Origin of the sequence: Pseudarthrobacter sp. AL07, from assembly GCF_029960665.1 — a bacterium.
In the GTDB taxonomy this organism is placed as follows: domain Bacteria; phylum Actinomycetota; class Actinomycetes; order Actinomycetales; family Micrococcaceae; genus Arthrobacter.
In genome coordinates, this window is the sequence record NZ_JASBRB010000009.1 from 1 (window position 1) to 57,226 (window position 57,226).

53 protein-coding genes, 2 pseudogenes and 1 riboswitch (1 of these 56 cut by a window edge) are annotated in these 57,226 nt (G+C 65.8%); of the genes and pseudogenes, 28 read left to right on the plus strand and 27 right to left on the minus strand.

Features of this window, described 5'->3' with window-relative positions; genetic code table 11:
- On the minus strand, positions 1-1,062 hold a 1,062-nt coding region (locus QK290_RS09675; protein WP_282330460.1), incomplete at its 3' end, for an amino acid permease.
- A gap of 368 nt (positions 1,063-1,430) precedes the next feature.
- Between QK290_RS09675 and QK290_RS09680 the strand changes: the two genes are divergently transcribed.
- Positions 1,431-2,081, plus strand: a complete 651-nt coding sequence (locus tag QK290_RS09680; RefSeq protein ID WP_282330461.1) for an MBL fold metallo-hydrolase — start codon at positions 1,431-1,433, stop codon at positions 2,079-2,081.
- An 85-nt stretch (positions 2,082-2,166) separates the two neighbouring features.
- Here the strand turns inward: QK290_RS09680 and QK290_RS09685 are convergent, their stop codons facing one another.
- Complete coding sequence (locus QK290_RS09685; protein ID WP_282330462.1) at positions 2,167-4,086, minus strand: DEAD/DEAH box helicase; 1,920 nt, start codon at positions 4,084-4,086, stop codon at positions 2,167-2,169.
- Positions 4,087-4,428: 342 nt separating this feature from the next.
- Between QK290_RS09685 and QK290_RS09690 the strand changes: the two genes are divergently transcribed.
- Positions 4,429-5,154 (plus strand): class I SAM-dependent methyltransferase, encoded by a 726-nt coding sequence (locus tag QK290_RS09690; RefSeq protein ID WP_282330463.1) that lies wholly within the window; start codon positions 4,429-4,431, stop codon positions 5,152-5,154.
- A 66-nt stretch (positions 5,155-5,220) separates the two neighbouring features.
- On the opposite strand, the gene QK290_RS09695 is transcribed toward QK290_RS09690, so the two are convergent.
- Both QK290_RS09695 and QK290_RS09700 read right to left on the minus strand, forming a co-directional pair.
- Positions 5,221-6,597 carry an MFS transporter gene (locus QK290_RS09695; RefSeq protein WP_282330464.1) on the minus strand — a complete coding sequence of 459 codons (1,377 nt, stop codon included), beginning with the start codon at positions 6,595-6,597 and terminating at the stop codon, positions 5,221-5,223.
- A gap of 1 nt (position 6,598) precedes the next feature.
- The gene (locus QK290_RS09700; RefSeq protein WP_282330465.1) at positions 6,599-7,930 is read right to left on the minus strand and encodes an MFS transporter; all 1,332 of its coding nucleotides are present in this window, start codon (positions 7,928-7,930) and stop codon (positions 6,599-6,601) included.
- Positions 7,931-8,093: 163 nt separating this feature from the next.
- On the opposite strand from QK290_RS09700, the gene QK290_RS09705 reads away from it, so the two are divergent.
- From QK290_RS09705 to trmB, 3 genes are all read left to right on the plus strand, one after another.
- The gene (locus QK290_RS09705) at positions 8,094-8,336 is read left to right on the plus strand and encodes a hypothetical protein (RefSeq protein ID WP_282330466.1); all 243 of its coding nucleotides are present in this window, start codon (positions 8,094-8,096) and stop codon (positions 8,334-8,336) included.
- Positions 8,333-8,503, plus strand: a complete 171-nt coding sequence (locus QK290_RS09710) for a hypothetical protein (RefSeq protein WP_282330467.1) — start codon at positions 8,333-8,335, stop codon at positions 8,501-8,503. Before QK290_RS09705 ends, QK290_RS09710 begins: the two co-directional genes overlap by 4 nt.
- 116 nt (positions 8,504-8,619) lie before the next feature.
- Positions 8,620-9,543 carry a tRNA (guanosine(46)-N7)-methyltransferase TrmB gene (gene trmB / locus QK290_RS09715; RefSeq protein ID WP_282330468.1) on the plus strand — a complete coding sequence of 308 codons (924 nt, stop codon included), beginning with the start codon at positions 8,620-8,622 and terminating at the stop codon, positions 9,541-9,543.
- A 15-nt stretch (positions 9,544-9,558) separates the two neighbouring features.
- Here trmB and QK290_RS09720 read toward each other — a convergent pair whose 3' ends face one another.
- A complete protein-coding gene (locus QK290_RS09720; protein WP_282330469.1) occupies positions 9,559-10,005 on the minus strand; it encodes a hypothetical protein in 447 nt (148 codons plus the stop codon).
- A gap of 63 nt (positions 10,006-10,068) precedes the next feature.
- Positions 10,069-11,658 (minus strand): hypothetical protein, encoded by a 1,590-nt coding sequence (locus tag QK290_RS09725; protein ID WP_282330470.1) that lies wholly within the window; start codon positions 11,656-11,658, stop codon positions 10,069-10,071.
- Between the two features lie 226 nt (positions 11,659-11,884).
- Here QK290_RS09725 and QK290_RS09730 point away from each other — a divergent pair, with 226 nt between their 5' ends.
- Together QK290_RS09730 and QK290_RS09735 are read left to right on the plus strand one after the other, a co-directional pair.
- Positions 11,885-12,742 (plus strand): DUF1206 domain-containing protein, encoded by an 858-nt coding sequence (locus tag QK290_RS09730; protein ID WP_282330546.1) that lies wholly within the window; start codon positions 11,885-11,887, stop codon positions 12,740-12,742.
- Positions 12,743-12,773: 31 nt separating this feature from the next.
- Positions 12,774-13,256 carry an SRPBCC family protein gene (locus tag QK290_RS09735; protein WP_282330471.1) on the plus strand — a complete coding sequence of 161 codons (483 nt, stop codon included), beginning with the start codon at positions 12,774-12,776 and terminating at the stop codon, positions 13,254-13,256.
- A 14-nt stretch (positions 13,257-13,270) separates the two neighbouring features.
- Here QK290_RS09735 and QK290_RS09740 read toward each other — a convergent pair whose 3' ends face one another.
- Both QK290_RS09740 and QK290_RS09745 read right to left on the minus strand, forming a co-directional pair.
- Positions 13,271-13,936, minus strand: coding sequence for a zf-HC2 domain-containing protein (locus tag QK290_RS09740; protein ID WP_282330472.1), 666 nt, complete (start codon positions 13,934-13,936; stop codon positions 13,271-13,273).
- Complete coding sequence (locus QK290_RS09745; RefSeq protein ID WP_282330473.1) at positions 13,933-14,433, minus strand: sigma-70 family RNA polymerase sigma factor; 501 nt, start codon at positions 14,431-14,433, stop codon at positions 13,933-13,935. Before QK290_RS09745 ends, QK290_RS09740 begins: the two co-directional genes overlap by 4 nt.
- Before the next feature lie 238 nt (positions 14,434-14,671).
- On the opposite strand from QK290_RS09745, the gene QK290_RS09750 reads away from it, so the two are divergent.
- Positions 14,672-14,953, plus strand: coding sequence for a hypothetical protein (locus QK290_RS09750; protein WP_348994455.1), 282 nt, complete (start codon positions 14,672-14,674; stop codon positions 14,951-14,953).
- Positions 14,954-14,995: 42 nt separating this feature from the next.
- On the opposite strand, the gene QK290_RS09755 is transcribed toward QK290_RS09750, so the two are convergent.
- From QK290_RS09755 to QK290_RS09770, 4 genes are all read right to left on the minus strand, one after another.
- Entirely contained in the window at positions 14,996-15,859 is an 864-nt protein-coding gene (locus QK290_RS09755) for a hypothetical protein (RefSeq protein WP_282330474.1), read from the minus strand.
- On the minus strand, positions 15,852-16,430 hold the full coding sequence (locus QK290_RS09760; protein WP_282330475.1) for a sigma-70 family RNA polymerase sigma factor: 579 nt from the start codon (positions 16,428-16,430) through the stop codon (positions 15,852-15,854). The genes QK290_RS09755 and QK290_RS09760 overlap by 8 nt, the downstream gene beginning before the upstream one ends.
- A 155-nt stretch (positions 16,431-16,585) precedes the next feature.
- On the minus strand, positions 16,586-17,230 hold the full coding sequence (locus tag QK290_RS09765) for a protein tyrosine phosphatase (RefSeq protein ID WP_282330476.1): 645 nt from the start codon (positions 17,228-17,230) through the stop codon (positions 16,586-16,588).
- Positions 17,231-17,365: 135 nt separating this feature from the next.
- On the minus strand, positions 17,366-18,217 hold the full coding sequence (locus QK290_RS09770) for a hypothetical protein (protein WP_282330477.1): 852 nt from the start codon (positions 18,215-18,217) through the stop codon (positions 17,366-17,368).
- A 192-nt stretch (positions 18,218-18,409) separates the two neighbouring features.
- Between QK290_RS09770 and QK290_RS09775 the strand changes: the two genes are divergently transcribed.
- Positions 18,410-21,880, plus strand: a complete 3,471-nt coding sequence (locus QK290_RS09775) for a DEAD/DEAH box helicase (protein ID WP_282330478.1) — start codon at positions 18,410-18,412, stop codon at positions 21,878-21,880.
- Between the two features lie 25 nt (positions 21,881-21,905).
- Here QK290_RS09775 and QK290_RS09780 read toward each other — a convergent pair whose 3' ends face one another.
- Complete coding sequence (locus tag QK290_RS09780; RefSeq protein ID WP_282337287.1) at positions 21,906-22,646, minus strand: HNH endonuclease family protein; 741 nt, start codon at positions 22,644-22,646, stop codon at positions 21,906-21,908.
- A 124-nt stretch (positions 22,647-22,770) separates the two neighbouring features.
- On the opposite strand from QK290_RS09780, the gene QK290_RS09785 reads away from it, so the two are divergent.
- Both QK290_RS09785 and QK290_RS09790 read left to right on the plus strand, forming a co-directional pair.
- Positions 22,771-24,390 carry an HNH endonuclease signature motif containing protein gene (locus QK290_RS09785; protein WP_282330479.1) on the plus strand — a complete coding sequence of 540 codons (1,620 nt, stop codon included), beginning with the start codon at positions 22,771-22,773 and terminating at the stop codon, positions 24,388-24,390.
- Between the two features lie 345 nt (positions 24,391-24,735).
- Positions 24,736-24,894, plus strand: a complete 159-nt coding sequence (locus QK290_RS09790; RefSeq protein WP_282330480.1) for a hypothetical protein — start codon at positions 24,736-24,738, stop codon at positions 24,892-24,894.
- 416 nt (positions 24,895-25,310) lie between these two features.
- Here the strand turns inward: QK290_RS09790 and QK290_RS09795 are convergent, their stop codons facing one another.
- Both QK290_RS09795 and gdhA read right to left on the minus strand, forming a co-directional pair.
- Entirely contained in the window at positions 25,311-26,591 is a 1,281-nt protein-coding gene (locus QK290_RS09795) for an ammonium transporter (protein ID WP_282330548.1), read from the minus strand.
- Positions 26,592-26,930: 339 nt separating this feature from the next.
- Complete coding sequence (gdhA, locus tag QK290_RS09800; protein ID WP_282330481.1) at positions 26,931-28,268, minus strand: NADP-specific glutamate dehydrogenase; 1,338 nt, start codon at positions 28,266-28,268, stop codon at positions 26,931-26,933.
- Between the two features lie 160 nt (positions 28,269-28,428).
- Between gdhA and QK290_RS09805 the strand changes: the two genes are divergently transcribed.
- Positions 28,429-29,286 carry a prephenate dehydratase gene (locus QK290_RS09805; RefSeq protein ID WP_282330482.1) on the plus strand — a complete coding sequence of 286 codons (858 nt, stop codon included), beginning with the start codon at positions 28,429-28,431 and terminating at the stop codon, positions 29,284-29,286.
- A gap of 12 nt (positions 29,287-29,298) precedes the next feature.
- Here QK290_RS09805 and betT read toward each other — a convergent pair whose 3' ends face one another.
- The 9 genes from betT to QK290_RS09850 form a co-directional block, all read right to left on the minus strand.
- The gene (gene betT / locus QK290_RS09810; RefSeq protein ID WP_282330483.1) at positions 29,299-31,590 is read right to left on the minus strand and encodes a choline BCCT transporter BetT; all 2,292 of its coding nucleotides are present in this window, start codon (positions 31,588-31,590) and stop codon (positions 29,299-29,301) included.
- A 62-nt stretch (positions 31,591-31,652) separates the two neighbouring features.
- Complete coding sequence (locus tag QK290_RS09815) at positions 31,653-33,608, minus strand: FAD-binding monooxygenase (RefSeq protein WP_282330484.1); 1,956 nt, start codon at positions 33,606-33,608, stop codon at positions 31,653-31,655.
- Positions 33,609-33,766: 158 nt separating this feature from the next.
- Positions 33,767-34,138: a hypothetical protein gene (locus tag QK290_RS09820; protein WP_282330549.1), complete on the minus strand. Its 372-nt coding sequence runs from the start codon at positions 34,136-34,138 to the stop codon at positions 33,767-33,769.
- Between the two features lie 116 nt (positions 34,139-34,254).
- Entirely contained in the window at positions 34,255-34,680 is a 426-nt protein-coding gene (locus QK290_RS09825) for a helix-turn-helix transcriptional regulator (protein WP_282330485.1), read from the minus strand.
- Positions 34,681-34,695: 15 nt separating this feature from the next.
- Positions 34,696-35,670, minus strand: a complete 975-nt coding sequence (locus tag QK290_RS09830; RefSeq protein WP_282330486.1) for a DnaJ C-terminal domain-containing protein — start codon at positions 35,668-35,670, stop codon at positions 34,696-34,698.
- Between the two features lie 85 nt (positions 35,671-35,755).
- Complete coding sequence (locus QK290_RS09835) at positions 35,756-36,442, minus strand: nucleotide exchange factor GrpE (protein WP_282330487.1); 687 nt, start codon at positions 36,440-36,442, stop codon at positions 35,756-35,758.
- A 2-nt stretch (positions 36,443-36,444) separates the two neighbouring features.
- The gene (dnaK, locus tag QK290_RS09840; RefSeq protein WP_282330488.1) at positions 36,445-38,316 is read right to left on the minus strand and encodes a molecular chaperone DnaK; all 1,872 of its coding nucleotides are present in this window, start codon (positions 38,314-38,316) and stop codon (positions 36,445-36,447) included.
- 222 nt (positions 38,317-38,538) lie between these two features.
- The gene (locus QK290_RS09845) at positions 38,539-38,898 is read right to left on the minus strand and encodes a hypothetical protein (protein ID WP_282330489.1); all 360 of its coding nucleotides are present in this window, start codon (positions 38,896-38,898) and stop codon (positions 38,539-38,541) included.
- A 114-nt stretch (positions 38,899-39,012) separates the two neighbouring features.
- Entirely contained in the window at positions 39,013-39,744 is a 732-nt protein-coding gene (locus tag QK290_RS09850; protein WP_282330490.1) for a TetR/AcrR family transcriptional regulator, read from the minus strand.
- A 126-nt stretch (positions 39,745-39,870) separates the two neighbouring features.
- Here QK290_RS09850 and QK290_RS09855 point away from each other — a divergent pair.
- Positions 39,871-40,715: pseudogene (locus QK290_RS09855) on the plus strand (epimerase).
- Between the two features lie 9 nt (positions 40,716-40,724).
- Here the strand turns inward: QK290_RS09855 and QK290_RS09860 are convergent.
- Positions 40,725-42,941 (minus strand): efflux RND transporter permease subunit, encoded by a 2,217-nt coding sequence (locus QK290_RS09860; RefSeq protein WP_282330491.1) that lies wholly within the window; start codon positions 42,939-42,941, stop codon positions 40,725-40,727.
- A 188-nt stretch (positions 42,942-43,129) separates the two neighbouring features.
- On the opposite strand from QK290_RS09860, the gene QK290_RS09865 reads away from it, so the two are divergent.
- From QK290_RS09865 to QK290_RS09895, 7 genes and pseudogenes are all read left to right on the plus strand, one after another.
- Positions 43,130-43,639 carry a MarR family transcriptional regulator gene (locus QK290_RS09865; protein ID WP_282330492.1) on the plus strand — a complete coding sequence of 170 codons (510 nt, stop codon included), beginning with the start codon at positions 43,130-43,132 and terminating at the stop codon, positions 43,637-43,639.
- A gap of 44 nt (positions 43,640-43,683) precedes the next feature.
- Positions 43,684-44,505 carry a methyltransferase domain-containing protein gene (locus QK290_RS09870; RefSeq protein ID WP_282330493.1) on the plus strand — a complete coding sequence of 274 codons (822 nt, stop codon included), beginning with the start codon at positions 43,684-43,686 and terminating at the stop codon, positions 44,503-44,505.
- Positions 44,506-44,564: 59 nt separating this feature from the next.
- Positions 44,565-44,876, plus strand: coding sequence for a type II toxin-antitoxin system prevent-host-death family antitoxin (locus QK290_RS09875; protein ID WP_348994454.1), 312 nt, complete (start codon positions 44,565-44,567; stop codon positions 44,874-44,876).
- Entirely contained in the window at positions 44,876-45,265 is a 390-nt protein-coding gene (locus tag QK290_RS09880) for a type II toxin-antitoxin system VapC family toxin (RefSeq protein WP_282330550.1), read from the plus strand. Before QK290_RS09875 ends, QK290_RS09880 begins: the two co-directional genes overlap by 1 nt.
- A 41-nt stretch (positions 45,266-45,306) precedes the next feature.
- Positions 45,307-45,930, plus strand: a complete 624-nt coding sequence (locus QK290_RS09885; protein WP_282330494.1) for a LysE family transporter — start codon at positions 45,307-45,309, stop codon at positions 45,928-45,930.
- A gap of 2 nt (positions 45,931-45,932) precedes the next feature.
- Positions 45,933-46,054: pseudogene (locus tag QK290_RS09890) on the plus strand (bile acid:sodium symporter family protein); the annotation flags it as partial.
- Positions 46,055-46,152: 98 nt separating this feature from the next.
- Positions 46,153-48,234, plus strand: a complete 2,082-nt coding sequence (locus tag QK290_RS09895; RefSeq protein WP_282330495.1) for a chorismate-binding protein — start codon at positions 46,153-46,155, stop codon at positions 48,232-48,234.
- A 75-nt stretch (positions 48,235-48,309) separates the two neighbouring features.
- Here the strand turns inward: QK290_RS09895 and cls are convergent, their stop codons facing one another.
- Positions 48,310-49,782, minus strand: a complete 1,473-nt coding sequence (gene cls, locus QK290_RS09900; RefSeq protein ID WP_282330551.1) for a cardiolipin synthase — start codon at positions 49,780-49,782, stop codon at positions 48,310-48,312.
- Between the two features lie 95 nt (positions 49,783-49,877).
- Here cls and QK290_RS09905 point away from each other — a divergent pair, with 95 nt between their 5' ends.
- From QK290_RS09905 to QK290_RS09940, 8 genes are all read left to right on the plus strand, one after another.
- A complete protein-coding gene (locus tag QK290_RS09905) occupies positions 49,878-50,819 on the plus strand; it encodes an aminodeoxychorismate lyase (protein ID WP_282330496.1) in 942 nt (313 codons plus the stop codon).
- Between the two features lie 68 nt (positions 50,820-50,887).
- On the plus strand, positions 50,888-51,355 hold the full coding sequence (locus QK290_RS09910) for an NUDIX domain-containing protein (RefSeq protein WP_282330497.1): 468 nt from the start codon (positions 50,888-50,890) through the stop codon (positions 51,353-51,355).
- Between the two features lie 84 nt (positions 51,356-51,439).
- Positions 51,440-51,913 (plus strand): pyridoxamine 5'-phosphate oxidase family protein, encoded by a 474-nt coding sequence (locus QK290_RS09915; RefSeq protein ID WP_282330498.1) that lies wholly within the window; start codon positions 51,440-51,442, stop codon positions 51,911-51,913.
- A 19-nt stretch (positions 51,914-51,932) separates the two neighbouring features.
- Positions 51,933-53,198 carry an acetyl-CoA C-acyltransferase gene (locus QK290_RS09920; protein ID WP_282330499.1) on the plus strand — a complete coding sequence of 422 codons (1,266 nt, stop codon included), beginning with the start codon at positions 51,933-51,935 and terminating at the stop codon, positions 53,196-53,198.
- Between the two features lie 47 nt (positions 53,199-53,245).
- On the plus strand, positions 53,246-54,829 hold the full coding sequence (locus QK290_RS09925; protein ID WP_282330500.1) for a long-chain fatty acid--CoA ligase: 1,584 nt from the start codon (positions 53,246-53,248) through the stop codon (positions 54,827-54,829).
- A 94-nt stretch (positions 54,830-54,923) separates the two neighbouring features.
- Positions 54,924-55,039: riboswitch (SAM riboswitch) on the plus strand.
- A 13-nt stretch (positions 55,040-55,052) separates the two neighbouring features.
- Positions 55,053-55,322, plus strand: a complete 270-nt coding sequence (locus QK290_RS09930; RefSeq protein ID WP_282330501.1) for a DUF1737 domain-containing protein — start codon at positions 55,053-55,055, stop codon at positions 55,320-55,322.
- Positions 55,319-55,732 (plus strand): rhodanese-like domain-containing protein, encoded by a 414-nt coding sequence (locus tag QK290_RS09935; protein WP_282330502.1) that lies wholly within the window; start codon positions 55,319-55,321, stop codon positions 55,730-55,732. Before QK290_RS09930 ends, QK290_RS09935 begins: the two co-directional genes overlap by 4 nt.
- A complete protein-coding gene (locus QK290_RS09940) occupies positions 55,729-56,937 on the plus strand; it encodes an O-succinylhomoserine sulfhydrylase (protein WP_282330503.1) in 1,209 nt (402 codons plus the stop codon). Before QK290_RS09935 ends, QK290_RS09940 begins: the two co-directional genes overlap by 4 nt.
- 18 nt (positions 56,938-56,955) lie before the next feature.
- Here the strand turns inward: QK290_RS09940 and QK290_RS09945 are convergent, their stop codons facing one another.
- Positions 56,956-57,226, minus strand: the end of a protein-coding gene (locus tag QK290_RS09945; protein WP_282330504.1) for a LysR family transcriptional regulator ArgP. The gene runs 632 nt beyond the window's last position; 271 of the gene's 903 nt are visible here — the last part of the coding sequence; its start codon lies off the right edge, out of view; its stop codon occupies positions 56,956-56,958.

Sequence of the window (57,226 nt, forward strand, 5' to 3'; positions counted from 1 at the left end):
GACACAGACCACCGAAACATAGCCCACGGTGGTACCCATCAGGATGGCACGGCGCGGAACGCCGCCCTTGGAGAGCTTGGTGAAGAACTTCGGCGCATCGCCGTTGCGCGTGAGGGCAAACAGCATCCGCGAGGTGGTGTACAAGGCGGAGTTCAGGCAGGAGAGCACTGCGGTGAGGACGATGAAGTTCATGATGGTGGACACCGCCGGGATGCCCATGACGTCCAGCACGGCCGCATAGGGGCTCACCCCGACGCCCTCGGCATCCCACCTCTGGATCGCGACCACCACGAAGATCGAGCCGACGTAGAAGGTCACCACCCGGGCCACGATGGAGCGCATGGCCTTCTTGACGGAACGCTCGGGGTCTTCCGACTCGGCGGCCGCGATCGTGATGATTTCCGCCCCGGTGTAGAAAGCCACACAGGGAACGACGGCGGCCAGCACAGCTCCCCAGCCCAGCGGCGTGAACCCGCCGTGGTCAAACAGGTTGCCGATGCCCGGGGTCGAGTCGGGCCACAGTCCGGTGATCCAGAGAACGCCCAGCCCCAGGAACAGGACGATGGCCACGACTTTGATGGAGCTGAACCAGTACTCGAATTCACCGAAGGAGCGGGCGGAAACCATGTTCGTGGCGCTTAGTACAACCATCAGGCCCAGGCTGAGCAGCCATAGCGGAACCATGGGGAACCACAGTTGGATGATCCGGCCGCCGGCAATCGCCTCGACGGCCACCACAATCACAAAGAAATACCAGTACATCCAGCCGGTAGCGAAGCCGGCCCGCTGCCCGAGTGCCTGCCGTGCGTAGACGTAGAAAGATCCCACCACCGGACGCGCTACGGCCATTTCGGCCAGCATCCGCATGAGGAGCAAGGTGATAACGCCTGCGATCGCAAAAGAGACGATGGCTGCAGGGCCGGTACTGCTGATCACAACGCCACTGCCGACGAACAGCCCGGCACCGATGACGCCCCCAATGGCGATCAGGTTCATATGTCTGTTCTTGAGGCCCTTGCTGAGACCGGCGTTGTCGGCCTGCCGGGGTTCGGCTTGATACACGTTTCCTCCAAGATGCTCTGACGAAACCCGTTGAAGTGCACTTCGGTGCCCGCGCCACGAAGCGCGAAGCCAGGTCCACCGGAGGTAGCAGTCCGCAATGATAGCTGCCGAGTGATACCAATCACTCCTCCTGGTGTAGCCATAAACCTACGGAGATGCTGGAGAAGTGCACAGTGCCAGATCAAATAAAAAAGAGGGAGCCAGCGTGAAGGCTTGGGTCCAAAAGGTCCAGCGATGGCTGCAATCGGGCCCGGAAACGCACGCTCCAGCACCCCCCGTGGCCTACGCGTTCCGATAGTGGAAGCCGCGGAAGCCATGGGCGGGGCCGGTGCAGCAGGAGTCCCAGGACCGTGAATAAACTGAACCCCATGGACACCCTCATTCACGACTTACGGGACATCACCATCCGCAGCATCTCCGTCAGCGAGATGAACAACAACGTGTATCTGCTGACCGCGAAAGCCAGCGGTGCACAGCTGCTGATCGATGCCGCGGACGATCTTCAGGCCATCCAGGCGATGCTGGCGGACTCGGCCGCTGATACTGCGGCTGAACCCAAGCTGGCACTCATCGCCACCACGCACCAGCACTGGGACCATGTCCGCGCACTGCCGGCGTTGGTGGAAGCGACGGGCGCACCCACAGCGGCTGGAACGGACGACGCCGACGCGCTGCCGATACCCGTGGACCGGTCCCTGGAGCACGGGGATACCTGCGCCGTGGACGGCTTCGAGCTCACCGCCGTGCACCTGCGCGGCCATACCCCGGGATCGATCGCGTATGTGTACCAGGACCCGGATGGGGCTGCCCACATCTTCAGCGGGGATTCATTGTTCCCGGGCGGCGTGGGCAACACCCAGCAGGATCCTGAGCGGTTCACGTCCCTGCTGGACGACGTCAACGCGCGGTTGTTCGAGGCCTACCCAGACGACACCGTGGTGCACCCGGGCCATGGCAGCCCCACCACCCTGGGCGTGGAACGCCCGCATCTCGGGGAGTGGCGCGCCCGCGGTTGGTAGGGCTTACGGCGATCGAGCCTACGTAAAGGTTTCGCTCCCCAATCGCCCGGTGGTTGAGCGGGGAGCGAAACCGAGGTAGTGCTGACTAGCGGCTGCGGCGTTCGTTCGAGGCCGGAGCCGACGCGCGGCGGGGACCGCTGCGTGCCGGACGGCCACTGCCGCCACCGTTGCCGCCACCGTTACCGGCGTACGAGCCACCGGACGTGCCGCCGGTGTTGGAGGACCAAACAGCCTTGTTGCCGCCGTTGCCGGAGTTACCCGTTGAGGCACCGGCGCGCTGGCCGGATCCACCCGTGCGTGCACCGGCACCCGCAGTGCGGGCTCCGGCTGCGCGCTGGCCCGTTGCCGGACGTCCGCCGCGCTGTCCGCCGGTGGTAGCCGGGCGGCCCGTGCCGCCACGGGGAGCATCGCTGCGGGTAACGCGTGAATCTGCACGGCCGTCTGAACCGCGGCCAGCCGCTGAACGGCCACCTGCTGCGGGGACGTCGTTGCGGTGCGTGGAGCCGGTGGCCCCGTGGCCGCGGGAGTTGCGGCGAGCAGCAGCTGCCGCAATGGCGCGGTCCTCGTTCTGCTCAGCTACACGGTCAAATGCTGCGCGTGCCTCGGTGCGGCCTTCATAGGCGACAGCGCGGCGCTCGGCGCGGGGAAGATCGGAGCGCGTCGGCTCAGCGGAGACGCGTCCACGTCCACCACGGCCGCCACGGCCACCGGCGGTGGGCCCTTCCTGGCTGCGGCGGGCGCGCTTGCGCTCGGCGTTGGCACCCGTGGAGGTGCCGCCACCCTGCTGTGCGGACTTCTTGGCGAGAAGAGCGGCACGGGTGCGCGGATCGATCTTGTCTGCCATTTCGCCCACGAGTTCGGCAACCAACGGGGAGTTGGCGGTGACGCGCTCGAAGTTGACCTCGACGCCGGCAGCCTTCATCAGCTTCTTGACGTCGGACTGCTGCTCCGGGAGGGTCAGCGTGACAACAGTGCCATCCGAACCTGCGCGGGCCGTACGGCCTGAGCGGTGGAGGTATGCCTTGTGCTCTGTGGGCGGATCCACGTGGATTACCAGTTCGACGTCGTCCACGTGGACGCCGCGGGCCGCGACGTCGGTGGCTACCAGGACGCGGACGTCACCGGAGGAAAACTCGGCCAGGTTGCGGTCACGGGCGTTCTGCGAGAGGTTGCCGTGCAGATCGACGGCGGGGATCCCGGCGTCGGTCAGGGTTTTGGCCAGCTTGCGGGCGTGGTGCTTGGTCCGCATGAAGAGGACGCGGCGGCCGGCGCCGGAGGCGAGCTCGAAGATCAGCTGCTTCTTGACGGTCTGGTCGTTGACCACCAGGACGTGGTGCTCCATGGTGGTCACGGCGGCCTGTGACTCGTCTACCGCGTGGGTCAGCGGGTTGGACAGGTAACGCTGGACGATCTTGTCCACGCCGTTGTCCAGGGTCGCCGAGAACAGCAGGCGTTGGCCCTGGCTGGGGGTCATGTCCATGAGCTTCTTGACCACCGGGAGGAAGCCGAGGTCGGCCATGTGGTCGGCCTCGTCCAGCACGGTGATCTCGACGCCTTCGAGGGTCAGGATGCGCTGGCGGATCAGGTCCTCCAGGCGGCCCGGGCAGGCGATGACGATGTCGACGCCGGCGCGCAGGGCCTTTTCCTGGCGGGCCTGGGAGATGCCGCCGTAGATCACGGTGGTGGTCAGGCCCATGGCCTTGGCCATCGGCTCGATGGTGGCGTTGATCTGGGTGGCCAGCTCGCGGGTCGGTGCGAGGACCAGGCCCATGGGGCGGCCGGGCTTGCGGAAGTGCTTGGCTTCCCGCTCAGCGAGTCGTGCTACAAGCGGGATGGCGAAAGCGATGGTCTTGCCGGAGCCGGTGCGGCCGCGGCCCAGGACGTCGCGTCCGGCCAAGGTGTCCGGAAGGGTCTTGACCTGGATGGGGAACGGCTCAACGATCCCTTGGGCGGTGAGGGTGTCGGCAAGTTCTTTGGGCGTGCCGAGGGCAGCAAAAGTAGTCATATATTTCATGGTCTTTCAGGCGGTATCCATGCGGATATCGGCCCCCGATGCCGGTTGGCTCAAGGGTTTCGCCGAAGAAAAGTCAGGTGATCAACCGTGCTGCTGCCCAATTCAGGGCGGCGGCTGGGACCAAATGGAACGCGTTCATCGACGCAGGATGTGCCTCTCACATGAAAAAACCCGCTTTCCCAAATCAAGGGACTCCGATTTAAGGAGCAAGCGGGCATCACTGCACATCAAGTTCCATAAGCGTACCATCCCTGCGCCCGGGCCTCTTTCAAATACGTGGTGCAGGAGGTGCAGGCGTTGCCTTTGCGTGCCCGGCAGGCGCAGGCTTGAGGCATGACTCAACAGGGTGCGGACCACCACCACACAACGGACGACGGCGGCACCCTGCTTGGGGATGCACCCCAGCGCAGTGCCGCCGAAGTATGGGACGAAAGGTACCGGAGCAAGCCGAAATTCTGGAGCGGGAAACCCAACCCGCAACTGGTCCGCGAAGGCGCGGGACTCAGGCCGGGCAAGGCCCTGGACCTGGGCTGCGGCGAAGGGGCCGACGCCATCTGGCTGGCCCAGCAGGGCTGGACCGTCACCGCCGTCGACGTTTCCGCCGTCGCCCTGGAACGGGCGCTCGGCCATGAAAAGGCGGCCCTGGACCGGGAGAGCATGCACGCCGAGGGAGCGGGTGAAATTGCCAGCCGCATCCACTGGGAACAGTGTGATCTGGAGGAGTGGCAGCCCGCGGCAACGTTTGATCTGGTGTCCTCCCAGTTCCTGCATTCCCCGCATCTGGCGTGGCAGGGTCCGCTGCGGACGGCGGCTGCGGCGGTCAAGCCGGGCGGCACGCTGCTGATCGTGGGCCATCATCCGCACCGCCTGCCCCCGTGGGGAAACCACACCAGAGCGGAGATGTTCTACACCCCGGCGCAGCTCGTGACGGAGCTCGGCCTGGACTCGCCGGACTGGCAGCTCGAGGTCAACACCACGCGGGAGCGGGCAGCGTCAGGTCCGGACGGCGAGGAAGCCATCATCGGGGACACCGTACTCCGCGCCACCCGCCTGGCTTGAGTTTTTGTCCAGATAAAGCGCCTTCGCCAGGCATTGGACGGCATTATGTGGACAAAAACTCCGGGGTTAGCGCGAAACCCGCGGCGCCACCGCAACCGCGGCGCCGGCCACCACTGCCGTCAGTGCGAAAACCCCCGCGAACGATTCCGCCGTCGTCGTAAACGCGGCGAACACGATGCCCGTGGCAGCGAGCGCCAGCGCCCCGCCCAGCGAGTCCGAAATGGACATCGCCGAGCTGTTGAAACCCTCGTTTTCCTTGGTGGACATGGCGAGTGTCATCACGCTGAGCCGCGGATACAGCAGCCCCATGCCGCCGCCGGCGAAGAGCCAGCCGGCAATCGCGACGGCGGCAGGCCAGTGGAGTGCCGACGTCGCCAACGTGAGGAGGATGGCCCCCAGCAGGAGCGCTGAGCCGATGCGCACGGCCACCCGGTGCTGCAGCCGGGCGCCGAGGCGGCCCTGGATGGCGGCAGCGGCGGCCCACGACAACGCGCCTCCCGTGAGCGCCAGGCCAGCGAACGTCGGCGGGAACTGGTACTCCTCGATCAACAGGTACGGCAAGTAAACTTCGGCGCCGAAAAACGCGGCAGACGCCAGTCCGCGGGTCAGGATCACACCGGGCAGGCCGCGGCGGGCGAGCAGTGTTCCGCGAGGTACCAGCGGACGTACGGCTACAAGAGCAATCGCGACGGCGGCCGCAGCCAGGAGTGCCGGCGCGGCGGTGAAGCCCGCGATTCTGACTCCGGCGGAGAGGTTCAGCCCCAGTACAGCGAGCGCGGCGAGCGCTGCCCACGCGAGCCGACCCAACGCCCAGGGCGGGACCGGGGCCTGCTCAGAGGGCCGGTCAATGCCGCGGAGCACCGGAACGATCATCACCACAGCGGGAACCACCAGCCCTACCACTCCCAGGAACACCCAGTGCCAGCTCAGGACTTCCGCCACGATGCCGGCCGCGAACGGGCCAACCAGGGACGGTATCACCCAGGCGGCGGAGAAGGCAGCGAAGATCCCGGGGTGCAGGACGGCCGGGTAGACGCGGGCCACCACCACGTAGAGCGCAACAGTCAGAGCACCGCCACCGAGCCCCTGCACCAGGCGGCCGGCAACCAGAATGGGCATGGAAACGGCCGTGCCCGCGATGATCAGGCCCAGCACGAACAGGGCAACTGAGGCATACAGCGGGACGGTTGGCCCGCGCCGGTCCGACCAGTTTCCGGCCGCCACCATGCCGATCACGCCGGTTGCCAGCGGACCGGCGAACGCAAGGGCATACAGGCTGGCGCCGTCGAGTTCACGGCTGACGACGGGCATAATGGTGGTCACCGCGAGCGATTCGAACGCCGCGAGGAACACGAGGGCACACGCGCCGATGGTCACCCACAGGTACGGTCGCTGCAGGATCCCGGCCGTAGGGTCTGTCGTTGGGAGCGTGGAATCGCGCATGTTATCGGCGCGGCTGGGTGGAGTCGCCGATGTAGCGGTTCCGGCCCGCTCGGTAGCCGAACACCGCCGCCAGCGAACCGACCACCAGGAACAGCACCCCGGCGGCGGTGAACGATCCCGTGGCCTGGTGCAGCTGGCCCACCATCAGCGTGCCGGTGGAACCCAGCCCGTAACCCACGCCCTGCATCATCCCGGACAGGTGCGCAGCGGTGTGCCCGTCGCGGGTCCGCAGCATGATCATGGTCAGGGCCACCGCGGTGAGGCTTCCCTGCCCCAGTCCCAGCAGCCCGGTCCACGCCCAGATGAGTTCCAGGGGTCCGAAGATGCTCAGCGCAAACCCGCAGCCGGTCATCAGCGCCACCACCACAGCGATGGCGCGCTGGTCACGGAATCCCGCCGCCAGCGCCGGGGCAAACAGCGAGCCCAGCATCTGGAGCACGATCGAAAGTGAAACCATCAGTCCGGCCGTTCCGCCGTCCACGCCACGTTCGCGCAGGATCGGCGCCAGCCATGCAAAGACGCTGAAGGACATCATGGCCTGCAGCACCATAAAGATAGTCACCTGCCACGCCACCGCCGAACGCCACACATTGATGCCGAGGTGGCCGTCCTGGTGCCGGACAGGGTGCTGGCGCAGCGCCACCGGCAGGAACAGCAAAAGTACGACGGCGGCAGGAACCGCCCAGAACCACAGAGCCGAGGTCCACTCCCCCGTCGCCGCGAAGACGGGGTATGTAAAGCCGGCTCCGAGGGCGGCCGAGGCGCAGATGGCCGTGGTGTACAGCCCGCCCATGAGGCCCAACCGGTGCGGGAAATCACGCTTCACCAGCCCCGGAAGTAGGACGTTGCACAAGGCGATGGCGGCACCGCAGGCGGCAGTTCCGGCCAGCAGGGTTGGGAGGTGGCCGGCACCTGGCACCAGGCCGCCGATGTCCGTGGGCCGCAGCAGCAGCCCTGCCGTGAGCACTGACATGGCGGCGAGCAGGACTCGTTCGGCTCCAAACCGGCGGGCCAGCACGGGGGCCAGCGGCGCGAAGACGCCCAGTAGCGTGACGGGCACGGTGGTGAGCACCACGACGGCCCAGCCCGGCAGGCCGGCGTCGGACGTGATCTCCGGAAGAACCGCCGCGAAACTGGAGAAAACCGTGCGGAGGTTCAGCCCGATAAGAACCAGGCAGAGGCCCAAGTATGCCAGGGCGCGGCGGCTGCTCTGGGGGCTTTCCGGACCGCCTCCCGACTGGCCCGGAAGGCGCGTAGGGGCTGCTGGGGGGACGTCGTCGATTTCGGCGTCGACCAGCAGTCCAGGCACGTCAACGTTGTCAGCACGGGTCACGGGGACCATTCTGTCACCACGTTGTCTTGACCTGTGCTCACCCGCCCACGCTAAGTACACGGAATGTTATCCACATAGGCCGGAAAAGGGCTGGCGGCCCGGCTGAGGCGAACTTACTTTGGGAACAGCACGCAATGTCCAGCCACAACATTCTGGAGAAACCATGAGCCTCGCACCATTGCAGGATCCGTCCGTTGCGCCCGGCCCGGCCGCGGCAAAAGCCCACGGCAGCGGCGAAGGCACAGCCAGCCTCGTCTTCAGCTTGGTTGCGCCCGCCAGCATTTTTTTGACCGGTCCGCTCAGCCGTGTGGCAGTACTCTACTCCGGCCCTTCTGACGGCGCGGGGAGACTGGATGTGTCTGCTCCCTGGGTGCTGTGGAGTTACCCGGTGATATTTACCCGGTGATATTTACCCTGCTGGCAGTGACGCTCGGCGTCGTTTCACTCCGCGTATTCGCGCGCCGATCCACCGGCTGGCGGGCGGGCGTGGCTGCTTTGTGGATATCGGCGGCCGAGGTTGCGGTGGGTCTGCTGCTCGTGCTCAGGAACGGGGATTTCATGATCCTGCCGTAGGTTCCGTGATGCTTTCTGAAGTATCCGGGCAACCGTTCTGACCTTCCAATGCCTAGGGTCCTGGGCACACGGGCTGGGCCCAGACCGCCGGCGCGCTCCCGGGTATTCTGGAAGGGATGAGCGAATCCCCAGAATCCCCCCAGCCTCCGCATGTACCGCGCCCGGTGACGCCCGGAACCCAGGCGTCTTTCGGCACTTACGGCGGCAGGCCCGTGAGCTTCGTGCGCCGCGGTACCCGTCTCCAGGGACGCCGCCAGACGGCGTGGGAAGAGCACTCGGACCGGTGGGCGCTGGACGTGCCCCGGCACGTCGCCAACACCTCGGTCCACCCGGATTACACGTTCGACGCCGAGGCCGAGTTCGGCCGCAAGGCACCGCTCATCGTGGAAATCGGGTCCGGACTGGGCGATGCCATCTGCCACGCGGCCGAGGAAAACCCGGGCACGGACTTCCTGGCCGTGGAGGTCTATACGCCGGGCTTGGCCAACACCATCATCAAGATCAACAGCCGCGGGCTGAACAACGTCCGGGTGGTGGAAGCCAACGCGCCCGAGGTCCTCGCCACCATGCTGCCGGCCGGTTCCGTAAGCGAACTGTGGGTGTTTTTCCCCGACCCCTGGCACAAGTCACGGCACCACAAGCGCCGACTCATCCAGCCGGAGTTTGCCGAACTGGCAGCACGGGCACTCACCAAGGACGGCCTGTGGCGGGTCGCCACGGACTGGTCCAACTACGCCGTCCACGTCCGCGACGTCCTGGCGGACTCGCCGGACTTCGAAAACCTCCACACCGGCGAGCGCCACGGACCCGAAAGCCCGCTCACCCAGGTATGGCAATCCGGCGTCGAAACCCTCGTGGGCGGAGCGCCCGTCCGCGAGGGCCGGGCGCCGGTAAGCACCGCACACACCGGCCCCAACGAGGGCGTGGACGAAGCAGGCGGCTGGGCCCCCCGCTTCGAAGGCCGGATCCGCACCAGTTTCGAGGCGAAGGCCCACGAGGCCGGCCGGCTGATCTTCGACCTCTGCTACCGCCGGCGCTGAGCGCCGGAACCGGTGTCAGCTCGCTCTGATGGAAGCGACGATCTCCTTGAGCATCCCCAGCCGCGGCTCGATCTCCGGGTTCACATACGGCCAGATCACCACAACACCAAGGAAACGGTCGTTCTCCCAGACGCCCACGGTGGCCGCGATCCTCGCTTCGCCCGCCGGATCCGTGTACCCAACCACGACGGCGTACGAGGACTTTCCGGGAATGTTCAGTTCGCCTTCGGCCAGGATGGTCCCGGCGCGGTCTTCAAGGTAGAAGCCTGACATCAGGTGTGCCCAGCCGTTGGCCTGCGCGGCCCCGGTCACGGAGGTGTCGTCCTTGATGACCGTCACCAGGACGCCGCCCAGGAGGCCATATTGCTCGGTGTTTGGCCCGGCGGCGGAGTCCTCCAGAACCTGGGTGTGCTCGGGGAAGTCTGCCGTGAATCCCAGCGGGGATTCGATACGCACTGACATGGTTGCTCCTTAGCGGTAAGTCTTGGCTGGGCTGGTTTGCACGTGCGGATCCGGCATGGGACGTCAGAGCTTCTCGAGCTTGGTGTCGTTCGGGACCTTATAGTACGTGGACACGTTGGTGGTTGCCTTGTTCTCGGTTTTGACCTCCACCTCGCCGGCCTTGAGGTCAATGCCGAACTCGTTGGACGCCGTGACCACGTGGTTCGCCTGGACGGTGGCGGAGCCTGCCTCGTAGAGCTTGGCGGCGTCCTGGCCGGCCGCAACGTTGTCCCCCAGCGCCACGTTGCGCATGTAGCTGTCGATCACGGCCGCGTTCTCCGGCGAGTACTCGACCTCGATCTTCACGGTGCCCTGCGCGCCTACCGTCAGGCTGGACTCAGCCTTGGCGCCCTGGAGGTCGGGGCCCGCGGTTGCGCCCTCCGCAACGGTGCCCTCCATGGATACGGCGATCGAGTCCATGTTGCCGTGCTTATCTAGGTTCACTTCCAGGCCGCCCTTGCCCGAGGCCTCGAATACCCTGCCGTCCAGGTTCAGCTTGCCCTGGGCGGACACCTCGGCACTGGCGGTTGCCGTGCCGTCCGTCAGGTTCCGCTCGTAGGCCAGGTCAAGCTTCGCCGAGCCCGAAGCGGGACCGGATTCGCCCTCGGCTTCCAGGGAGAGGGTTCCCTTGGCTTTGTCGTCGTGGCCGGTGGAGCCGTTGCCGTCCGCAGCATCGTTGATGGTGTCCAGGATGTAGCCAGGCGGGTTGCCGGCCACATCCTTGATCTCACCCACGCTGTCCGGCGGGAGATCCGTGTAAATCTGGTTGCGGGCGGCCATGGCCTCTTCAACGCTGCCGAATTTGTACTCGCGAGAGGCCTCCCCGTTGAGTGTGACCCCGGCCGTACCGGTGGTGTCGTTCACGCCTAGACCAACGTTGCCGTAGACCTTCATCGTGGCCGAACCATCAGCATTCTCCACCACCACGGTGCCTACCTCCGCGCCGGCGTGGAACCAAGCAACCCGGGCGTCAAGGGAGGCCTTGCCACTCTCCGTGTAGACGGGAGTTTCTGTCTTGGCGAGTTCACGGAGATGGGCACTGGCCTGGTCCTGGGCGGACTGGGGAATCCCGCCGTCCATCCTCATAAGGTCCTCGGCGAAGGGACCATTCTCGTCTTCGCCTTCGATCAGATATTTCCGGTCTTCCTCTGACAGGCCGGCCCACCACTTGGCCTGCTCTTCCGGGCTGGCCTTGAGCATGTCATCCAGGCCCTGTTTCAGCTCCTGGCGGTGGGCCTCAGCCGCTGCCGCCTTCGCTTTTTGTTCCTCCAGCCAGTTCTGCGCCCGGCTGCCCAGGTCCTTGAGCCTGTCCAGAATGCTGGGGCTGGGGCCACCGCCGCCGCTGCCGGTCTCTGCAGAGGACTGTTCCTGCTCGTTTGCGTGCTGCAGGAGCAGCTTGGAGTTGTGGCGGAGGCTCGATGCCACCCGCTCCAGGCTGGGGCGGTGGTTGCCCGACCAGTCCTGCCGGAACAGCTCACCATCGGTGCCCTTCCACGGCGCGGACTGGATCTGGCCCTGCAGGGAGCTGGCCCGGCTGCTGAGCAGCGCCGCCGCCTTGTCAACAGCCTTCGCCAGCTCCCGAAGCTGACTGACGTCCGCGCCGTAAAAGGTCATAGTGGCTCCCCCGGAGAGTTATAAGAGTTAGATCAATCGCTGGACATATCGTCGCACGGCAATAAGTCTCCCGCGATGGGGATCACTACCCATAGCAGGAGCACCCGCCCCTCACCAGGTCCGGGACGGAACTGGGCGCGCGGACCGGAACTGTTCGCGGGTCTGTTCGCGGGTCGCCAAGCGTGGCACGATTGGGCTTGTGCAGGGGGCACACAAATATGCGCCGCTGCGGCGCCGGCCCGAAGGAACCGCCATCAAAAGAGAACTCAGGCAGGCCGCCGATGCGGCGGAGGGTGCCACTAATTCACGCACGTTGGAACTGCTCGCGCGGGCAGGGTTCGCGGCCAGCGGTGTCCTGCACTTCCTGGTAGGCCTCATCGCCATCCGGCTCGCCATGGGTGGCGGCGGAAGCGCCGACTTCAGCGGCGCCGTGTCAGAGCTCGCCAGCCAGCCCGCCGGGCCGTTCCTACTCTGGGCAAGCTTTGCCGCCTGCGCCGCCCTTGCACTGTGGCAGACCAGCGATGCCATCTTCGACTACAACGGACTGCCGACGAAGAAAAAGGCCGGCAAGAAACTCAAGGCAGCGGCACAGGCTCTGGTATTCGCCGGCTTGGCCCTGACGCTTGTCTCCTTTGCCATGGGAACCGGTTCCGGCGGTGACAACCAGAAGTCCGTGAGCGACTTCACCGCGACCGTGATGAAGGCACCCGGCGGTGTGGCACTCCTGGTACTGGTGGGGGTGGGAATTGCCGTCACCGGGGTGATCTATGGCATCCGTGGCATCAAGAAGTCCTTCGAGAAGCACCTGAAGATGCCTGCGGATCCCCGGGCCCGCACCGCCGTCAGCGTGCTGGGCGTGACAGGGTACGTTGCCAAGGGGACTGTCTTGTTCCTCACCGGACTGCTCATCACGATCGCCACCCTGCGCGCGCACCCGGAGGAATCAACGGGCCTTGACGGCGGGCTCAAGGCCCTGCGGGAGCAGCCCTTCGGCGTTTACCTGCTTGCGGCGGTGGGCGCCGGACTGATCTGCTACGGCATCTACATGGTGGTCAGGGCGCGCCTGGCCAAGATGAACCAGTAGGCCACCAGTTCACCCCGGCTAGGGTGGGTCCATGCCCCAGGTACGCGCCGAACGCCACATCCGCCTCGATCCGGAGACAGTCTTTGCCCTCTCCCAGACCACCGGTGCGTTCCGGCTCAAATGGGACCCGTTCATCTCCGCACAAGGTTTCCTGAACAGCGCAACATCCGCCGGAAAGGGCGTCCGGACGCGGACCGTGTCCCGCCTGGGCCTGGTGATGGTGAGTGAATACGTTTCCTATGCGCCACCCAAGAACGTGGGCATGACCATGGTGTCCGGACCGTGGTTCTTCGGGAATTTCGGAGGCGGCTGGCGGTTCACCGCGGACGACGGCGGCACCCGCGCCGTCTGGAAGTACACCTTTTCGTGCCGCCCAGCCTGGTTGCGGCCGGTGGCTGAGCGGATGGGCGCCTGGCTCCTGGGCCGTGAGATCAGCAAAAGGATCGAAGCGTTTGCCCGGGCCTGTGAGGACCCCGGACTCGTGGCGGAGTTCCGAGCCCTCCACGCACAGTAATCCTGGCCAGGGGATTACGGCACCGTGATGGTAGCAACGGCCTGCTGGGTTTCATCCCGCAGTTCCAGGCTGGCGATGCTGGCCAGCTGTACGGGCGTGGCGCCCGTAACCTTCACCCTCCCGCTGGGCGTTGCGGTCCAGGCACAGGCCCGGTCCTCGCCGCCGTTGCGGTCCCGGATCCAGAGCGAGAGGGTTCCGTCCAGCGGCAGCTTGCTGCCGTCCACGGCCAGCTCGGTGCCCCATGCTTTCTTGGCAAGGTCGATGCTGAACTGCAGGCCATTGCCGGACTGGACCGAATAGCTGGCGTCCGGAGCCGGCGGCCGGCTGAGCAGCGGCGCCGCGGCCAGGCCCAAGGCGACGCACGCGGCGGCGACGGCGCCCACCAGCGCCGCCCACCGCCGTCGTAATTTGCGACGGCGGGTGGCCAGTTCATCGAGGACCGTGAGGGGCGCTGAACTGGCTGGCTCAGGGGCAACCCCGTGGCGGGCAGTCCCGGTCAGCGCCACCGCGTCCGGGACCGGCAGCGCGTCCAGCAGGGCCGGCAGGCTTTCGAACTCGGCGAGTTCGGTCCGGCAATCCGCACAGGACTCGAGGTGGGCTTCGAAACGTTGCGAATCCGCGGGGTCAAGCCCACCGAGTACATAGGCGCCCATCAAGTGATGCAGCTGAGAATCGGTCACCGTTCCACCCCCATTTCATCCAGGATGATCCGCAGCGCCCTGACCGCGTAGTAGGCGCGGGACTTCACGGTTCCGCTGGGGATGTTCAGCTGCACGGCGGCCTCGTTGACGGTGAAACGGCGGTAGTGGAGTGCCACGAGGACATCGCGGTGTTCGGCGCTGAGCCGGAGCAGCGCCTCCTCCATAAGCACACGGTTAAGGAGTTCATCCACGCGTTCCACGGCCTGCGCGGGATCAGCGAGGTCGCGTTCCATCACTTCGGCCGGGCGCCGTTGGGCTTTGCGGTAGTTGTCGATCATGATGTTCCGGGCGGTCCGGAACAGGTAGCTGCGCAAGCTTCCGGTGATATCCGGGGCCTGCTGCCAGACGCGCAGCACGGTCTCCTGAACCACGTCCTCCGCCAGCTGTGGGTCACGCGATGCGCTGAGGACAAAGCGGCGCAACGGTGCGCCGTGTTCGCGGTAGATCGCCGCCACCACGTCCTCATCCAGCGGCATGCCGCCCCCTCCTGTCCCTGATCCAGTCCTCGCCCCTTAACTGCGGGCCCATGGTTCCCCTCTTCCCCAGCGAAACGCTGAAGCTCGGCGCATACATGCGATACAACGTCCGTGACCGGAAAACGGTTCACTTTGATCCATTCTTCACCCTGGCGCGTCGTGCCGGTTAGTGCCCCTTGATCCGTCACCGGGCCCCATCCGAGGAGTATCCCCATGAAACAGTATCTGGGCACGGGTCTTGCAGCGCTGGCCGTCGTGGCCGCACTTTCCGGCTGCGGCGGCCAGGCCTGGAACCACCACAACCGCCGCCGCCGCCGTCGACCTCAGGGCAGCGTCCTCCAGCGCCGGCAACATCGTGGTTGATTCCGCTGGCATGAGCCTGTACTTCTTCACCAAGGATGTGAAGGACTCCGGCACGAGCGCCTGCACCGGAGAGTGCCTCACCGCGTGGCCACCGCTCCTCACTACCGCGGGCACGCCGGCCGGGGAAATGATCCGGACCGCGTCGTCAGGCTACTGAGCGTCCCGGCGCTTACGGATGGGCAGCTTACGGATGGGCAGCTTACGGATGGACGCGGGGCAGCGGGACTGGAGGCGAAGGCGGCAGAGGCAGGGCCGGGGACTGCCCCTCACTGTTCAGCGGCCCACCGTGCACACCCGGCACGACGGTTTCAGGTAGCGAAAGATCTGGCAGGGTCACCGCCGGTGCTGATCCCGAGGGGGCGGGAGTCTGCTGCGTGGCCTTGCTGGAACCGGATCCTGGGGCGGCCGGAACCGGCACACTGACGGCCGGTCCGGTGGGCCCTACGGCAGGGACTCCGGGCTGGACTGGCCCGGGGGTCTCCGCCGGCGCGGGGGCAGGCCCGCCGCTAACAGTGGACACGAATGATGTGACTGCATGGTTGACCTTGCCGATGGAATCCCTGATCCCCTGGTCGGAGGCAACAGCAACGGCGCCGCCGGCCGCCAGCGAGACGGCCACGGACATCGTGGTGAGGGTGATCCTGCGACGTGCACGACGGCGGGCGGCCAGCTCGTCGGTTGCCGCGGCGGGTTCGCCCGTTGCCCCCGGAGCGTCCGCGGCAGCTTCCACGGCGGGTGCCGCGGCGGGCTGCGGCCGGGGCACCACAACGGTTTCAGGGACCACCGCGAGGTGGCGAGTGGCTGCAGTGTGGCTCGATGCAGGCGTCGGGACAGGAGTCTGGGTCACGGCAGGGGCCTGTGCCTCGGCAGCAGCCTGGGCTGCGGCGGGCATTATGAGCGCGGCAACGGCAGCGGAGGGCGCCGGCTGCTCGGCCGCGAGCGCACGGAGTTCCAGCAGGGCGGAGCGGAGGGCACCGTCGTCGTCAAGCCCTGCCTCCAGCAGCAGCCTGTCAACAGAGGTGTCGCCGCGGGAACCGTTGCGTGTGCCTGCGGTATCACTCATGATCTGCCTGGTTTCTTCTAAGAGTCTGGTCCTTGAGGTTTTGCAGCGCCCTGCGTTGGAGCTGCTTGATGGCACCCGGGGACTTGCCCATGATGCCGGCCACCTGATCGATGGATAAGTCCGCCACCACCCGCAGTGCCAGGACCTCGCGGTGGTCATCGGCGAGTCCTTCAAGCAGGGCAGTCGCGCCGCCGCTGTGGCCTAAGGCGTGGTCCTCCGCGGACGCCGTGCTGCGCCCGTCCTGCAGGGGGTCGTACGGAGTGAAGTCCGGACGTCGTTCAACCCGCCGGTAGTAATCCACCATCCGGGCGTGGGCAATGGAAAAAACCAACGACTTGGCACCCTGGAGCCCGCCGGTCAGCTCACCTATCTTCGGGAAAAACGCCAGGAACACGTCCTGGGTGACAGCCTCGGGATCGTCCACGCCGCGGGCCTTGAGGTAGCCCTGGACCGCTCCGGCAAAGGTTCGATAGACAGCGCCGAAGAGCACCGCCGGATCAGCACCGGCAGTGTCTGCGAATGTATCTATGTCTTCTTCGGCCAAAGTGTCCAGCACCAGTGGCTCCTCCATCCCGGGCAGCGGACTCGCTCATCCCGGTATTCGGCGCGGTGTGCTCCGCTGCTATCGGTCGGCTGCTGTCGGTCAGCGATCTTGTTGCCAAGTGGACTGCGGGAATCCGGGCCGTCCGGAGCGGGGTCCCGCAGTCCACACTAGCTGAGCAGGTCCTAGCGGTTGGAAACGGCGGGAGCGTCTACAACGTGGCCCGGCACGGCCGGAACAGCAGGAACGGCGGGAACGGCGGGAACGCCGACGACACCCGGAACTGCCGGAACGGCGGGGACTGCAGGCACTGCGGGCAGTTCGGGGCGCTCAGCCTTTACGGCGACGGAACCCTCGCCGGAAGCGTCGGCGTCAGCGGAACCGGCACCCTTCGCAACAACATCGGCGCAGAAGGCGTCAACGTTGCCTTCGCCCTCGGCGGCGATGACCAGCGAGGAGAAGCCGTCGGAGGACGCGTTCAGTCCACCGTGTGTGAAGGCGGTGCAGAGGCCAAAGGCTGCGGCACCAGCGGCGTCCACTGCGGTGCCGGCGGCGGCGGCGGCGTTGGCCCCGGCTGCGACCTTATCGCCGGAGACTGTTGCTTGGCCGGTCACTGCTGCATCGCCTGAGGCGTTTGCGGAGGCGGACTCGGTGGCGTCAGCGGCCAGCTTCGGGGCCGGGGCGCCGAGCAGTTCGTGGGCGGTCTGCTGCGCGTCGGACGGAAGGGCACCGGAAACGGCTGCAACGCCGGTTCCACCGACGGCCAGGGTGCCCGCGGCGAGAACTCCGGCGGCAATTTTACTGGTGGCGAGAACAGTGAACAACGACATATGACACTCCAAAACCTAGAGAACAATTCAGATCCGGCTCCGTAAGGAACCCTTCACCCCCTACATCGCTGGCCGGACCGGGAAAGTTACGGCGCCTCCAAAAATTCTTCCCGGCCCGGGACTGTGGTGCGGGACCTAAGCGTCGATCATCTCGTCGTCGTCCGCTTCCTCGAACTCAACGGCGGCGACGATTTCCTGGGTCTCCGGGTTGATCATGAACGCCTCTTCGTCATCCTCCACCATGATGAAGTCGCCGTGGTCCGTGGTGAAGTGCCAGGCCAGCGTCTTCTCGCCGTCGTGCATGTAGTTGGGGTCGCCCATGGTGATCTTCTGCAGCGTGTAGCCGGCGATGTCGCAGAGTTCGCGGATGATGACCTCAAAATCCGGGGCGTCCTCCAGCGCTTCCTCGTCGGCCGCCGCATGGCGCTCCTCAAGGTTGGGGATGAGCGCAACCTGACGCTCGATGTACGCGTCAAGCTCCTCGTCGTCGAGCACCAGCAAGCCCTCCTGGCGCAGGAGCCAGGCGGCGTTGAGGGCGGTGATGTTTTCAGTTTCGAACAGCTCCTCGAACTCGCCGTCGAGCTCTTCGATGGTGCGCACGGCGCCGTTGGGCTCTTCCTCGGTGTCCAGGTCGCCGTCGAGGTAGCGCTCTTCGTCCTCTTCGGACAAGGCATCAAACGCCGCAACGGTCCGGTTGAAGAGTTCCAGGTGGGCCGTTGCGCCCATCCCGGCGAGGCCCTCGCGGATGAGCGGGTCCACCTCGTCCCGGTCCGCGGTGAACACGTACTGGGCGAAACCGCCCTCCAGGGACTGCGTGACGTAGAAGTCCACGTAGTAGCTGCCGAGCGCCGCGGGCGCGATCTCGCCGGCGTCGAGCAGTTTCCCGTACATGGCGTTCACCACGTGCACGTTGGCGTCTACGACCTCCTCGCTGCCTGCATCGATGCTGGCCTTGGTCAGGACGACAGAGTTCTGGCTCATGGTCATGGGATTCCTCACTGCTGAATGCTTCGGTGCTGCTCAGGACACTTTCACGCTACGTCGGCGGGGGCGCCGCTGTGTTGAGGCGGAAGTGAACGTCAGGCGAAGTTTCAGGCTCCCGCCGGGCGAACTAAGATGAAGCAGATAACCTCCGATCGGACACGGCACCCCCGTGGCCAGCTGAAAGTAGCGCGCACCATGCCATCCCAACCGGACGAGAGTGCGGCACTGGCAATACAGACCCCCGCCATTAACGACCGCTCCCTCGCGGCCGGATTGGCGTATGCCATGGGCAGCCGGGTTTCCGGAATGTCGTTCGACGCCGCCACCGGGCTGATGCTGGGCAAGGTCCGCGGAGGTGCCGACGTCCCTTACTCCACCACGGCCAAGCTGGTCCGGAAAACGGGCGGCTGGAGCTGCACCGTGGGCGTGTGCAGCTGCCCCGTCCGCAAGGACTGCAAACACGTGGCCGCGCTGCTGTTCGCCGCCGAGGACAACCCGGCCATCCGCGTCCAGCTCCTTGCCCCGGCTGAGGTTTCCCGGCTTTCCCGCCAGCCCGCCAGCCTGGACCTGGCCGACTGGGAGCAGGCCCTGAGCCCGCTCATCTCCCAGCCGGGCATCACCCAGTCCATCAGCGGCATCCCGCTGGCCCTCCAGTTCGAGATCGAGGACCCGGCGCCGCACTTTTCCTACACAGGCCGCCGCGACCCGCTCCGCAGCGTGCGCCAGCTCAAGGCCCGGCCCGTGATCATGGGTGCCAAGGGCAAGTGGATCCGCGGCGACGTCTCCTGGAACACCCTGAGCTACCTGAACTTCCGCCGCGAATGCAACGAGGCGCACATCGAGTGGATGCAGGCATTCCTGGCCGCACACACCGCCGCCGCCAACCGGGTTCACAACTCCTCCGCGCTGTGGCTGGGCCTGAACACGTTTGCTGGGAAGAACATGTGGAGCCTGCTCGCCGACGCCAGAAAGATCGGCCTCGCGCTGGTTCACAGCCGCGGCACCGAGCCCGTTCGGCTCGCGGAGTCCCCCGCCGCCGTCGGGCTTAATTTGAGCCGGTACGGCCACGAACCTGCGGTGGGGCAGTCCCAAAATGAAGCAGCCGACGACGGCGGGCTGGAGCTTGCGCCCACCATCACCGTGGAGGGGGAAGCCGTTGATCCGGCGTCTGTGGGGACCATTGGCCGCCCCGCGCACGGCGTCTTCCTGACCACCGGCGGGGAGGCATTGCCAGGTGTTTCAGCGGAGAACGTGATCACGCTGGCCGCGCTGGAAAACGGGCTGAGCGAGGAACTGCTGACGTTCGTGACGGCCGGCAGCACCCTGCACATTCCGGCGAAGGACGAGACGCGTTTCCTCACCGGCTTCTACCCGAAGCTCAAGCAGGCCGCCCGGGTCACTGCGACGGACGAGTCGGTGGCGCTGCCCGCCCTGGCCCTCCCCACCCTCTCCCTGCTGGCCAACTATGGCGCGGACCACCGGGTCCGGCTGCATTGGGAATGGCACTACAAGTCCGGAAACCTGGTCACGGCCCAACCGCTGTGGCGGCACCCCGGCGACCACGGCTACCGTGACGACACCGCCGAGGCCCGCATCCTGGAGGGCATCGGCCAGCCGTGGAACGTTGTTCCGGCCCTGGGCGAATCGGCGTCCGGCGGCTGGGGCACGCCGCGCCTGTCCGCGTCTGCCGAACTCAGCGGCCTGGACACGCTGGCGTTTACCGAGGACGTCCTCCCCGAGCTCCGGAACACGCCGGACGTTTCGGTGGATACTGCCGGGAACATCGCCGACTACCGCGAGGCCGAGGAAGCCCCGGTGGTTTCCATCTCCACCAAGGCCACGGAACAGCGCGACTGGTTCGACCTTGGCATCCAGATTTCACTTGAGGGCCAGCCGGTGTCGTTCGCGGCCGTGTTCTCCGCTCTGGCGGCGGGCCAGACCAAGATGCTCCTGCCCAGCGGCGCCTACTTCTCGCTGGACCTCCCCGAACTGCATCAGCTCCGCGCCCTGATCGAGGAAGCCCGCTCACTGCAGGACAATAAGGACGCCCCGCTGCAGATCAGCCGCTTCCAGGCCGGGCTCTGGGACGAGCTCGCGCAGCTGGGCATTGTGGATGAGCAGGCCACTGCCTGGCGTGAGGCCGTGGGTGGGCTGCTCGAAGGCGGGATCAACGGGCTGCCACTGCCTCCCTCCCTCAATGCGGAGCTGCGGCCGTACCAGCTGGAAGGCTTCAACTGGCTCAGTTTCCTGTACCGGCACAGTTTGGGCGGGATCCTCGCGGACGACATGGGCCTCGGCAAGACCGTCCAGGCCCTCGCCCTGATGTGCGCCGCGAAGGAGCAGGCTGCGTCTGTGTCTGAGCGTGCTGATTCTGTCTCTGGGGCTGCTGATTCTGTCGGGGCGCCATCTTCAGCGCCCGACGGCGGGACTCCCTTTTTAGTGGTGGCCCCCACCAGCGTCGTAGGCAACTGGGCAGCGGAAGCCGCACGCTTCGCTCCCGGCCTCACGGTTCGCATCGTGAGTGAAACGTTCGCCAAGAACAGCCAGGACGCGGCCGTTGAACTCGCCGGCGCGGACATCGTGATCACGTCCTACGCCCTGTTCCGGATCGACTACGATTCCTATGCCTCCAAGACCTGGGCGGGGCTGGTGCTCGACGAAGCCCAGTTCGTAAAGAACCACCAGTCCAAGGCCTACCAGTGCGCCCGGAAGCTGCCCGCCGCCTTCAAGCTGGCCATCACCGGCACCCCGCTGGAGAACAACCTCATGGAGTTCTGGGCTCTAACGTCCATCGTGGCGCCGGGCCTGTTCTCCAGCCCCAAGCGGTTCGCCGAGTACTACCAGAAGCCAGTGGAAAAGAACGGCGACAAGGGGCAGCTGGACAAGCTCCGCCGTCGGGTCCGTCCGCTGATGATGCGCCGCACCAAGGACCAGGTCATCCAGGACCTGCCGCCCAAGCAGGAGCAGATCCTGGAGGTGGTGCTGAACCCGCGCCACCAAAAGGTTTACCAGACGCACCTGCAGCGCGAACGGCAAAAGATCCTGGGCCTGATCGAGGATGTGAACAAGAACCGCTTCACCATCTTCCAGTCCCTGACCCTGCTGCGCCAGCTCAGCCTGGACGCCTCTCTGGTGGACCCGTCGCTGTCCGGCGTCCGCTCTTCGAAGCTCGACGTGCTGTTTGAGCAGCTGGAGGATCTGGTTGCGGAGGGCCACCGGGCGCTGATCTTCAGCCAGTTCACCGGCTTCCTGGGCAAGGTCCGCGAGCGGCTTGTGGAGGAGAAGATCGAGTTCTGCTATCTCGACGGCGGCACCCGCAACCGCACCGACGTGGTCAACGAATTCAAGAACGGCAGCGCGCCGGTGTTCCTGATCTCGCTCAAGGCCGGCGGTTTTGGCCTGAACCTGACCGAGGCCGACTACGTGTTCCTGCTGGATCCCTGGTGGAACCCCGCGTCCGAGGCGCAGGCCGTGGACCGGACGCACCGGATCGGGCAGGCGCGGAACGTGATGGTCTACCGGCTCGTCGCCAAGGACACGATCGAGGAAAAGGTCATGGCATTGAAGGCCCGGAAGTCACAGCTGTTCGCGGACGTCATGGAAGGCGACGCCTTGTCCAGCGGGTCTATCACGGCCGAGGACCTCGCGGGCCTGTTCAAGGACTGATCTCTCGTTCGCGTCCCGGGGCCGTCTAACTGCAGGCTGTCAGGATACCGGCGATCGCGTCGTGCTCGGCCTGAGTGACCCACAGGCTGTAGTTGGCCTTCACTGCGGTCTGGCGGGCGACGTATTCGCACCGGAACGCCGTGTTTGGCGGGAGCCAGGTGGCCGCATCCTTATCGCCCTTGGCGCTGTTGGCAGGCCCGTCGGCAGCCATGAGGTTCAGGGGATCGTTGGCCAGCTGCCTGCGCTGTTCGGCGCTGAGCTGCTGGGCGCCCTTCTGCCAGGCGTCGCTGAGGGCGATGACGTGGTCGATCTGGACGGCGGAGCTGGTGGTGTTGCCGCGGACAAAGTTGATGGTTGCGCCGGTGTACTTATCGGCCAGGGTACCGGTGGCAACGACGCAGTTCTGTGTGCCGGGTTTGAACGTCTCACCGTCGAGGTCCCTGGCGAGGATGTCGTTTCGGGTGTCGCAGCCGTTCCGGTCGACGTCGGCCCAGGCGGGGCCGAATTCCTCGCGGCTGTAGCCGGTCTTGGGGGCACGTCCCTTCACCGGGATGGTTTCCAGCTGGGCGAGGGCCGTTGCCACGTCGGCTGGGCTCACAGATGATTCGCCGGAGTTGCCCGCCGGCGGTGCTTCCCTTACAGCTTCGGCCACCTTGTTTGCCGCCTGCGTTGCGGCCTGGGCGGCGGCGTCACAACCGGCGAGGGCTGTGGAGAGAAGCAGAGCGGTGAACAGAGTCAGTGCTTTGGCGGCGGCGGAGCGGTTGATGGTTAGGTCCTTCTGGAGTGCGGTGGAGGTGAATACGCTACTGGCGCGGGGCGTTCTGCTCTGTCATGCCGGGGTGTGGAGTCTGTCACCCTAAAATGTCGGACCCCCTCGACATGATGGAGGTATGGACAACACGGCTGCGGCAGAGATTCTGGAGACCATCGCGGCCTCTGCTTTGCAGCTGGCCGGGGTGCTTCGAGGGACGGCCGCCAGCCCGGCAGCCGGCCTGGCCGCGGGCTCGGCCGCCAGCCCGGCTGCAACTGGTCCGGCTGATGCCCCCTCAGTGACTGGTCCGTCCGCTACGGGTGGGGACCAGGCTCGCTGGCAGGCTGAGCTTTGCCTGACCGTCCTGACCGGAACTGTTGGGATGGAAGCCATGGTCGCTGCCGTAAAGGTCCATGCCGCCAGCGGTTACGACGACGCCGCCCAGACCATCGCGGCCCCCATCACTTCCCCTCAGGAGCAGACCGCCCAGGACATGGGCATCGTGGCCGAGGTCGCCTGCGCCCTGACCGTCAGCGAACGCGCGGGTGACGCGCTGCTGGGCGAAGCACATCGTCTGACCACCGCTCTGCCACTGACCCTCGCCGCCCTGGAAGCAGGGGCCATTTCGTGGCAGCACGCACGGATCATGATTGACGAAACACTCAACCTGGATCCCGCCGGCGCGGCCGCGTTGGAAGCGCATTTCCTGGACCCGGACGCGCCCAACCCGGTGAGGGGCCCGGCCGGGGAGATGATCCCGTCCCGATTCCGCGCCAAAGCCCGGACCTGGCGCGAACGCCACCACCCGGACAGCATCGAAAAACGCCACACCCGCAGCGCGGCGGACCGGCGCCTTGAATACTCCCCGGACCGGGACGGCATGGCCTGGCTCTCCGCCTACCTCCCGGCCGATCAGGCCTCCGGGATCTGGGACCGCGCCACCACCGCCGCCCGCGCGCTGCAGGGCCCCACGGAGTCCAGGACCCTCACCCAGCTCCGCACCGACAGCGCCGCGGTTTGGCTTCTGGGCGGGCAAGCCGATCTGATCCCGTCACCCAAGGCCCAGGTCCTCGTGACCGTGCCGGTGTTTGCGCTGATGGGCCTGACTGATGAACCCGCGATACTCGATGGGTACGGGCCCATCCCGCCGTCCATGGCCCGCGCCCTGGTTGCCGACGGCGCCGATTCGTTCCACCGGGTCCTGACCGACCCCCGCGATGGAGCACCGCTGGAAATCGGCCGTGAAAGCTACCGAATCCCCAAAGCCATGCGCCAGTGGCTCCGCCTTCGGGACGGCAAATGCCCCTTCCCCGGCTGCAGCAACCAGTCCCTGGACAACGAAGCCGACCACCTCCTCGCCTGGCACCAGGGCGGCACCACCGGGATCCGCAATCTCGGTCAGCCTTGCCCCAGGCACCACCGGCTCAAACACACCACACCCTGGAAACCCACCACGGCGAGTTCCACCGAACCGCCCGGCTGGATTTCTCCCACAGGCCGCCACTACGCCAGCGAACACCCCGACTGGGAACCACCCATCTGGCCAAGCCAGATAGTGCACCAACTGCCCCATAAGGAACCTGACCCTGCCCTGCCCGAAAGCCGTCTGCCGGCAGACCCAGAGCCGGAGCGGAAATGGCTGCGCCGCCTCCAAGAACCAGAGCCGGCACCTTTCCCGTCCGTACCCGACTTCCTCTGGCTGACACAACAGCCTGGTGCCGGTGCGGCACCTCCAGTCCCCTGCGTTAGCATTGGCTGAGCCCTGTCGTGCAGCCGGGAAGCAGCTGCGGGAAATCGCTTTCCCTCATGTGCTGCATGGAATTCTGACTTGGCATCGACTCGGAGATTCCCGTGCGCACCGAAGCCACCGCTTCAGATTCAATCCGTGAACCTGCAGCATCCAGCGTCCTGCCACTCAGCGCGGATGCCTTCAGGACTCCCTACCGGGATCCCATCTGGGACGGCCCCACAGATCCCGTCCTGGCGCCCGACCACCTGACCGGCGACTGGGTGCTTTTCTACACGCAGCGACGGGCCACGGAAACCGGGCTGACCGGCGTCGGGTGGGTCCACGGCAGGGCCATGGGAGTGGCCCGCTCATCCGATGGCGGACGCACTTGCGCATATCACGGAACCCTGGACGGACTGGACCGGCACCGCATCCATTGTCCAGCTCGCCAGCCGGGACCTGGTTACCTGGGAATACTTGGGTGCCATCGACCTGGACTCGCCGCACGTCATCGACGCCGCCGTCGCCCTTTGAGGGGATGGCCAATATCGGCTCTGGTACAAGGACGAGGCCCGCGGATCCAACACGTACAGTGCTGTAACCAGCACGCCCGCCGAACCGACGTCGTGGATTCTTGAAGGACTGGCGATTCCGGGGCGCCCCCACGAGAGACCCAAGGTGTTCAGGCTTGGAGGCCAGTTTTGGATGATCGTGGACGAATGGCGCGGGCAGGCGGTCTACCGTCCTGAAGATGCCTCTGGTGGCTGGACCAGGCAGGAGTACCGTGAGGACCTCATCCTGACGGCTCCTGAAACGGCCGAACTGCGGAACTATAAGCCAGCGGCTGCTGACACCGGTCCCGATGTTCGGCCCTTCGCCGGGCTCGCGCCGGGCGGCGCCAATGGGCCCTTCGCCGGGCATATCTATTTGAGTTCAGGCCCCACTGGTTATCAGGCCCGCTGCGGTGACCCCAGCTCCACCGGGTCTTCATCACTGAGGTAAGCAAGTTCCGAGTGGGCTGCGATGTCGATGCCGCGGAGTTCGTCTTCGGGCTTGATTCGCAGGCCGACGATGCGATCGAGAATCTTGGCCAGGATCCAGGTGACGCCGAACGAGTAGACTAGAACGGCAACTGTGGCCACCGCCTGGATACCCAGTTGTTCAAGACCGCCGCCATAGAAGAGGCCGCTCACTCCGTTCGGAGCCGCATCCGTGGCGAACAGGCCGATCAGCAGGGTGCCGATGATGCCGCCCACGAGGTAGACGCCAACAACGTCGAGCGAGTCGTCGTAACCCAGGCGGAACTTCAGTTCAATGGCGAGGGAGCAGACGGCACCGGCGATCGCGCCGATGGCCAGTGCACCCAGCGGGCTGACCGCACCACAGGCAGGCGTAATGGCAACCAGTGCCGGAATCAGGCCGGATGCCGCGCCCATGCTTGTGGCCGCGCCGTGGCGGATCCGCTCAACGAGCGCCCAGGCGAGGAGCCCGGCCGAGGCTGCCACCGCGGTGTTCAGGAACACGACGGAGGCGGACTGCCCGGCCGAGAGTGCTGAGCCTGCGTTGAAGCCGAACCAGCCCACCCAGAGCAGTCCCGCACCAACGAGCACAAGCGGCCGGCTGTGCGGCTTGGTGTGTTCCATCTTGGGCCAGCCGGAGCTCTTGCCGAGCACGAGTGCAAGCGCCGCGGCGCCGGCGTTCATGTGCACGGCGGTTCCACCGGCGAAGTCGATTGCCTTGATGCCGCTCGCGATCCAGCCGCCCGTGACGCTGCCGTCAGCAGAGGAGAACGCGAACACCCAGTGTGCGATGGGGAAGTAGACAATGGTTGCCCAGATTCCGGCAAACAGCATCCAGGCGCCGAACTTCATACGTCCGGCTGCCGCTCCCGCAACCAGGGCCGTAGTGACACAGGCGAAGAACAGTTGGAAGGCTGCAAACAGGACCACCGGAATGGAGGCTGCCTCGTCTGCGGCGAGCAGCTGTCCCATGCCCGGGAATTCCGTGATGTCCCCGATGAGTCCGAGGCCGCCCACGGAGTTTCCGAAGGAAATGGAATAACCGAAGAGCGCCCAGAGCACCGCCACCAGGCTCGCCCCGCCAAAGCACATCATCATGTTGAGAACGCGACGAGACCCCACCATGCCCCCGTAAAACAGGGCCAGGGCAGGGACCATCATGCAGACCAGCGCTGAGCTGGCCAGAATCCAAGCGACATTTCCCGAATCTATGGGAAACCCCTTTCGTGATGCGAAGAGAGAACGGAAATTGCCCGTCAGAGCCGCTCCGAAGGACGGACGCGGAGTCCGTACCACGTTCATCGGAGGGCAGCTATTGCCGTCTGGTTCCAACTGTATGGCTGCAGTTCCGCGATGGGTTTCTGGCTGGTTAAATCGACGTTTCACTCACGGGCACGCGAGTTTCACAGGCCACTCAAACGAACTTTGGATACAGGGAATTCCGGCACCGCAGCATGTAAACAACTCCGCGCCTGGATGCTGCAACAACGCAAGCGGCCACCGACCCTTGCCGGGTCGGTGGCCGCTATGAGCGTCAGTGTGGGATGTGCGTTAGATAAGCCCCTGCGCGAGCATGGCGTCAGCCACCTTGACGAAGCCGCCGATGTTGGCGCCCAGCACGTAGTTGCCGGGCTCGCCGTATTCGTCCGCGGTTGACGCGCAGCGGTGGTGGATGCCCACCATGATCTCGGTGAGCCGCTGTTCCGTGTGCTCGAAGGACCAGGAATCGCGGCTGGCATTCTGCTGCATCTCAAGCGCCGACGTCGCCACGCCGCCTGCGTTCGCGGCCTTGCCCGGCCCGAACAGCACACCGGAATCCTGGAACACCGAGACTGCCTCACGGGTGGAGGGCATGTTGGCGCCTTCGCCGACCGCCACGAGGCCATTGCGGACCAACCGCGCGGCAGCACCGCCGTCGAGCTCGTTCTGCGTGGCGCACGGCAGCGCCACCGTAGCGTCGACATCCCACACCGAGCCCGCTTCCACATAGGAAACGCCGGGGCGGCGCACGGCGTAATCCTTGAGGCGTCCGCGTTCAACTTCCTTCACCTCACGAAGAAGCGCGACGTCGATGCCCGCCTCATCCACGATGTAGCCGGAGGAGTCGGAGCAAGCCACCACGCTGGCGCCGAGCGTCTGCGCTTTGGCAATGGCGTTAATGGCCACGTTGCCCGAACCTGACACCACCACGCGCTGCCCGTCGAAGGACGAGCCACGGGTTTTCAGCATCTCCTGGGTGAAGATGACAGTGCCATAGCCGGTGGCCTCGGGCCGCACCAGGGAACCGCCCCAGGACATGCCCTTGCCGGTGAGGACTCCGGATTCGTAGCGGTTGGTGATCCGCTTGTACTGCCCAAAGAGGTATCCGATTTCACGGCCGCCTACGCCGATATCACCGGCCGGTACATCGGTGTACTCGCCGATGTGCCGGTAGAGCTCGGTCATGAACGACTGGCAGAACCGCATCACTTCGGCATCGCTGCGGCCGCGCGGATCGAAATCCGAGCCGCCCTTGCCGCCGCCGATGGGCATGCCGGTGAGGGCGTTCTTGAAGATCTGCTCGAAGCCCAGGAACTTCACAATGCCCAGGTAGACAGAGGGGTGGAAGCGCAGGCCGCCCTTGTAGGGGCCGAGTGCGGAGTTGAATTCGACCCGGAAGCCTCGGTTGATCTGCACGCGCCCGGAGTCGTCGGTCCACGGAACGCGGAAGATGATCTGGCGTTCGGGCTCGCAAAGCCGCTCCAGGATGGCGGCTTCAAGGAACTCGGGGTGCCGGTCGTGAACGGGGCCAAGGCTCTCAAAAACCTCGGTGACCGCCTGGTGGAATTCAGCTTCACCGGGGTTCCGCGCCAGTACCGTATTCCGGATGGCCTCAAGCCGAGCGTCCACGCCGTCTCCTCAAACTCATTGAATATTCAACTCAGCATGGTACCAACCATTGCCCCTACGGAACTTTCTGTCGCGGTCGCAATCGACTTCTGCGCCCGAATGGCGACATTACTGCCGGCGGGTTGGCCGGGTGGGCACCTGCCGTGAAACCATACGGACCATGGCCCAGAAGATTGCGTACCAGGGTGAGCCCGGCGCCAACTCCAATATCGCGTGCATGCAGATGTTCCCACAGCTGGAAAGCGTTCCCTGCGCCAGCTTCGAGGATGCCTTCGAGCTGGTCTCCAGCGGCGAGGCAGAACTGGCAATGATTCCGATTGAGAACTCGATCGCCGGCCGGGTGGCGGACATCCACATCCTGCTCCCCCAGTCGCACCTGCAGATCGTGGGCGAGTTCTTCCTGCCCATCCACTTTGACCTGCTGGGCATTCCGGGCAGCACCATCGAGGCCGCCACCGAGGTCCACAGCCACATCCACGCCCTGGGCCAGTGCCGCCGCCTGATCCGTGAGGCCGGGCTGCGTCCGGTCATCGCCGGGGACACTGCCGGCTCCGCCCGGGAGGTCCGGGAATGGAACGACCCCACCAAGCTGTCCCTCGCTCCCCCGCTCGCAGCCGAGATCTACGGCCTCGAGGTGCTGGCATCACGGGTCGAGGATGACCCGTCCAACACCACCCGCTTCGTGGTCTTGGCGCGGGAGAAGGAACTGCCCACCCGGGATGAGCTGCCTGGACCGGCGGTGACCAGCTTTGTGTTCCGCGTCCGGAACGTCCCATCGGCGCTGTTCAAGGCCCTGGGCGGGTTCGCCACGAACGGCGTCAACATGACGCGGCTGGAGAGCTACATGGTGGGCGACGAATTCGCCGCCACGATGTTCATGGTGGACGTCGAAGGCCACCCCGAGGACGTGCCGTTGCGCCTGGCCCTTGAGGAGCTGGACTTCTTCACCACCGAAGTCCGCATCCTGGGCGTCTATCCCGCTGCCGAATTCCGGACCGCGCAAACGGTCACTCCCTGATCCCGGGCCGCGTCACTCCCTGGCGCGGCCGTCCGCGCTGTCGCCGTCTCCCGCGGGCTCAACCTCCGCAGCGTCCACATCCGCAGGCTCAACCCGCTTGATGGAGCCCGTGGCCGGCGCTGCCGGAGGGGTGAGCACGGAAGCGTAGTCATGCTGGTTCGAGTAGGTCAGGAAGCCCAGGTGGGCCTCGTAACGGTCCAGGACGTCGTCGATTATTTGCTGGTGAGTTACGCCCATCAGGTCGTAGCCCTCGGAGCCAGTCTGGGCGAAGACTTCCACGCGATAGTAGACGTCGGTTTCACGGGACATGCGCCCGCCGAATATAGGCACCGGGGCTTCCACGGCCTGGACCTGATACAAGAAGTCGCGGTGGTCCGGTATCGTGACCAAAAGCGCGTAGCTGGAGATGCCGGGGTGTTCGTTCGCGACGATGTCCAAGGTGGCGTTGTGTCCCTGAGCAATGAATTCCCCAACCAGTTCCGCCAGGGCCGGTTGTGCGGTGCGTTCCATAAACAGGGCCACCTCTTTCTTCGACGGGTAGGACCGTATCCCTGCCAGCCGCTGGCGCCAGGTGCGGTCCCGCACGTGGCCTCCGTGCACCGCCATTGCCTGCCTGCGCAGCACCTGGCCCTCACGCTCTGCCCGCTCCATCCGCAGTGCCTTGGAGAAGGAAGCCATCACCAGCCAGGCGATGATCGTCACCGGCAGGGCGAAGATCAGCGTCGCGTACTCCATGGTGGTCACGCCGCCAGCCACCAGCATCGCGATGGTCAGCACCGCCGTGAGCGCTGCCCAGAAGATGCGCAGCCATTTGGCCCCATCCTGCGAAGGATCCGGGATGGTGGAGGAGAAATTGGACATCACCATGGCGCCGGAGTTGGCGCTGGTGACATAGAACAGTACGCCGGACAACGTCCCCAACCCGATCAGGAAACCGGCGCCGGGGAACATACCCAACAACGCATACCAGCCCTGTTCCGGGCTGTCGATGGCCAGCTGAGCGAACTCGGTATTCCCGCTGAGGACCTCGTGCATGGCGCTGTTGCCGAAGATGCTCACGATCAGGAAGTCACACAGCACCGGGGCGGTGATGGCTGCGATGACGAACTCCCGCAGCGTCCGCCCGCGTGAGATACGGGCCAGGAACAGGCCCACAAACGGCCCCCAGGCAAGCCAGAACGCCCAGAAGAACAACGTCCAGCCAGCCATCCACTCCGAGCCGCCCTCCTCGTACGCAAAGGTCTGCAGGGTGCGGTCGGGCAGGGTGAAGATGAACCGGCCGATGTTCTCCACCAACGAGTTGAGCAGGAAGGAGGTCTGGCCGGTCACCAGGATGTAAAGCAGCATGGCCGCGGAGCTCCAGATATTCAACTCGGAAATCCAGCGGATCCCTTTGTCAACCCCCGACGTACACGCCGCGATCGTCAGGACGACGGCAACAATCACCAACGCGATCTGCAGGGCCAGGCCTTGCTCCAGGCCGAACAACAAGGCGAAACCGACATTCAGCAACACCACGCCGATCCCCATGGACGTGGCCACACCGAAGACAGTGCCGACGAGGGTGACGATGTCGATCGCGTCGCCGATCCCGCCCCGGACCCGCTTTCCCAGCAACGGATACAGGGCCGCCCTGATGGACAGCGGCATGCCCCAGCGGTAAGCGAAGTACCCCATGGCCATACCGAGGAGCGCATACATGGCCCAGCCCGCCACGCCATAGTGGAACATGGTCCACACCACGGCGTCCTGGGCCGCCGCCGGAGTCTGTCCCTGGCCCGCCGGCGGGTTCATATACTGGCTAATGGGCCCGGTCACCGAGAAGAAAAGCATGTCGATGCCCACACCGGCCGCGAATAGCATGGCCACCCACGTGAAAAGCTTGTACTGCGGGCGGGAGTGGTCCGGACCGAGCCGGACCGAGCCTTCCTTGGACAGTGCCACCCACAGCACAAACCCGATCACCACTGTGACGGTGAGGACGTAAAACCAGCCGAGGCTCTCCGCGACCCAGGCCACCACCGTCTTCATGGTGCCGGCCGCACCCGTCGGCGTGAGCATCGCCCAGACAGAGAAGGCGATGATGATGGCTGAGGCGATGATGAAGACGCGCCAGTTGACCCTGGGCCCGCGGTCCTGAATGAGTTCGGCGAGCGCCTCGCTCAGTTCCTGGCTGGAGACGGGAGGGCGGTTGTGGAAGTCGGGGCCGTTGTGCCGCCGGTCCGTGCCGCCGAGTTGGGTGCGCGGGATCAGCTTCTTCGGTGACCCGTCCTGGGTGTGACGCGCGTCTCCTTGTTCGGCCATGAAATCCCATGCTAGTCTACGTGCCGAATCGAGTCAGCGAATCGGGCTCGATGCCCCGCCGGTCATGCCTCCTGGGACGGCTCTCCCTTCTCACGGAGCGGTAGCAGCGGGGCGAAAAACGCGGCGAATTCCGCCGTCGCGCCCAACGGCAGGACGTTGGCCACGTACTGGTCAGGCCGCACCACCACAACCACCCCGCCGCGGTCCAGGCCGCGGAGCTCGAAGATGTCAGCTGCAGGATCGGTGGCGTAGACCTTCTCGTAGTCCGTCAGCCGGAACGGCCCGACTGACGGCTTGAACACTGCCGGGACAGCACCGATATCAACGCTTGTGTGATCCTGCTGGTAGATGACCTTCACGTCGAACCACGCGTCCCGGTCAGCGCCCGACGGCGTCGCAGCCAGCGGCGAATCCGGCGAGTTCGCGATCCACTCGGCGAAGTCAGCGGCGGATGAGGGCGGCGCCTGCTGCCCCGCCGTCAGCTGTTCTGTGGGCGATGTCGCCGCATCGGGTGCTGCCGGGCCGGCGAAGACGTAGATGCGCCACCGGCCGTCCGCCGTGGCGTGGTGGCCGAGATGCGTCGGGTTGCCGTCGCATACCCGCACCACTGGCGCGGACTTGAACCGTTTGCCGATGGGGAAGCCGGCGGCCAGGTGCTGATGCAGAGGTTCCGCGGTGACCATGGACGGGGTGTACTGGGTCATGAAGCCCGCGGGGAACTCGGCCGTGCTGACGTAGAAGTCCTCAAGCTCAGAGGGGTTCGCAAACTCCTCAGGCTTCTTCGCCATCATGGTGGACCACTCTTTGTCGAAGTCAATAAGGTTCTTCGCCACCACCTGGCGCTCCGCCGAGTAGGTGGCCAGCAGGCTTGCCGGGCTGCGGCCCTCAAGCACGTGTCCGAGCTTCCAGCCGAGGTTGAAGCCGTCCTGCAGGGAGACATTCATGCCTTGGCCGGCCTTGGCGCTGTGCGTGTGGCACGCATCACCGGTGATGAACACGCGGGGCGTGCGCGTCCCGCGCTGGTCCGGCAGGACGTCGTCGAACCTGTCCGTGAGGCGGTGGGCGACCTCATACACGCTGTGCCAGGCGACGTTGCGGACGTCCAGGGTGTACGGGTGCAGGATGGTGTTAGCGTGGCCGATGATCTGCTCGATAGTGGTGCGGCGCACCGCCCCGTGGTCCTCCGGCACGACCTCGCCGAGGTCAACGTACATGCGGAAGAGGTGGCCGCCTTCGCGTGGGATCAGCAGGATGCTGCCGCCCGCACCGGACTGGATGGCGCATTTTGTGCGGATGTCGGGGAAGTCGGTGACGGCGAGGACGTCCATGACTCCCCACGCGTGATGGGCCTGGTCGCCGGCCATGGTGCAGCCGATCGATTCGCGCACCTTGCTGCGGGCGCCGTCCGCGCCGACGACGTACCTGGCGCGGACCACCCGCACCTGGCCCTCCTCAGGGCCTGAACTGTGGACGAGCCTGACTGTGACGGGGAAGTCGCCGTCGCCAATTTCGAGGCTGCGGAATTCATAGCCGTAGTCGGGCGACATCCGTGCTGGCGCGTTGGCCATGTATTCGGCGAAGTAGTCCAGCACACGGGCCTGGTTGACGATCAGGTGCGGGAACTCGCTGATGCCTGTGGGGTCGTCCGGCGTGCGGGCCGCGCGGGCGATCCGGGAATGGTCGGCGGGGTCCGGTTTCCAGAACGCCATTTCGGTGATGCGGTACGCCTCAGCGATGATGCGCTCCGCGAAACCGAACGCCTGGAAGGTCTCGACGCTGCGGGCCTGGATTCCGTCCGCCTGGCCGATGACAAGGCGCCCGGGGCGGCGCTCCACGATGCGCGTCGTAATGCCGGGGAACCGGGAAAGCTGGGCCGCAGTGAGCATGCCTGCGGGGCCCGTGCCGACGATGAGCACGTCCACTTCGTCGGGAAGTTCGGCAGGGCGGTCCAGACCGACGCCGGATGCTGACTGGACCCGCGGGTCACCGGATACGTAACCGTGGTGGTGGAACTGCACAGGCTTTCCTCACTTCGTTGTGTGGCTGGGTGCATTAAGTTCGATAATAGAACTTGAAGTTCCATATACGAATAAACGCGCTGAAATGGAATTCTACGCGTCCGTGATGCAAGCCACAACCTGCCAGTGGCGATGGTGGGCCGGGACCGGCGGAGCCGTTACCCCATCGCCGGCGCTACTGACGCCCCGGAGCTGAACTGGCGGCGGGCCCAGCGGGCGAGTTTCTTGCCCTTGCCCTTCCACCAGTTGTCCTCGTCCTTGTCGTGGTGCAGGCGGAAGATGATCGCCACCATCACGAACATCGACATGCCAACGTCCATCCAGGACCAGGCCAGCGCGTCAATCAGCACGCTCATGCCGGCGGCGATGATGGACGGAACGGCCAGCGTCCGGAAGACCGTGCTGGCCACATAGCGCCGGTGCGACCTCGGCACGGACAGCGCCCGCACCATGTCAAAGCACATGCAAACCACAACGACGGTCTGACCGATGGAAAGCAGGATCAGCCCGGCACTGGACCCTGCGAACATAACGACTGAAGAACCAAACACGCGAAAACCCCCAAAGGCTCGAACCTGCACTGTGAGACCTAGCTGTAGTTCCATTCAAGCCATTGGGGGTGGTCCGGTCACGAGTAGTGGGTACTCTAGTTTCCCAAAGCCCTGGGCCGCCAGACCACCACGGCCTGGGACCGGGCGCGAGGGCGCTGGCCGCGAGCCAGGCTCACCACGTCGCCGGCGGCACCGGCCGCGAAGATCCGCGAATCAAGGGGATCCCGACGGCGGACCAGCTCCTCGGTCAGCTCGCCCACCCTGCGCTGCAGCGCGGCCACCTGGTTCTCGAGTTCCAGGATCCGTTTGATGCCTTCAAGGGAGACACCTTCGTGGGACAGCCGCTGGACTTCACGCAGCATGTTGACGTCCCGCTGCGAGTAGCGGCGCGACTTCCCCGGCGCCCGGCTGGGCGAGACAATGCCCAGCCGGTCATACTGCCGGAGCGTCTGCGGGTGCATATCCGCCAGTTCAGCCGCGACGGAGATCACGAAGATCGGCTGGTCAGCGCTGATATCCACGGTTTGCTCCGTTGCTTAGAGCCGGGCCTTGGCGGCCAGGCCCTCACGGACATCGGCGCCTGCGGTGGCTTCGGCAAAGGCCTTCACGGCTGCTTCGGCTTCCTTGTTCAGATTCTTCGGAACCGCGACGTCGATGGTCACCAGGAGATCACCGGTTACCTTGGAGGTCTTCACCCCGTGGCCTTTGACCCGGAGCGTTCGTCCCGAGGGCGTGCCGGCTGGAACGCGGACCTTCACGGTCTCACCGTCGATCGTGGGGACCTGGATGTCGGCGCCCAAAGCAGCTTCCGGGAAGGTGACCGGGACATGGATGCGGAGGTTGTCGCCGTCGCGCGTGTAAAACTCGTGGGGCTTGACGGACACGGCCACCATCAGGTCGCCGTTGCCGGCAGGCCCTGGCTGGCCCTTGCCACGGACGCGCACTTTCTGGCCGTCCTTGATGCCGGCGGGAACGCGGACGTCAATGACGTCACCGCTGGGTTCGCGCAGGCCGATGGTGGTGCCACGGATGGACCCGGAGAAGGAAATGCTGGTGGTCGCTGTACGGTCGGCACCCTTCGAAGGCGGACGCTGGAAGCCGGTCTGGCCGCCGAACCCGCCGCCGCCAAACAGGTCCGCGAACTCGGGCGGGATGCCGCCTGACCGGTTGAACCCGCTGGGCTGACGCCCTTGGCCACCGGTGAACAAGCCGCCGAACATGTCCTCGAAGCCGCCGTTGCCGCCGCCGGCCCCGCCCGGAGCGAACCTGGCGCCGCCGCCCATGGCCCGGATGGCGTCATACTGCTGGCGCTCATCCGGATCAGATAACACCGAGTAGGCCTCGGAGATGTCCTTGAATTTCTTCTCCGACGCAGCGTCCCCTGAGTTTGTATCCGGGTGGTGCTGGCGGGCAAGTTTCCGGTACGCCTTCTTGATGTCGGCGTCGGAAGCGTCCTTGGCGATACCAAGGATCGCGTAAAAGTCCTTGTCCACCCAATCCTGGCTAGCCAATGGCGTTTCCTTTCAAAAGGTTATGGGGCGGTGGTTGAGCTTGCCGAAACCCTGGGTTTCGACAAGCTCAACCACCGGAGTAATGCTAGGCCGGGACGGCCACAATCACCTGTGCTGCGCGGAGCACGCGGTCCCCTGACTTATAGCCGGAGCGGAGCACCTGACTGACGGTGTCAACCTCGATGTCTTCGCCGGGCTGCTGGATGAGGGCCTCGTGGATCGTGGGATCGAACTCCACTCCGGTCTCATCAATGCGGACCAGGCCGTACGTCTTCAGCGCGTTCTCCAATTTGGTGGCGATCGCGGCGAACGGGCCGTCGGTCAGGTCACCGTGCTGGCGGGCGGCATCGACATCGTCAAGTACCGGAAGCAGGGAGTTCAGGACGCCGATGACGGCCATCTCTCCTGCCACGGCCCGGTCGCGCTCAACGCGCTTGCGGTAGTTGACGTATTCAGCCTGGAGCCGGAGAAGATCGTTCTTCATCTCGGCGGCTTCAGCCTGTCCTGCACCCTGTGCCACCGAGTCCTCGGCCGGCACCTCGATGCCGTTGAGGATCTCCTCGGCCTGGGCGAGTGCATCGCCGTCACTGTCCACAGGCTCGCCCACCGGGGACTCGCCTGCCGGCGCGTCAGCGGGCTGCTCACCCTCCGGGTGCCGGGCCTGCCCGGTCACCGGATCAACCTTGCGGTTATCCCGGATGACCGGCTCCTGGTGGCCGCTGCCCTGGTCTGGTGAAGAGTTGTGCTCTTCCTCGTTACCGTGGTGCGGCATGGCTACTTCTTCGCTTCGTCTTCGTCGATGATCTCGGCGTCGACAATGTCCTCGTCAGCGGCCTTATCCCCACCGGCGGGAGTACCCTCGGCACCTGCGGCACCGGTGGCACCGTCCGGCGAACCGGCCTGGGCGTAGATGGCTTCGCCGAGCTTGGTCTGGGAAGCCTGGAGCTTCTCGAACGCGGTCTTCACGGCTGCGTCGTCGGTGCCTTCAAGGGCCTTCTTGAGCTCGTCGACGTCGGCTTGGACCTCGGTCTTGACCTCTTCAGGCAGCTTGTCGGCGTTGTCGGCGATCAACTTGTCCACGGAGTACGCGAGCTGCTCGGCGGTGTTGCGGGTGTCGGTCGCCTCGCGGCGGGCCTTGTCCTCGGCTGCGTGCTCCTCGGCGTCCTTGACCATGCGCTCAATGTCTTCCTTGGAGAGCGCGGTGCCACCGGTGATGGTCATGGACTGTTCCTTGCCGGTGCCCTTGTCCTTCGCGGAGACGTGGACAATGCCGTTGGCATCGATGTCGAACGTGACCTCGACCTGCGGGACACCGCGCGGAGCCGGCGCGATGCCGGTCAGCTCGAACGTGCCCAGCGGCTTGTTGTCCCGGGTGAACTCGCGCTCGCCCTGGAAGACCTGGATGGCCACGGACGGCTGGTTGTCATCAGCCGTGGTGAAGGTCTCGGACCGCTTGGTGGGGATGGCGGTGTTGCGCTCGATCAAGTGCGTCATGACGCCGCCCTTGGTTTCGATGCCGAGGGACAGTGGAGTGACGTCGATCAGCAGGACGTCCTTGCGCTCGCCCTTCAGAACGCCGGCCTGGAGTGCTGCGCCAACGGCCACAACTTCATCCGGGTTGACACCCTTGTTCGGCTCCTTGCCGCCGGCCAGTTCCTTGACCAGGTCGTAGACAGCGGGCATACGGGTGGATCCGCCAACGAGGACGATGTGGTCGATCTCGGAAAGCTTGATGCCGGCTTCCTTGATGACGTCGTGGAACGGCTTCTTGGTGCGCTCCAGCAGGTCCTTGGTGAGCTCCTGGAACTTGGCGCGGGTCAGCTGCTCGTCGAGGTGCACCGGGCCGTCGGGGGTGACGGAGAGGTACTGAAGCGAGACGTTGGTGCTGCTGGAAGAAGAGAGTTCCTTCTTGGCCTGCTCAGCGGCTTCGCGGAGGCGCTGCAGGGCGATCTTGTCCTTGGACAGGTCCATGCCCTTGACCTTGAGCTGGTTCAGCAGGTAATCCACAACGCGCTGGTCCCAGTCGTCGCCGCCGAGGCGGTTGTCGCCTGCGGTCGAGCGGACCTGAATGGTGGAGAAGTTGTCTTCATCCTTGCCCACTTCGAGCAGGGAGACGTCGAACGTGCCGCCGCCGAGGTCGAAGACCAGGATGAGCTCGTCTTCCTTGCCCTTGTCCAGGCCATAGGCCAGCGCAGCCGCGGTTGGCTCGTTGACAATACGCAGGACGTTGAGGCCCGCGATTTCGCCGGCTTCCTTGGTGGCCTGGCGCTCGGCGTCGTTGAAGTAGGCCGGAACGGTGATCACGGCGTCGGTGACCTTCTCGCCGAGGTAGGACTCGGCGTCGTTCTTAAGCTTCATGAGCACACGGGCGGAGATTTCCTGCGCGGTGTACTTCTTGTCATCGATGCCAACGGACCAGTCAGTGCCCATGTGGCGCTTGACGGAGGCGATGGTGCGATCGATGTTGTTGACGGCCTGGCGCTTGGCGATCTCGCCGACCAGGACTTCGCCGGACTTGGAGAATGCAACGACGGACGGCGTGGTGCGGCCACCCTCGGCGTTGGCAATTACGGTGGGCTCGCCACCTTCGAGAACGGAGACGACGGAGTTAGTGGTTCCGAGGTCGATACCTACTGCACGTGACATGTCTTGCTTCCTTCTTTTCCTTGGAAACTTGCTGGCGCTCGAGTGTTGAGCGTTCTGCACTCAACTTTACTCAGGACGCAAGCGATGTCAATCCAAGGTTGAGCGGACTCCGCTCAACCTTGGATTGTTGGGTCACGGCTTCTTCGGGCTATCCCCTGATTTCCGGGGTTTTTATGTCGAAATTCCGTTTCCCTGGCGGTAGTACGCTGTGCGTGAACGGCACTACGGCTTCTTGTCTTCGTCCACTTCCACCCCGCGGGCGCTGTCAACAGAGCCGGCATTGCCGTAGTCGCCTTCGGGATAGTCGCCTTCCTCGTTTTGATTCTCGGCGCCGCCCGCCGTGCCGGCTTCGCCGTAGTCGCCTTCCGGATAGTCACCCTCCTCGGGCTGGCTCCCCGTGCCGCCGACGCCAGCCTCGCCGTAATCGCCTTCCGAATAGTCACCCTCCTCGGGCTGGCTCCCCGTGCCGCCGACGCCAGCCTCGCCGAAGTCGGCCTCCTCATACTGGTCACCTTCGCCCTCCATACCGGGTTCGGTGCTGCCCTTGCGGCGTTCTTCTTCAGGTGCGGTGTTCTCACTCATGACGTGATCTCTCCTTTGAGTTCCGCGTCCATCCGGGCGCATTTGGAGTCTACTCAGCCCAGGCGGCGCGAAACAGGGGTGGCCGCAGACGCCAGGGCGTACTGCGGGTTTCCGTCAGGCGCCGAGCCCGGCAATCCCCGCGAGGACGGTGAGGTGGTGTTCAAAGAGTTCGTCGCGGGCACGGAAGGTGTCCGCCCCGTACTGGCCAAAGACCTCGAAGCTCACCGTTCCAAAGAGTGAAGTCCACACGAGCGTTCCGTTTGCCATAACTTCGTTCGGCACGGCGAGCCCGAGTCCCGCGCGGATCGCTTCCAGGTCGGCAGCCAAGACGGAAGGCACGACGGCGGTGCGTACCGCCGTCGTTATCTTGCCCGCCCGGTACGCACTGTCGAGATTGCCGACCAGGCTGTAGATCACGCGCGTGCCGGGCGTCGTGGTCTGGCCGGCGGGCGCCCGGTAGCCGGGCACCGGGCTGCCGAACAGGAGTCCGTAGCGCGCGGGCTCCCGCAGCGCCCAGGTCCTGACGGCCCGGCCGAGCGCCTTGAACCTGCCATCAAAGTCGCGCTCCGGCAACGCGTTCACGGCAGCATCCACGGCGTCGCGGAGCTCGCTGTAGGCGTCCACCAGAAGCAGCGTGAGGAGCTCGTCACGGTTGGCCACGTAACGGTAGACAGCGGAGGAGACAACGCCCAAGTCCCTCGCCACGGCGCGGAGCGACAGGGCTGCCGCGCCGTGGATTGCCAAGTGCTCCCGACCCAGCCGGACGATGTCGGCAATCGTCTGGGCCCGTGCGCGCTCCCGCGGTGTCCGAAGGGTGGTTTCCGCGTCCGCGGCAGGGTCATTCATTTGTCCAGCATCGCATAAAGCAGAGCAGTGTCAACAATTGAGAGCAGCGCTCTTGACAGCCTCTGAATGAAGGTGCACGCTACTGGGAGAGCGGTGCTCTCTATTAGAAGTCCATGAGGAGAAGTCATGACCGATGTCAACGTTGTTACCGGAGCCGGCCCCGTGGGTTGGACGGTCGCTGAACAGCTCGCAGGCCAAGGAAGAAACGTCAGGATCCTCACGCGCTCCGGCGGCGGCCCCGAGCATCCGCTGGTTGAACGTGTGAAAGCGGACGTCCAGGATGCCGCCCCTGTACCAGCGGCCGAGCAAACGGTGCTGGCCGCTGCAGGCGAGGCGGGCGCCGTCGTTGTCTTCCCCGAAAGCCTTTACTCGTACAGCGAGCCGCACCGAGCTATGACAGAAGCGGGTCCGCGGACCGCCGAGGGCGGCAAGCGGGGTGTCCGGACCAAACTCCTGGAGGCGCGGGACGCCTCTCCGACCAATACCGTCAGCGTGGTTGCCGGCGATTTCTTTGGCCCACGGGTGCGGACCTCACATGCCGGCGAGCGCATGGTCCCCGCCGTGCTGGCCGGCAAGAAGGTGTGGGCCATCGGGAGCGCGGACCAGCCCCATTCGTTCACGTTCGTCCCGGACCTGGCGGCGGCTATGATCCATGCCGCGGGGACGCCGGCGCTGTGGAACAAGGTGTGGCACGCGCCCACCGGGCCGGCAGTACCACAGCGGCAGTTGGCCACAGCGTTCACGGAAGCCGGCGGTGCGGCGTCGCCCACGTTGGGAGCCATCCCGGGTTGGGCACTCCGGGCCATGGGTGCCTTCTCGAAGGATCTCCGGGAGCTCGCCGAAACCCTCTACCAGTTCGATCAGCCGTTCGTGATGGACTCCGCGGCGAGCCAGGCCGCGTTTGGCCTGCGCCCGACCCCCCTGCCGAGGCAGCCGCGGCCACGGTGGCCTGGTGGCGCGCGCAGGCCTGAGGCTTGTGCTTACCGGCGGCCGGCACCCTCTGACGCGGGATGAAGATCGGGCTCCACCGGGCCAACATCCCGCCGCACCCCCACATCCAGCTCAGGCCTGCCCAGCTTGCCGGGCCACCAGATGCTCGGGCCGATGTCGTACGCCAGCGCGGGGACCAGGAGCGAGCGCACCAGCACAGTGTCCAGCAGCACGCCGAACGCCACAATGAAGGCGAGCTGTACCAGGAACATGATGGGGATGACCCCCAGCGCGGCGAACGTGGCGGCGAGCACCACACCGGCAGAGGTGATCACGCCGCCGGTCACGCCAAGTCCGCGCAGGATGCCCGGCCGCGTCCCGTGCTTCAGCGATTCCTCCCGCACCCGGCTCATCAGGAAGATGTTGTAGTCAACGCCCAAGGCCACCAGGAACACAAACCCGAACAGCGGCACAGTGGCGTCAGCGCCGGGGAATCCCAGCAGGCTGTTGAAGACCACAGCCGAAACGCCCATGGCTGCCCCATAAGACAACACCACGGAGAGCACCAACAGCACCGGCGCCACCACGGAGCGAAGCAGCAGCATCAGGATGAACAGAATGACCACCAGCACGATGGGGATAATGATCACCAGGTCGCGCTGGGCAGTGATGTTGGTGTCCAGGGCCGTGGCGGTCACACCGCCAACCAAAGCGCCGGCGTCGACCGTTTTTACGTCCTGGCGCAGCGCCTTGACCGAGTCCTCCGCCTCACTGGAATCCGCGGCGTAGTTCAGCGTGGCATTGATCAGCACCTTGCCGTCGTGGACGTCGGGAGCGCTGGTAGTCCCGGGGGCGCCGGTGATCGGCACACCGCCTTCAGCCAGGAGGTAGGCGTCCCCCACGCCGTCGGCCGCTTTGACCTTTACCAGCACCTCATCGGCTTTGCTCTCGTCCGCAATGACGACGGCGGGGCTGCCGCTGCCGGCGTCGAAATGCCGCGCCAGCGCGTCCTGGCCGTCCACCGCATTGGATGCGGTGAGAATGACGTCGGTCTGCGGCACGCCGTTGGCCTTCAGCTGCAGCACGCCGGCCGAAGCCACCACCAGGAGGAGGACCGATGCTACCCAGACCGTGCGCGGGCGGCGGGAAACCAGCGAACCGGTGGCCCGCCAGATGCCTTTCTGCCCCTCCAGGCCGGTGACCAGTTCGGGCTCACGCTCGCCCGCCGGAACCAGCTTGGGGCGGAACGGCCAGAACGCGGCCCGGCCGAGGAGCGCCATCAGAGCGGGCAGGAGGGTCAGCGCGGCGAACAGCGAGCAGAGGATGCCGGCGGCCGCGACAGGGCCCAGCGCCTTGTTGGAGTTCAGGTCCGAGAACAGCAGGCAGAGCAGGGCAATGATGACGGTGGCGCCGGATGCCAGGATCGGCTCGAACGATGCCTTCCACGCCGTTAGCACGGCTGCGGTCCGGTTGCGCGTGTGGGTCAGGGCCTCCCGGAACCTCGCCACGTACAGCAGCGCATAGTCCGTGGCCGCGCCGATCACCAGGATGGACAGGATGCCCTGGCTCTGGCCGCTCAACTGGATCCAGCCGAGCTTGGCCATGCCGAAAACGAGCAGAATGGCGGCGCACAACGCAAAGACCGAGGTGAGCAACACGGCGAGGGGCAGGAGAAGCGAGCGGTAGACGATGAGCAGGATCAGGAACACCGCACCGAGTGCCACCAGGAGCAGGATGCCGTCGATGCCGGCGAAGGCGCCGACCAGGTCTGCGGTCAGGCCCGCGGGGCCGGTGACGAAGGTCTGCATGCCTTCAGGGGCGGAATCCGCCAAAAAGTCCCGCAACTCCTGGACGGATTCCTTCAGCTCACCGGTGGACCCGATCGGAACGATGAACTGGACCGCTTTCCCGTCTTCCGAAGGGATGGGTCCGATCACAGCGCTGCCTGATTCGAGGCCCTCCAGTCCCGTTTTCAGGGATGCCAGTTCGCCAAGCGCCGCGGGGCTTATAGCGTCGCGGTTCTCGATGACGATAACGGCCGGCACTTGGTCTGAATCACGGAACTTCGCCTGCCAGTCCTGCGCGGCGGTGGCTTCGGCGCTGGCCGGCAGGAAGGAAGCCTGGTCATTGGAGGAGACCTCGTCGAGGCGCCCGAAGGTGGGTCCGCCCACCCCGGCGATGGCCAGCCACGTAAGCACCAACAAAACGGGAAGCAGCCAGCGAAGCCAGAACGGTACCCTCGCGCTGTGCTGGGGACTTGATTTCATGATTCCTGCTTCGCTCGGGGTGGCCGCGGTATACTTTATTCCATCCTAGAGTATCTCCACCATGGAGATAAATACTTTGGTTGGGTTTCCTGTTTGAACGACGCATCTGGCATCGCTGCAGTAATATCCGTCAGGGCACCAGACAGGCTCACGGGCACAGGCAGGCAAGCGAGCGTAGGAGGCGGAACATGACGGACGAATCGTTCCAGCGCCCACCGAACTCGGCACCCTTTGCCCTTGTTCGCCTGCTCCAGGACTTCACTCTGGAGGCCAACCGCTACGTGGACACCGCTGGCGGCCGCAACGACATGCACCGGACGGACCTCAATGCGCTGGCGGCGATCATGCGGCACACCGCCAAGGGCCTGGTGGTCACGCCGGGCATCCTGCGCAAGGAACTCAACCTCAGCTCCCCCGCCACCACCGCCCTCATCGACCGGCTGGACAGTTCGGGGCACGTGGTCAGGGAGCGTCTCGGGCCGGACCGGCGGCAGGTCCAGCTCCGCATGACACCGAAGGCGTTCCGGGACGGCAGTGCCATGTTCATGCCGCTTTCGCGCCACATGGGTACCGCCATGGCGGATTTCTCGCCCGCCGAACTGGAGCTCGTTACGCGGTTCATGACCGCCATGGTGGACGCCACCGTCGCGGCCCGTGAGGATGCGGCCAGCGGCGGCCCCGCCGCCCCAGCCAAGTAGGAAGGTTCCGTCCGTTTTCCACTGCGGAGGGGTAGCGTTTCACTATGAGTGCGCAGCAGCCTGACGACGACGATGTGTACACGCACGGCCACCACGATTCTGTGGTCCGCGCCCACGCCTCCAGGACCGCGGAGAACTCCGCGGCCTTTGTCATTCCGCACCTCACGCCCGGGGTTTCAGTGCTCGACGTCGGCTGCGGCCCGGGGAGCATCACCTGCGATTTCGCCGGGCTGGTGTCGCCCGGGAAGGTCACCGGCCTGGACCGGTCGCCGGACATCATCGCCCAGGCCACGGCATTGGCCGCCGAGCGCGGCGTGGCCAATGCGGAGTTCCTGGCCGGCAATATCTATGACCTCGATTTCGAGGACGAAACGTTCGACGTCGTCCATGCCCACCAGGTGCTCCAGCACCTGACCGACCCGGTGGAGGCGTTGCGCGAGATGCGCCGGGTGGCGAAGCCGGGCGGCATTGTGGCAGTGCGCGACGCCGATTTCCACGGCATGAGCTGGTACCCCGCGGTCCCTGAGCTGGACGAATGGATGGACCTGTACCAGCGGATCGCACGACGCAACGGGGCCGAGCCCGACGCCGGCCGCCGGCTCGTGTCCTGGGTCCAGTCCGCAGGCTTCGGCGACGTGGCGCCCACCAGCAGCAACTGGCTGTATGCCACCGGGCAACAGCGGAGATGGCAGGCCAGGGTCTGGGGTGAACGGGTGCTGCACTCGGCCTTCGCGGAGCAGGCCCTTGAGTACGGCTTCGCAAATCCAGCGGACCTGGCCCGGATTTCGGCTGGCTGGCACCGCTGGGGATCCACCGACGACGGCTGGTTCCTGATCCCGAACGGTGAGGTCATCGCCCGGGCGTGATTTCCACATAGGCATCACAACGCCTATCCACCCCGCTCTGGCCGCCATAACGTCGGCATATGAGCCATTACGGAGAGAACGAATACTGGGCAGAGCCTTACACCGCCGAGGTTGACCAACTAGACTTGGTCAACATGGGACAATACAACGTCCAAGAGGCAAAAACGCGCCTGTCTGAGCTGTTGAATCTTGTTGAAAACGGCGAAGATGTGGTCATTGCCAAGGCAGGCCGCCCCGTGGCCCGGCTTGTGAAAATCGAGCGCCCCCACAAACGCGAACTGGGCTTCCTGGCGCCCCTTCAGATCCCTGACGGGTTCTACGAGCCGTGGACCGACGAGGAAATGGGTGTAGTGACGGGTGGCGATCATTGATGCGCCTGCTCCTGGACACCCATGTTTTCCTGTGGGCTCTCGCCGAACCCAAGAAACTGTCCACCAAAGCCAGGAACGCCATTACCAAGCTAGAGAACTCGGTCTATGTCTCGCCCATGACCGCCTACGAACTGTCGTTCAAACACCATCAAGGCAAGCTGCCGTCGGGGGCAGCGATAGTGGCAAGCTTCGGACGGCAGGTGGCCCACCTGTACGCCTCAGAGCTGGCCATCTCCGCTCCGCATGCGGTGGCCGCCGGTCAGCTGGACTGGGAACACAAGGACCCCTTTGACCGGATCCTGGCTGCGCAAGCCATGGTGGAGGGACTGACGCTGGTGACGGCAGATCAGGAGCTTCACGCCTTTGAGCCCGTGACCACACTGTGGTGAGGGCGGCATTCTTGTGGTGCTGACCGCACTAAACTTGGCAGGTGGAATTCTCCCTTTGGCTCGCCCTCGCCGGCGCCGGTCTCCTGATCAGTTTCACGCCGGGCGCCGGTGCCATCAACACCATGAGCAACTCGCTGACGTCCGGGTTCCGCCGCTCCATCTGGGGGATCCTTGGCCAGCAGGCAGCGCTGGTTGTCCACGTGGTGATCGTGGCGTTGGGCGTCGGCGTGCTGGTGGCCAGCTCCCCGGTGGCCTTCAACGTGATCCGCTACGCCGGCGCCGCCTATCTGGTGTACCTGGGTATCCGCCAGTTCCTGAGCAAACCGGAACTGGACCAGGAACAGGCCGACGCCCTCCGGAATGAGCCGGCCTGGTCAATGTTCCGACGCGGCCTCTGGGTCAACCTGCTCAATCCGAAGGCCATCGTTTTCTTCCTCGCGTTTATGCCACAGTTCATCCGCCCGGAACAGCCCCTCCTGCCCCAGTACCTTGTGCTCACGGCCACCGTGGTGGTGATCGACATCCTGGTCATGTGGTTCTTCTTCGCTTTTGCCGCCAAATCCTTCCAGCGCTTCACGCAAAACGCCCGCGGCCAGAAGATCCTCAGCCGGATCTTCGGGGTGCTCTTTGTGGCGGTCGGCATTCTCCTCGCGCTGATCCACTAGGCCTGGCCACCGCGCATTTCACACTGCTGGCCGCACTGCCGTCCGCCGTTTTTCGCTCTGGCACAACATCTCCGGCGCGATTGTGGCAGCATGGCTGGCCCGGCGACCGCTGCGTGACGCCTAGCGGGAGCTGCCTGGAGGCATCGCCGCGCACGTCTGCACTGTCCTCGGCCAGGCGGCGCCGCGACAGCGGCTGATGCAGCAGCAGGTACGCTCTATTTCATGACCCCCGCACCTGTGATCATCGCCATTGACGGGCGATCCGGCGCAGGCAAAACCACTCTGGCTATCGAACTCGCCGCGCAGCTACGGAACCATCACAAAGTCGCGCTGTTCCACCTTGAAGATATCTACCCGGGCTGGAATGGCCTCACCGCGGGCATCGAGCGCTACGTTTCCACCGTGCTCACACCCTTGAGCCGCGCCGAGCCCGCCACCTGGACCAGCTGGGACTGGGACAGGCATTACGACGGCGACACCCGGGTCACGCTGCCCGCCGAGATCGTGATCATTGAGGGAGTGGGGGCAGCCGCCGCCGATGCCAGGCCCATGCTCAGCGCCGTCATCTGGGCCGACGCGCCGGACGACATCCGCCGGAAGCGGGCCTTGGACCGCGACGGCGGAACGTATGAGCCGTTTTGGGACCAATGGGCCGCGCAGGAGAACGCGTGGCTCGCCGCCGACGACGTCCGCCGCCAAGCCGATATTCGCGTCCGCAACAATGCCGATGGTTCCGCCACCGCCGACGTCATGCAGGCCCTCGTGTACCTGCCCGCCCTCGGACCGGCGCTTGTTCCCGAGCTTGCCGCCCGCCGCGGCCTCAGGCTGCGTGCAGAACGGCTGGTCGCCAGGCCTGACGCCGCCGTACTCTTCGAGAACCTGTTCGGCGGCTCAGCGAACGCCGTCTGGCTGGACTCCTCCAACGCCGGCATCGCCAACGCAGACACCGAGCGCAACCGCTTCAGCATCCTCGCGGACAACGGCGGAACGTACGGCCAGGCGGTCACGCACCGGTCCGGCGAAAGCGTGATCACGGCCGGCTCCGCCACGGCGCGCGTGCCGGGACCGTTCTTCCGCTGGCTGGACACCGTCTGGGGACGCCGGGCGGTCCGCACTCCGGAGGGCTACCCGGGCGACTTCACCCTGGGCTGGCTGGGCTGCCTGGGCTATGAGCTCAAACGCGAAACCGGCGGGACGGACGTAGCGGCGCCGACTCCCGACGCGGCCCTGATCTTCGCGGGCCGCGCCGTCGTTCTGGACCACGTTGAAGGAACGGCCTGGCTCCTGGCACTGGAAGCGCCCGACGCCGACGGCTGGCTGGCCGACGCCCGCGCCGCCGTCGCCGGCTCCGCAAGCACCACGGGCTCTGGCGCTCAAAGCACGCACCCCGGCGGCAGCAACGTCGTCGTGCGTTCCGTTGGGTCCGCATTCAGCAGCCGCGACACGGAGCGCTCCTACCTGGCCAAAATCGAAGCCGCCCAGTACGAAATCCATGAGGGCAACTCCTACGAGGTGTGCCTGACCACCACGCTCACGGCCCGGCTGCCCGCCGCCGCGGCCGCCCCCTGGCCCACGTACCTCGCGCTGCGGCGGAAGAACCCGGCGCCGTTCGCCAGCTACCTGCGGTTCGGCGGGCTGACGGTGGCCAGTACGTCGCCTGAGCGGTTCCTGAGGATAACGTCCGACGGCGGCATGCGCGCCGAACCGATCAAGGGTACCCGCCGCCGGGGTGCTGATCCGGAGCGCGACAGGCAGCTCCGGGAGGACCTGGCGGCCTCGCTGAAGGACCGTGCGGAAAACATCATGATTGTGGACCTGCTGCGGAACGACCTTAGCCACTTCGCTGAGCCCGGATCGGTGACAGTCAGCAGGCTGTGCGAGATCGAAAGCTACGCCACCGTGCACCAGATGGTCAGCACTATCGATGGGCAGCTCCTGCCCGGAGCGCCGCGAGCCGAGGCGGTGGCCGCATGTTTCCCTGCCGGCTCCATGACCGGCGCCCCGAAAATCAGCACCATGGCAATCCTGGACCGGTTGGAGGAAGGCCCGCGGGGCCTGTATTCCGGCGCGATCGGCTACTTTTCGCTCAACGGGGCCACGGACCTGGCGGTGGCGATCCGTACTTTGATCACCACGGCGCAGCCCGGTGGTAACGGCGGCGAACAAGGGGCGACGGCGGAACTCACCCTCGGCATCGGCGGCGCCATCACTGCCGACTCGGTACCTGGCGAGGAGTACGACGAAATCCGGGTGAAGGCGCACGGTGTGCTGTCCGCGCTGGGTGCGGACTTTCCCACCGCCTGACCCCCGGAGTTTTTGTCCAGATACTGCGGGATAAACGCCCCAAAAGCCCCATTATCTGGACAAAAACTCCAAGAGTTACTGGACGGTAGCCGTCAGCCGGGCCACGTTGTCGATGTACCGGGCCGCGAGGGGGCGTTGGATCCAGTCCTCAAGCTTGAGCTCTTTCGAAATATCACGGTAGGTGTCTTCCACCGCGCGCATGTTGCGTACGGTTTCCGCGCCGAGCAGCATCACCGAGACCTCCATGTTCAGCGAGAACGAGCGCATATCCATGTTGCTGGAGCCCAGGACCGCCACTTCGTCGTCGATGGTGAAGTGCTTGGCGTGGAGCACAAAGGGCGCTTTGTAGAGGTAGATCCGGACGCCTGCCTCCAACAGCGCCTCGTAATAGGAGCGCTGGGCGTGATGGACCAGGAACTGATCGCCCTTCTCGGAGACGAACAACTCCACGTCCACGCCCCGCTGGGCCGCTGTGGTGATGGCGTAGAGCAGGGAATCGTCGGGCACAAAATACGGGCTGCAGATGGAGATCCGGTGCTGCGCAGAATAGATCAGGGTGTTGAAGAGGCGCAGGTTGTTTTCGGTGATGAACCCGGGGCCGCTCGGCACCACCTGGGCTGTGACGTTGCCCGGTTCGGGGTTGGCCGGGAGCTGCAGCTGATGTTCCAGCGACTCGTCGGTTTCGCTCAGCCAGTCCGTGGCGAAAACAACGTTCAGTGTGGTGACGATCGGTCCGCGCAGGCAGGCCATCAGCTCCACCCATTCGCGGCCGGCTTTGCGGTGTTTGGGGTTGTTGTAGGAAGGCTCGATCAGGTTCTGCGAGCCCGTGAAGGCGAGTTCGCCGTCGATCACCATGATCTTCCGGTGATTACGGAGGTCCGGGCGCCGCCACTGGCCCTGGGTCGGCAGCAGCGGGAGCATGCGCCGCCACTGGATCTTCCCGGCTTTGAGTCGGGTGAGGAGGTTGCGGTAACCCTTGACCCGGAGTGTGCCGATGTGGTCGAACAGCACCCTGACTTCCACGCCGCGCTCGGCCGCCTCCTCGAGGGCGGTCAGCAGGTCATCGGTGATGTGGTCCGTACTCATGATGTAGAACTCGGCGTTAACGAAATTCTTGGCCTTGCGCACGGCCTCGGTCATGGCCAGGATCGAGTCCGGATACCCGGGAATGAGGTCAACCGAGTTGCCGTCCACCATAGGGAGGGAGCCGAGCCGCTGGTTCAGTTCGCCGGCGGACTTCACCCATTCGGGCCCCGTGTATTCACTGACGACGTCGGCGAGCGCCGAGATCCCGGACCGCACCCGGGTGTTGATGATCTCCTGCTGCTGGCGGCGGCGGCGGGACAGCTTGAAGTTTCCGAACAGCAGAAAAAGGACCAGCCCCAGGAAAGGTATGAAGAAGATGCCCAGCAGCCAGGCCATGGCCGTGGTGGGGCGTCTGTTGCCGGGGATGATGCCGATGGCCAGGACCCGGATCAGCAGGTCTGCCATGCTGAGCACCACCACCAACCACGTTGGTGCGGTACCGAGAAGCGAAATTGGCCACAGCACTGGAATACCCCCGGATTGCGTGCACCCGCGGACCGGTTCCGGCGGGGCAATGACCACAGCTTAGCCGCGGTGGGCCCTACTAAGCTGGAGCCATGACTTCTCCTGCGCCCGTGGTGCTCGTTTTCCTTGACCCCGCGTTCCCGGACGGCCGGCTGGCCGACGCTTCACAGCCCCAGCTGATGGCCACGGACCAGGGTGCCACCCGCGGCGACGGCGTGTTCGAATCCATGCTCGCGGTGGGCGGCGCCGTCCGGAAGCTCCAGGCTCATCTGGATCGGCTGGCGGGGTCGGCCCAGGCCCTTGACCTGGTGATCCCGGCGCAGGACGTGTGGCGGGCAGCCATCTCCACGGGCGTTGCGGAGCACCGCACCCAACACCCTGCTCCCTCGCCAGGCGAGGACGAGGTGGTGGTGAAACTCCTGATTACCCGTGGCCCGGACGGCGCGGAGTCCCCTACGTGCTGGGTTCAGGTCTCCCCGGTGGGCGCCCTCGGCCGCCGCCAGCGCGAAACCGGGATCGACGTCATCCTCCTGGACCGCGGCTACAACAGCGACGTGGCTGAGCGTGCCCCGTGGCTGCTGCTGGGCGCCAAGACCCTGTCCTACGCCACGAACATGGCCGCCCTGCGGTACGCCCACAAACAGGGCGCCGAGGACGTCATCTTCACCTCCTCAGACGGCCGGGTCCTGGAGGGTCCCACGTCCACTGTGCTGCTGGCACATCTGGAAACCTCCGACGACGGCGCCGGCGCCACCCGGACGGTGCGCCGGCTCATCACCCCGCAACTGGACAGCGGGATCCTCCCCGGGACCTCCCAGGGTGCCCTTTTCGCGGCGGCCAAGACGGCCGGGTGGGAGCTCGGGTATGGTCCGCTGGAACCGCAGGACCTGCTGGGTGCCGACGCCGTATGGCTGATTTCCAGCATCAGGCTGCTTGCACCTGTGAACCACATTGACGGCAAGGAAGTGGGAACGCCTGCCGTACAGAAGCAGCTGACGGCCGAACTCAACGCATTGTTTGCCGGGGTTCAGTAGTTCGTTGGGATTCAGCAGTTTTCCGGGATGCAGCAGTTTTTCGCCGTTCAGCAGGAGGGCCTGAGGCCATGGCGGTTCGCAGTGCGGGGATCCTGCTGTACCGGCGGGGAGCAGACGGGCTGGACGTATGGATAGCGCACATGGGCGGACCGTTCTGGGCGCGCAAACAGACCCAGTCCTGGTCGGTTCCCAAGGGCGAATACCTTCCCGACGAGGAACCCCTGGTGGCCGCCCTCCGGGAATTTGCCGAACAGATCGGCACGCCGCCGCCGGCCGTTGACTACTTCGAACTGGGCGCCTTCCGGCAACCGTCCGGAAAGATTATTACGGTGTTTGCGGCTGAGTCTGACTTCCAGCCGGATGGGATTGTGAGCAACACGTTTCCGCTGGAGTGGCCCAGAGGATCCGGCATCATCCAGGACTTTCCCGAGGTGGACGACGCCCGGTGGGTGACGGAAACCGATGCCCGCGGCAAGCTGGTCAAGGGCCAGCTTCCGATCCTGGACGCGCTCCTGCAGCGTCTTGAACGGCACTGAATTGATCCGCCCCAGACCCGCGGCGGGTACTGTCGGGCGGAACTGCCCTTTTGGTCCGTCGCGCAGGTCCGTATGGTTTGATGCATGAACTCTGACACAGAGCCGACCAACACATTGACGTTTGACGAATGCTGGGAGTTGCTGGCCGATGACATGCTGGGGCGCCTGGCCCTGGTAGTGGACGGCCATCCGGAGATCTTTCCGGTCAACTACGTGCTGGACCGCAAAAGCATTGTCTTCCGCAGCGCCGGTGGCTCTAAACTGTGGGGCGCCCAGGCGGACCGTCCCGCGGCGCTGGAGATCGACGGATACGATCCCCGCACGGAGATCGCATGGAGCGTGGTGGTGCGCGGAGACACCGCAGTGATCGAGGCCCAGGCCGAGAAGGACGCCGTTGACGCCCTCCATCTGGAGCCCTGGCAGCCCTGGCAGCCCGGGCCAAAAGACTACTACATCCGGCTGACCCCGTTTGCACTGACCGGCCGGCGTTTCCGGGTCACCAAACCGGACGTCTGGAACACCCGGTTGTCGGACCGCCGTCGTGCTTCCTTCGAGTAACGCGGGCGACAGTCACCCCATGAGCCACGATTCTCACGTCCCCGTCATCCTGGGCGGCGCAAGGACCCCCTTCGGCAAGTTCCGCGGCAGCCTGTCCGGGCTCACCGCCAGCGAACTGGGTGCCCACGCCATCCGGAACGCACTGGAACGGTCCGGGGTGGTGCCGGAACAGATCCAGGCCGTCATCGTGGGGCAGGTTATCCAGGCGGGCGCCGGTCAGGGACCCGCCCGGCAGGCCAGCCTCGCCGCCGGCATCGGCTGGGATGTGCCCACCGTGACCATCAACAAACTGTGCCTGTCCGGGCTGACCGCCGTGATCGATGCCGCCCGGATGATCCGCGCCGGCGAGGCTGATTTCATTGTGGCGGCAGGCCAGGAATCCATGACCAACGCCCCACACCTGCTGCCCCGGCTCCGCAGCGGCGTCGCGATCGGTGACGCGCCGCTGCTGGATTCGCTGAACTTTGACGGCCTGCAGGACCCCGTCTCAGGTGAACTGATGGGCTCCGCCACCGACGCCGGGAACGTCCGCCTGGGCATCAGCCGCGAGGACCAGGACGCCGTGGCCGCCTTTTCGCACCAACGGGCAGAGGCCGCCCGGGCGGCCGGCATCCTGGCTGAGGAGATCGCTCCGGTGGAGGCCCCGCAGCGGCGGGGACCCGCCGTCGTGATTAATTCCGACGAGGGCATCCGCGCCGGCACCACAATCGAGACGCTGGCGGCACTGAAGCCCGCCTTCTCCAAGGATCCGGCCGCCACCATCACCGCCGGTTCTGCCTCCCCGCTGTCCGACGGCGCGGCCGCCGTGGTAGTGGCCAGCAAGGCAGCAGCGGAAGCGGCCGGCCTCAGTTGGATCGCGGAAATCGGCAGCCACGGCCAGACCGCCGGACCGGACGGTTCCCTGCATTCCCAGCCGTCCCGCGCCATTGAGCGGGCCCTGAAACTTGAAGGGATGACCATTGACGACGTGGACCTGATTGAGATCAATGAAGCCTTCGCCTCGGTGGTATTGCAGTCCGCCACGGACCTGGGGATCGACGCGGACAGGATCAACGCCGACGGCGGCGCCATCGCCTTGGGCCACCCGGTGGGCGCATCGGGGGCCCGTCTGGTCCTGCATCAGGCACTGGCGCTGAACCGGCGCGGCGGCGGGACAGGAGTGGTCGCCTTATGCGGCGGCGGTGGCCAGGGCGAGGCCCTGATCCTCAAAGCCCGACCCACACCCCTCCTCCAAAGCAACGCGGGGTCACTTAACGCCCATGCGGAGGCTTTGGACGGGCGCTAAGTGACCCCGCGTTGCTGTCAACCACTCCACTAGCCGGACAGGACACCATGAACACTTCACCTACCGCCGAAGAGGGTTTCGGGACCATCTCTGTTGCCGCAATTCTGGCTGAATCCGCCGCACGCTTCCCGGACTCCGTGGCCCTCGTGGTGGGCGAGGAGCGGGTGACCTACAGCGAACTCTGGGAACAGACGCGCGCGTATGCAGGTGCGTTGCGGGACCGTGGCGTGGGGCACGCCAGCCGCGTGGCCCTGCTGATGCCCAATGTTGCTGATTTCGCCCGGGTCTACTACGCGGTCCTCGCGCTGGGCGGCGTGGTGGTGCCGTTGCATGCGCTGCTGAAGGGCAGGGAGATCGAGTACATGCTGCGCGACAGCGGCGCGCAGCTGCTCGTCTGCGCCGGACCGCTCCTTGAGGAAGGTGCCAAAGGCGCCGCGGCCGCGGGCATCGACGTCGTGACCGTCCTGGTGCCGGAGGGGCCCGAGGGCGCCGCCCGGCTGGAGACCGAAGCGGCAGGAGCCGAGCCCATCAGCACCTGGCTGCCGCTGCGGCCCTTCGAGACGGCCACGATTCTGTACACATCCGGGACCACCGGCCAGCCCAAGGGCGCCTTGGGCAGCCACTTCGCCCTTGTGGAACAGACCAATACGCTGCTGACCAGCACGTTTGATCTCCGCCGCGGTGACGTCATCTTCGGCGGACTGCCGATGTTCCACACCTTCGGCCAGACGTGCGTCCTCAACACCGGGCTGCGGGCGGGAGCCACCATCGTGATGCTGCCCAAGTTCCGCGGGGACGCAGCCCTGGATGTCCTCGCCCGGCACAACATCAACGTCTTCTTCGGCGTGCCCACCATGTACATCGCCATGCTCGAAGCCGCCCGCACCAACACCGGCCGGTCCAACGCCCTGCGCTACTGCATCTCCGGCGGCGCGTCCCTGCCGGTGGCGGTGATGGACAGGTTCAAGACGGAATTCGGCTCGGACATTTACGAAGGCTACGGACTGACAGAGACGTCCCCGGTTGCCACCTTCAACCATGTAGGCAAAGCGCCGCGGCCCGGAACGGTAGGCCAGGCCATTTGGGGAGTCCAGGTGGAGATCGCCCGCGCGGACGTCCAGGATGCCATCGAACTGCTGCCCACGGGGGAGTTAGGCGAGCTGGTGGTCCGGGGGCACAACCTCTTCAAGGGCTACCTCAACCGGCCCGAGGCCACCGCCGAGGCTGTGGTGGACGGCTGGTTCCGGACCGGCGACCTGGGCACCAAGGACGGGGACGGTTACCTCCGGATCCTGGACCGGAAGAAGGAGATGATCATCCGGAACGGCTTCAACGTCTACCCGCGCGAGGTAGAGGAAGTCCTCAGCCGGCACGAGGCAGTCCTGAGCGTTGCCGTCTATGGCGTCCCCGACGAAACCCATGGGCAGGAGGTGGCGGCCGCCGTCGTCCTCAATCCGGGCAGCAGCGCCACCGTTGATGAGTTGCGGGACTTCGCCGCCGCGGAATTGGCGGCGTATAAGTATCCGCGGATCATTACCCTAGTCATCGAATTCCCCACCGGCCCCAGCGGCAAGGTCCTCAAGCGCGAACTCACCGCCCGATACAGCGCCGCCCATACTCCAACAGGGTGATCAGGCGGGAATGATGCGGGGAAACGCGCGTTGGTTACGGAACATGACGACGGCGGCGGTGCGGCGGGGCGGGGCGAGTGTTACGTTTTTGGGGAGTAATGAGAACCGGCGCCAAGCCCTGACTGGCCGGTCGGCAACCCTCCCTTTCGCGGCGGGGTGCCTCAGGTGAATACTCGGCATATCGACCCATTCGAGCTGCAAGCGTGAAAGAAGGAGTTCCGTCGTGTCTGACGCCCCCGCCCCTGCCCCTGCCCCTGAAGAGAAACTGTCGTACCGGCTTGTCACCGGGCCGGACGACAGGTCTTTCTGTGAACGGATTTCCACTGCCCTGGCCGAAGGGTACGTCCTGCACGGCAGCCCCGCCGCCACGTTCAACGGCACCAGCGTGATTGTTGCGCAGGCACTGATCCTCCCGGCAGCCATCGCAACGTCGGACGCCGCCGTGGCCACCGCCGTTGAAGACCTCGATTTCGACGGCGAGGGCCACGCATGAGCTACGCCGGAGACCTCACCCCGCAGGAAGCCTGGGCCAAGCTGGAGCAGGGCGCCATTTTGGTGGACGTCCGGACCGAAGGCGAATGGGCCCACATCGGCATCCCCGACACCAAGGCCACGGACAACGATCCCCTGTTCATCCCGTGGACCTTCCCCGGCGGCATCCCCAACCCGGAATTCATCGCCGACCTGACACAGCAGGCACCGGAGGACGACGGCGCCGAACTGGTGTTCCTCTGCCGCTCCGGCCAGCGCTCCATCGCCGCCGCCATCGCCGCGACGCAGGCCGGCTTCACCGCTTACAACGTCCTTGAGGGTTTCGAAGGCGAGCCGGACCGCTACGGCGAGCGCACCGTCAACGGCTGGAAGAACCGCGGCCTCCCCACCAACCTGGGAATAGCCAAGTGACCTTCAACCCCGACGCCGCCGGCTGGAGCGCCGAAACGCAGGCCGTCCGCGGCGGGCTGGACCGCACGAACTTCCAGGAGACCACCGAGCCGGTCTTCCTGAACTCGGGCTTCGTCTACGAGTCCGCTGCCGCCGCCGAGCGCGCCTTCACCGGCGAGGACGAACGCTTCGTCTACTCCCGGTACGGCAACCCGTCCGTGGCCACCTTCCAGGAACGCCTTCGCCTGCTCGAAGGCACCGAAGCGTGCTTTGCGACGGCATCTGGCATGTCAGCTGTGTTCACCGCACTGGGCGCCCTGCTGGCGGCCGGGGACCGGGTGGTTGCCGCGCGCTCACTCTTCGGCTCCTGCTTTGTGATCCTGAACGAGATCCTGCCGCGCTGGGGCGTGGAAACCGTGTTCGTTGACGGCCCGGACCTCGAACAGTGGGCTGCTGCGCTGTCGGAACCCACCACCGCAGTGTTCTTCGAATCGCCATCCAACCCGATGCAGGAAATCGTGGACATCGGCGCGGTCAGCGAACTGGCGCACGCCGCCGGGGCCACCGTCGTCGTCGACAACGTCTTCGCCACTCCCCTGCTGCAGCGCTGCGGCCAGCTGGGCGCGGACGTGATTGTGTACTCCGGCACCAAGCACATCGACGGCCAGGGACGCGTCCTGGGCGGAGCCATCCTGGGCACCAAGGAGTTCATTGACGGCCCGGTCAAGCAGCTCATGCGGCACACCGGCCCGGCCCTCTCCGCGTTCAATGCCTGGGTGCTGACCAAAGGACTGGAGACCATGGCGCTGCGCGTGAATCACTCCTCCGCGTCCGCGCTGCGGCTGGCCAAATGGCTCGAAAAGCAGCCGGCAGTCAGCTGGGTTAAGTACCCGCTGCTCGAGTCCCACCCGCAGTACGAACTTGCCGCCAAGCAGATGAAGGCCGGCGGCACCGTCCTCACGCTGGAACTTGCGACGACGGGTGGCCGCTCGGGCAAAGAAGCCGCCTTTGCGCTGCTGGACGCCTTGCGGATCATCGACATCTCCAACAACCTGGGCGATTCCAAGTCCCTCATCACCCATCCGGCCACCACCACGCACCGCGCCATGGGTCCCGAAGGCCGCGCCGCCATCGGGCTCAGCGACGGTGTGGTGCGGCTGTCCGTGGGCCTGGAGGACGTGGACGACCTCATCGGCGACCTGGAGCAGGCCCTGAAGCACATCTGACGGCAGGCGGCGGCCAGTTCAGGCACCTGGCTGGCGGAGCTGCCGGGCCGCCGTCTCCCGGACCGCGTCGGTCAGCTGGTTGAGCACCGGCGAGTCGATTTTCCACCGCTGCCAGTACAACGACACGTCCACGGGCTCGGCCCGTGCCAGCTCAACAAGGCCGCCGTTCCGGATGTCGGCCAGGCACTGCTGCTCCGGCAGAAGTCCCCACCCCAGTCCCAGCCGGATGGCCTGCGCGAACTCGGCCGACGACGGCACATAGTGCCGCGGCGCGGTGAGTTCCGCGCCG

Coding starts and splice junctions, on each gene's coding strand:
- QK290_RS09910 (WP_282330497.1), top strand. CDS start 50,888: ATGGCGGTTCGCAGTGCGGGGATCCTGCTGTACCGGCGGGGAGCAGAC.
- QK290_RS09895 (WP_282330495.1), top strand. CDS start 46,153: ATGACCCCCGCACCTGTGATCATCGCCATTGACGGGCGATCCGGCGCA.
- QK290_RS09880 (WP_282330550.1), top strand. CDS start 44,876: ATGCGCCTGCTCCTGGACACCCATGTTTTCCTGTGGGCTCTCGCCGAA.
- QK290_RS09835 (WP_282330487.1), bottom strand. CDS start 36,442: ATGCCGCACCACGGTAACGAGGAAGAGCACAACTCTTCACCAGACCAG.
- QK290_RS09935 (WP_282330502.1), top strand. CDS start 55,319: ATGAGCTACGCCGGAGACCTCACCCCGCAGGAAGCCTGGGCCAAGCTG.
- QK290_RS09735 (WP_282330471.1), top strand. CDS start 12,774: ATGCCCCAGGTACGCGCCGAACGCCACATCCGCCTCGATCCGGAGACA.
- QK290_RS09805 (WP_282330482.1), top strand. CDS start 28,429: ATGGCCCAGAAGATTGCGTACCAGGGTGAGCCCGGCGCCAACTCCAAT.
- QK290_RS09790 (WP_282330480.1), top strand. CDS start 24,736: ATGGCGGACGCACTTGCGCATATCACGGAACCCTGGACGGACTGGACC.
- QK290_RS09760 (WP_282330475.1), bottom strand. CDS start 16,430: ATGGAGGAGCCACTGGTGCTGGACACTTTGGCCGAAGAAGACATAGAT.
- QK290_RS09695 (WP_282330464.1), bottom strand. CDS start 6,597: ATGCGCGATTCCACGCTCCCAACGACAGACCCTACGGCCGGGATCCTG.
- betT (WP_282330483.1), bottom strand. CDS start 31,590: ATGGCCGAACAAGGAGACGCGCGTCACACCCAGGACGGGTCACCGAAG.
- QK290_RS09905 (WP_282330496.1), top strand. CDS start 49,878: ATGACTTCTCCTGCGCCCGTGGTGCTCGTTTTCCTTGACCCCGCGTTC.
- QK290_RS09860 (WP_282330491.1), bottom strand. CDS start 42,941: ATGAAATCAAGTCCCCAGCACAGCGCGAGGGTACCGTTCTGGCTTCGC.
- QK290_RS09875 (WP_348994454.1), top strand. CDS start 44,565: ATGAGCCATTACGGAGAGAACGAATACTGGGCAGAGCCTTACACCGCC.
- QK290_RS09915 (WP_282330498.1), top strand. CDS start 51,440: ATGAACTCTGACACAGAGCCGACCAACACATTGACGTTTGACGAATGC.
- QK290_RS09925 (WP_282330500.1), top strand. CDS start 53,246: ATGAACACTTCACCTACCGCCGAAGAGGGTTTCGGGACCATCTCTGTT.
- QK290_RS09685 (WP_282330462.1), bottom strand. CDS start 4,086: ATGACTACTTTTGCTGCCCTCGGCACGCCCAAAGAACTTGCCGACACC.
- QK290_RS09705 (WP_282330466.1), top strand. CDS start 8,094: ATGAGCCTCGCACCATTGCAGGATCCGTCCGTTGCGCCCGGCCCGGCC.
- QK290_RS09870 (WP_282330493.1), top strand. CDS start 43,684: ATGAGTGCGCAGCAGCCTGACGACGACGATGTGTACACGCACGGCCAC.
- dnaK (WP_282330488.1), bottom strand. CDS start 38,316: ATGTCACGTGCAGTAGGTATCGACCTCGGAACCACTAACTCCGTCGTC.
- QK290_RS09920 (WP_282330499.1), top strand. CDS start 51,933: ATGAGCCACGATTCTCACGTCCCCGTCATCCTGGGCGGCGCAAGGACC.
- trmB (WP_282330468.1), top strand. CDS start 8,620: ATGAGCGAATCCCCAGAATCCCCCCAGCCTCCGCATGTACCGCGCCCG.
- QK290_RS09845 (WP_282330489.1), bottom strand. CDS start 38,898: ATGAGTGAGAACACCGCACCTGAAGAAGAACGCCGCAAGGGCAGCACC.
- QK290_RS09775 (WP_282330478.1), top strand. CDS start 18,410: ATGCCATCCCAACCGGACGAGAGTGCGGCACTGGCAATACAGACCCCC.
- QK290_RS09745 (WP_282330473.1), bottom strand. CDS start 14,433: ATGCCGCTGGATGAGGACGTGGTGGCGGCGATCTACCGCGAACACGGC.
- QK290_RS09770 (WP_282330477.1), bottom strand. CDS start 18,217: ATGACCATGAGCCAGAACTCTGTCGTCCTGACCAAGGCCAGCATCGAT.
- QK290_RS09725 (WP_282330470.1), bottom strand. CDS start 11,658: ATGACCTTTTACGGCGCGGACGTCAGTCAGCTTCGGGAGCTGGCGAAG.
- QK290_RS09690 (WP_282330463.1), top strand. CDS start 4,429: ATGACTCAACAGGGTGCGGACCACCACCACACAACGGACGACGGCGGC.
- QK290_RS09720 (WP_282330469.1), bottom strand. CDS start 10,005: ATGTCAGTGCGTATCGAATCCCCGCTGGGATTCACGGCAGACTTCCCC.
- QK290_RS09865 (WP_282330492.1), top strand. CDS start 43,130: ATGACGGACGAATCGTTCCAGCGCCCACCGAACTCGGCACCCTTTGCC.
- QK290_RS09820 (WP_282330549.1), bottom strand. CDS start 34,138: ATGTTCGCAGGGTCCAGTGCCGGGCTGATCCTGCTTTCCATCGGTCAG.
- QK290_RS09680 (WP_282330461.1), top strand. CDS start 1,431: ATGGACACCCTCATTCACGACTTACGGGACATCACCATCCGCAGCATC.
- QK290_RS09850 (WP_282330490.1), bottom strand. CDS start 39,744: ATGAATGACCCTGCCGCGGACGCGGAAACCACCCTTCGGACACCGCGG.
- QK290_RS09755 (WP_282330474.1), bottom strand. CDS start 15,859: ATGAGTGATACCGCAGGCACACGCAACGGTTCCCGCGGCGACACCTCT.
- QK290_RS09785 (WP_282330479.1), top strand. CDS start 22,771: ATGGACAACACGGCTGCGGCAGAGATTCTGGAGACCATCGCGGCCTCT.
- QK290_RS09765 (WP_282330476.1), bottom strand. CDS start 17,230: ATGTCGTTGTTCACTGTTCTCGCCACCAGTAAAATTGCCGCCGGAGTT.